The organism is Mediterraneibacter butyricigenes (assembly GCF_003574295.1).
GTDB classification, from domain to species: domain Bacteria; phylum Bacillota; class Clostridia; order Lachnospirales; family Lachnospiraceae; genus Mediterraneibacter_A; species Mediterraneibacter_A butyricigenes.
The window spans coordinates 1-57,671 of sequence record NZ_BHGK01000004.1; the positions used below are offsets into that span (position 1 = coordinate 1).

Sequence of the window (57,671 nt, forward strand, 5' to 3'; positions counted from 1 at the left end):
ATGATCGGGTTCATGCTGACGATAGTCGGGATCTCTCCAGCTTCTTTGTCAGAAGGCATACGAACTTCATCATGATCATCGGTCCGATTGCAACACATACATCATAATGTTTTCCTTCATTCTGTACCAGATCTTCGATTACTGCGGTAACCATACCGGAACGTCCGTAAGATCCGTCATCCGTTGTAACATACAGATTTCCTGCAACTGCTTCCATCTCTTTTTCAAGGATCAGCATATCTTTTGTCTTGGAACCAACGATAACGTCTGCATTGATTCCATGTGCATGCAGCCATTTTACCTGCGGATAAACCGGAGCTGCTCCGACTCCACCTGCGACAAACAGCATCTTCTTATTCTTCAGTTCTTCCAGGTCTTCGTGGATAAATTCAGAAGCACATCCCAGCGGTCCTACGAAATCGCGGAAGCTGTCTCCCTCTTTTAAGTTTGCCATCTTTGTGGTAGATGCTCCGACTTCCTGGAATACGATTGTAATCGTTCCTGCCTCACGATCATAATCACATATTGTTAAAGGAATACGCTCACCTTTGTCGTCCATTTTAACAATCACAAACTGTCCCGGCTGACAGTGACTTGCAACACGTGGTGCATGTACATCCATCAGAAAGATTTTTTCGGCCAGTTTTTCTGCTTTTAATATCTTATACATGATTCTCCTCCTTGTAAAAATGCTCATGGAATATAATACGCTATTTTCTGCTGCCATATTGCAAGAAAAAACCGCAGTCCAACAGGGCAAAAATAACATTTTTCCCTGTTGAAACAACGGTTTTTTTGTTAATAATTTATGTATCTTTTGGATTGATTATGAAATAACTATCAATCAGGAAGCAACTTAAAAGTCAACTTCTGTTCCGTAATAGATGCAGGTGAACAGTTTTTCCATTGTTGCCGGATCAATTGCACGCGGGTTGGATCCTGTACATGCATCGCCAACAGCCAGTTCAGAAATCTTAGCAATCTTCTCTTTGAACTCGTCTTCAATGATACCAAATTCTTTCAGAGTCTTCGGAATGGAAAGTTTTACATTGAAGTCATCAATCTTCTCACAGAGGCTGTTAATTAATGCCTGTTCTGAAGTTCCCGGAAGCCCTACTCTTCTTGCAATCTCTGCATAACGTTTTGCAGCGATCGGATCTTTTGCGTTATATTTGATAACGTATGGCAGATACATTGCATTGGCACAACCATGTGTAATATGTCCTGTGGAGAATGCAGCACCAGTCTTGTGCGCCATAGAATGTACGATTCCAAGTAACGCATTGGAGAATGCCATTCCTGCCAAGCACTGTGCATCGTGCATCTTAGCTCTTGCGTCCATATTTCCATTATAAGAAGCCGGCAGATAATCGAATACCATCTCGATTGCCTGGATAGCCAGCGGATCTGTATAAGCACAATTCAGGGTAGAAACATAAGCTTCAATTGCATGTGTCAGAGCATCCATACCTGTGTATGCAACCTGTTTTGCCGGAAGTCCTGCTACCAGATCCGGATCAACGATTGCAACATCCGGTGTAATGTTAAAGTCTGCCAGCGGATATTTTACACCTGTGCTGTAATCTGTGATAACAGAGAATGCTGTAACTTCTGTCGCTGTTCCTGATGTAGATGGAATTGCAGCAAATTTTGCTTTCTGACGCAGTTCCGGGAAACTGAACGGAGTGATCAGATCCTGGAAAGTCACTTCCGGATATTCATAAAATGCCCACATTGCTTTTGCTGCATCGATCGGAGATCCTCCTCCCATGGCAACGATCCAGTCCGGTCCAAATGCACGCATTGCTTCGGCACCCTTCATAACAGTTTCTACGGAAGGATCCGGTTCAACACCTTCGAACAGTTCTACTTCCATACCTGCCTCTTTCAGATAACCAACAGCCTTATCAAGAAATCCCTGGCGTTTCATAGAGCCTCCGCCTACAACCAACATCGCTTTAGATCCTTTTAAATTTTTTAATTCCTCTAAAGCTCCTTTTCCGTGATAAATGTCTCTTGGTAATGTAAATCTTCCCATAATATAGATCTCCTTTCTCATTACATCTTGCTACTGTGTTAATTATATCACAATGTGGAGGAAAATGCACGGAACTTCTAAATCTTTATACAAAATTCACAATGTATTCATATTTAAATGACTATCAATCCCGGGGTATAAGACAAAGCAGAGTTATAGGACAAAATGTGTTGGAGCCATTATCCTCCCGCGAAAGGTTGCAGCGGGAACCGCTTACGTTTACCTTCGCCCCATAGAAATATCTTTCGAGCGGTGCTTGCACACGCTCTCAGAAAGTACTGGGGCTTCGGATGTTCCCTTATGCATTCCTTTCGCGAAAGGGAAAAAAGTTTCAAACCCAGGCACAGACTTTGGCTCGTTACTTCGCGTAAAAAAAGAGAAGGATACATCTTTCCATAAAAAATGCATCCTTCCCTGTTTTTCAAGCTTTATATTCCATTATTCTTCTTCGTCTCCACCCAGATCCAACTCATAGCTTCGTGTGGTAATCTGGGACATCTTACCCTGTCCATTGATCAAAACAACCTGAAGGACGGTTTTCCCTTCCGGCATATCAAATGGTTCTAAATAAGTATTCGATGACTCACTTGGTGTTGTACCGTCCGTTGTATAATAGGCGGTATAACCGTCCGGAACCTGAATGGTAATCTTCATTGCCTGTTCATACTGTCCGGTAGACGGTGTGACTGCCGGTGCGTCTGCAACCGGAATATCAATATTATAAGTCTTTGTCACAGTCAGGCTTGGAATTCCCTTCTTATTAACCGAAATTGCCTTGACCGTATTCTCTCCCTCGTTCAGAAGAATCGGTTCTGTATATTTGGTGCTGGAGGTCGAAGGCTGACTGCCATCCGTTGTATAATAAATCTGATCTTCCTCTGAAGATAAGGACACCTGCTGTACCTCATCAAAAGACCCTTCCTCCAGACTGAACTCCGGGACTTCAATGATATACTCAGACAACGCTTTCTTCACACTGGAAGAGCTTTCATCCAGAAGATCAGGTATCTTTGCTGCCTGATCGGTATCCAGATAAAACTTCACCGTTGCTTCGTACAGATCTGCATTGGAATTCTGATCTTTCAGAACATTCAGGAAAACAGCTTCCGCAGCATCCAGTTCATCCTGCGCTTTGTATACATTTGCCAGACCAGTATATGCCTCCGGACGTTTTTTATTTTTATGGATCGCCTGCGTAAATTTGTTTTCGGCTTCGGTATAATTTCCGGCATTTAATGCCTTTTCTCCGCTTTTCACTACTCCTACATAGGAATTCTTATAAAAAACAAATGCCGCAATCACAAACAGGACTAACAGACAGGCGAAAATAATCCGTCTTTTTTTCTTTTTCTGTTTCATCGCTTTTTTTCTGGCAATCTGCTGTCTTCTCTTTTCTTCCGCCAGTTCCCGCTCACGGTCTCTTTCCCGTTCTCTGCGCATATTCCCTGTAACAGCTCTTCTCCGGCCGGTGTTCTCAGAGCGATTATTGATATCATTTGTCCGCATCGGTCTGGTATAACTGTCAATGGATCCTTTTACTTCTTTCGTCAGTACATCATCCAACGGATTATAATCCGGAACGATCTGTACTTCGCAGCCACATTCGCTGCAATATAACTCCCCATCTGGAATGTACGCACCGCAACGTGTACATTTCATAAATGTTCCCTCCTATTAACGTACTGCATCCATACAATTATTCATCAACATTGCAATTGTCATCGGTCCTACTCCTCCCGGAACCGGTGTGATGGCAGATGCTTTCGGTTCTACCTCTTTAAAATTCACATCTCCGCAAAGTTTGTTCTCTTCGTTTCTGTGCATTCCCACATCGATTACGACAGCTCCCTCTTTGACGTAATCTGCTGTGATGAATTCACGTTTTCCGATCGCTACGATCAGAATATCCGCCTTTGATGTAATCTCTTTCAGATTCTGTGTGTGAGAATGTGTCACGGTAACGGTTGCATTTTCCCGCAACATCAGACATGCCATCGGTTTTCCGACAATATTGCTGCGTCCCACAACCACGCAGTTTTTCCCTTCGATTGAAATTCCGGAACGCTTTAAAAGCTGAATAATTCCTGCCGGTGTACAGGATACAAACCCCTTATCTCCGATCCAAAGATTCCCCACACTGACCGGATGGAAACCATCCACGTCCTTTTTCGGACTGATTGTCTGGATCACCACATCTTCATCGATGTGTTTCGGCAGAGGAAGTTGCACTAAGATTCCATTTACACTATCGTCCTGATTCAATGACTCAACCAGATTCAGTAATTCCTGCTGGGAAATATCTTCTTCCAGTTCAAACGCTTTTGATTCGATTCCCACATAAGCGCAGGCTTTCTTTTTATTGTTGACATAAACCGTAGATGCCGGATCATGTCCTACCTGAATCACGGCAAGGCAGGGAACGATTCCCTGCTCTTTTAACTGTGCCGCTTCTTCTTTTAATTCATCTTTAATTTGCTTGGAAATAAGCTTTCCATCGATTAACCGTGCCATTTCTCTTCTCCTTAAAACAATCCGGTGATTTTTCCGTCATCTGTCACATCAATCTGATAAGCAGCCGGTGATTTCGGTAAACCAGGCATGGTAAGTACGGCTCCTGTCAATGCTACGACGAAACCAGCTCCTGCGCTGACATAGACCTCACGGATATGAATGTCAAAATCTTTCGGACGACCGAGAAGTTTGGCATCATCCGACAGAGAATACTGATTCTTTGCCATGCAAACCGGGAAGGAACCAAATCCCATCTCCTCAATCTTTGCAAGCTGTTTCTTTGCAGTATTTTCGAAGATAACCCCTCTCGCTCCATAGATTTCTTTTGCTATTGTTTCAATCTTTTCTGCAAGCGGAAGTTCATCTGCATATAATGGGTGGAATTTGCTTTCTTTGGTTTCCAGTGTTTTCACAACCTTCTCAGCCAGTTCAACTCCACCTTTTCCACCTTTTTTCCATACTTCCGCAAGGGCAAATTCACAGTCTCTTTCCTCACAGAATTCTTTGACAAATGCAACCTCTTCCGGAGTATCTGTAATAAAGGAATTCAGAGTCACAATCACCGGAACATCAAATTTCTGAATATTCTCAATGTGTTTCTCAAGATTTACAATTCCTTTTTTCAATGCATCCAGATTTGATTTACTCAACTGATCCTTTGCAACCCCTCCATTATACTTCAATGCGCGGATTGTTGCAACTAAAACTACTGCATCTGGGGCAAGACCAGCTACACGGCATTTGATATCCATAAATTTCTCTGCACCCAGATCTGCACCAAAACCTGCTTCCGTGATTGCGATATCACCTAATTTTAATGCAGTCTTTGTGGCACGGACACTGTTACATCCATGCGCGATATTTGCAAACGGGCCGCCATGCACGAGAGCCGGTGTATGCTCCAGAGTCTGTACAAGATTTGGTTTGATCGCATCTTTTAACAGTGCGGCCATAGCACCTGTAGCTTTGATATCTTTTGCGGTTACCGGATTGCCATCATAATCATAGGCAACGATAATCCGATCCAGACGCCTTTTCAGATCTGCCAGATCATCTGCAAGACAAAGGATGGCCATGATCTCAGATGCTACCGTGATTACAAAATGATCTTCCCGAACTGTTCCGTCTGATTTCTTACCTAATCCAACGACCACATTTCGAAGTACACGGTCATTCATGTCCACACAGCGTTTCCAGACAACCTGTCTTGGATCGATCCGCTTTTCGTTGCCCTGCTGAATATGGTTGTCCAACAAAGCTGCCAGAAGGTTATTGGCTGATGTAATCGCATGAAAATCTCCTGTAAAATGGAGATTCAGATCTTCCATCGGCACAACCTGAGAATATCCGCCTCCGGCTGCTCCGCCTTTTACTCCAAAACATGGGCCGAGAGATGGCTCACGAAGTGCGATAACCGCTTTCTTACCGATATGTGCCATTGCCTGTCCAAGTCCGACTGTGATCGTAGTTTTTCCCTCTCCGCCTGCGGTCGGATTGATGGCAGTTACCAAGACAAGTTTTCCGTCCGGGCGATCTTTCACTTTGTTCCAGAGTTCGTCGGAAATCTTTGCCTTATTGTTTCCATAATAAATCAGATCGGACTCCTCAATTCCAATTCTTGCCGCCACATCACGGATATGTTCTACTTTTGCTTCCTGTGCGATTTCGATGTCTGATTTCATTTCTTTGCTCATCTTGTGTTCCTCCCTGTTGATTTGCTGTGTATTCTTTGCAACTGCTTTACGATTCGCCCTCTCCCGCCAGATAAGTTTCGAATTCTTCCATAGTCATCAGAATCTTTCTGGGCTTGGTTCCTTCTTCGCCGCCAACGACTCCCGCTTCACAAAGCTGGTCCATAATTCGTGCAGCTCTGTTGAAACCGATTTTAAACATTCGCTGTAACATTCCGATGGATGCTTTTTCTTTTTCAATGATAAATTTACCGGCATCTACGAAATAAGCATCACGCTCTTCTTTTGATGAATCCTCTCCCGGCATGGAAACCTCAGTTCCCGCATTGGCATTGACGTGTTCTTCAATCTCTTCGCTATAAGACGCTTTTCCATTATGATCAATCAAATAATCTACGACTTTCTGCACTTCCTGATCCGATACAAAGGACCCCTGTACACGAACCGGTTTCGGGTATCCTGCCGGATAGAACAGCATGTCTCCTTTTCCAAGTAGTTTTTCCGCACCATTCATATCGATAATGGTTCTGGAATCCACTCCCGATGTGGTGGAAAATGCAATTCTAGATGGCATATTGGCCTTGATCAGACCGGTAATAACATTAACAGAAGGTCTCTGCGTTGCAAGGATCAGATGAATCCCTGCGGCACGCGCCAACTGTGCGAGACGGCAGATTGCACTCTCCACTTCTCCCGGTGCTACCATCATCAAATCCGCCAACTCGTCCACGATCACTACAAGTTGGAACATCTTCTTGGGCAGGTTTTCTTCCGTTCCCGCTTTCTCCAGTTCGTCAAGCTTTGCATTGAACCCTTTCATATCACGAACATTAAATTCCGCAAAGAGCTGATATCGATTCATCATCTCCGCAACTGCCCAGTTCAGCGCTCCGGACGCTTTCTTCGGATCTGTCACAACAGGGATCAAAAGATGAGGAATTCCATTATAAACGCTCAGTTCTACGACTTTCGGATCAATCATGATCATCTTTACTTCGTCCGGAGAAGCCTTATATAAAATACTCATGATCAAAGTATTGATGCACACTGATTTACCGGATCCAGTTGCACCGGCCACCAGCACATGCGGCATCTTGGCAATATCCGACACGATCGTCTTACCGGAAATATCTTTTCCGACTGCGAAGGACATCTTGGAAGTACTCTTCTGAAACTCTTCGCTTTCCAGCAGATCCCGGAGCATAACCGGACTCGTTTCTTTGTTCGGAACCTCAATTCCCACCGCTGCTTTTCCGGGAATCGGTGCCTCGATTCGAAGATCTGCCACAGCAAGATTCAATTTGATATCGTCTGCCAAGCCCACGATCTTGCTGACCTTCACTCCCTGCTCCGGCTGAATCTCATATCGCGTAACGGAAGGTCCACAGCTTGCGTTGGTAACATGCACCTTTACTCCGAAATTCTGCAGGGTCTGCTCCAGTTTGAGGGCTGTTGCTCTCAAATGGGCATCCGAATCTCCCTTATGTCCGCTTCCTTTTTTCAATAATGAGAGCGGCGGCTGTCTATACTGTTCGATCGCAGCTTCGGAAGAAAGTTCTGTCTCTTTCCGTTCTTCTTCCACCGAAGAAATCTGTTTGGAAAGTTCTTCCGGGTCGGTTTTCTTTTTTCTTGGCGTTGATTTCTTTGGTTTTTCTTCCGGTACAGAATCCATTTCCTGAACAGATTCTGCAACCATTCCGGAATCTTCCGGAAGATCCGCGAAAAGCTCACTCTCCTCTGGACGATTGATGACAAAATCATCTGCCTGCATCGTCTGATCATCTGATGCATTTTCCGCTGCTTCTTCCGCATACAATTCTTTGACATTCGGAGATTTTCCGACTAAAGTGGTTGCAAAAGATACGCCGGAAACTTTCTGATCCTTTCGGCTCTTTTTCTCTTTTGCATCCGATTTTGCTTTCGTTGCTTTGGCTTTCCCAGTTTCTTTCTGAAGCTCCTGTTTTCTGATCTGGGCGGTTTCTCTTCGTTTTCTTGCAGATTCTCCTGCTTTCGCACCGCCCTTTTTCAACACCTTGAACAAAGAACGTTCCGTAATCAGAATCATACTGATCAATAACAGCACGATTACTAACACATACGTACCTGCCACACCGAAAAGCGGACAGAGAATATGTACAAAGAGTCCGCCTACCAGACCGCCTGCGTTTCGGTGCGCGCTGGCAGATTTGTAGCAATCTCCAAGAGTAGACGAAACAGAATAGGAATTGGTGATCAGTTCCAGGAATGTACAGAGCATACAGATAAACAGAACCGCTGCTGCAAATTTCAGATAAGCATGTCCATTTCCCCTGTTCGAAATCAGAAACCAGATTCCACAGAATAACAGAATCGGCATAATATAAGCCAGAAATCCGAAAATCCCAAAGAGAACGGATGAGACTGCTCCTCCTACAATCCCGCCGATCCCGAAATTACTTAAAATCAATAATACACAAACAGCAAGCGAAATCAGAATGACGATTTCGCTGTAAAGTCCCTCCTGTGCCTGGGTGGACGCTGTTGTTTTTTTCTTTTTTGCGCTTGATGTCTTTTTACTTTTTGTTGTCTTTGCAGCCATCTAAGTTCCTCCCCTTCTTAACCGACAGCTACGGCATAGTATCTTAAGTATATCATTTTCCATTTTTTCTGTCTATCATTTCATGCAACTTGTTCATGGCGTCGCTGATCCCGCCTACCGAATCAATCATCCCCTCTTTCACCGCATCTTCTCCTTCCAGCATGGTTCCCACATCCTTCACAAGCTGAGAACTGTTCAGCATCAGTTCTTCCAGCCGTTTCTGGGAAATGTTGGAATGTCTGGAGATAAAGCCGGTGATCCGATCCTGAGTCTTCTCCATATTCCGGTAACTCTGAATGGTTCCGATAAACATTCCATTCGAGCGCACCGGATGTACGATCATAGTCCCGGTCGGCACGATATAGGAATAATCTGCCGCAACAGCCATTGGGCCTCCGATGGAATGACTGCCTCCCAGAACCAGAGAGACGGTCGGTTTGCTGAGCGAAGCGATCATCTCCGCAATGGCCAGCCCTGCCTCTACATCCCCTCCCATTGTATTCAACAGAATCAGTACTCCGTCTACCTCATCGTCATCCTCTGCCTGTGCAAGTCTGGGCAGTAAATGCTCGTACTTTGTTGCTTTGGTATTGGATGCCGCAGATTCATGTCCTTCGATTTCACCGATGATCGTGAGTAACTGGATATTGTGTTTCCTCTGATTCTGATTCAGCTTTGTGTCCCCTAATTCTCCCATTTCACCGGTTCCTTTTTTGGATTCATCCATGTAACAATTCTCCTCTCGTTTATCCGTTCTTATTTCACGGATCATTATACTCTTCGTTATATATCCGAGCCGTATATTTACAATATTAGTATAGGGAGAAAAGTTTTTTCTATTCTAAAACTTCTAACCTATCAACCGATTTTCTATTCCATACTGAAAGTAGATCTGATCTAAAAACAAAATGTACTGCAAGGAATATCTGCGTCTATCCGTCAAAAGGCAGCATACGACAAAAAAGCTGCCATACATAGTATCATTCCCCGATACCCTTGTATCACAGCTTTTTGTTTTCTCAAAGTTAAATCGTATATAAAACTTCTATTCGGCAAATTCGTCTGATCATTGCGGATATTTTATACTGCCTGCAATGCCTGCTCCAGATCTGCGATAATATCGTCAGCATTTTCAATCCCAACACTGAAACGGATCAGATCTGGCTGAACCCCTGCCTCTAATAATTCCTGCTCGTTCATCTGACGATGTGTATGGCTTGCAGGATGAAGGACACAGCTTCTTGCATCCGCTACATGTGTCACGATCGCAATCATCTTTAATGCATCCATCATCTTTACCGCCGCATCCCTTCCGCCTTTCAGTCCGAACGTGATCACTCCGCAAGTTCCGTTTGGCATATATTTCTTTGCCAGATTGTACTGTGGAGCTCCCGGAAGTGACGGGCAGTTGACCCATGCCACTTTCTCATGGTTCTGCAGGTAGGTAGCTGCCTTGATCGCATTTTCACAATGCCGTGCCATACGAAGATGGAGTGTCTCCAACCCAAGATTCAAAAGAAATGCATTCTGCGGAGACTGTATCGATCCAAGATCACGCATCAACTGTGAAGTTGCTTTTGTGATATAAGCGGCCTTCCCGAATTTCTGGGTGTAGATAATTCCATGATAGGTTTCATCCGGTGTCGTCAGACCCGGGAATTTATCTGCATGTGCTTCCCAGTCAAAGTTCCCACTGTCTACGATTGCTCCGCCAACACAGGCAGCATGTCCGTCCATGTATTTTGTTGTGGAATGCGTTACAATATCTACACCCCATTCAAACGGCCGACAATTGATCGGGGTTGCAAAGGTATTATCCACGATAAACGGAACGCCATGTGTGTGAGCTGCTTTAGCAAACTTTTCAAAATCAAGAATCGTCAGTGCCGGATTTGCAATAGTCTCACCGAATACCGCTTTTGTATTGTATTTAAACGCTGCATCCAGTTCTTCCGGTGTACATTCCGGATCTACAAACGTTGCTTCTACGCCCATCTTACGGATGGTATGCGCATACAGATTATAGGTTCCGCCATATAAAGCAGATGCACAGACAATGTGGTCTCCTGCTTCTACAATATTCATGATTGCATAGAAATTGGCAGCCTGTCCCGAAGAAGTCAGCATCGCGGCTGCTCCACCCTCCAGATCGCAGATCTTTGCTGCGACTGCATCGTTGGTTGGGTTCTGTAATCTGGTATAGAAATATCCGGCTTCTTCCAGATCAAACAGGCGTCCCATCTGATCGCTGCTGTTGTACTTAAAAGTCGTACTCTGGTAAATCGGCAGGATTCTGGGTTCCCCATTCCCCGGAGTATATCCTGACTGAATACATTTTGTTTCAATTTTGTAATCGCTCATATCAACAAACCTCTCATTCTGTATTTTTTACTGATATAAATACTTTTTCTCTAAAGTTCGTACCATCTTTGTATACAGTTCTTCACAGGAGTCCGGCTCTTTTGCCTCGATCAGTCTGATACAGGGCTGCAGATACTCTTCCCAGATCTGTTCATAGATCTCATCAGCACGATCTGTCTGTGAAATATGTTTTACGATCGTCGGTGCGATATTGTAATACTCTTTTACGATTTGTTCTCTTTCCGGTGTTTCCAGCATATACGTATCCCGATAATGACGCAACAACGTCAGTTCATAACAGTCATCCGGTTTGTTCTGACTCTGGCAGACTGCCGTTGTCACATAACAGAATCCGGTTTTAAATCCGCCCTGAATATCAGATACGCTGGGACAGCCGATAGTCGTTGAGGTAAAGGTTTCGTTCCATTTCTCTGTGATCTGCTGTGCAAATTCATCTGCATAAGGACTTTTGATCGCGCGGATCAACGGAAGGAAATAAGAAACCAGCGCCATATTATTGTTCAGAACCTGAATTTCCCGTTTTCGCCTGGATTCGAACTGATCCACATCCGCTTTTGCATCCGCAATCAATGCATCCTGCAGATTCGAAAGACATGCATCGTTCTGATCCATAAGCAACCGGATCTCCTCCAGTAATTCTTTATAATCTTCCTGCAGTTTGTCGATATCAGACAGATAGGTCTTTTTCCGAAACTGTTTGGAATATTCTTTCGTCACATGGTAAAGCTCAATGAATCTTTTCTCCAAGATCTCATTCTCCTTTGTATGGAATCTTATTCATTCCAGTTATAGTATACATCCTGTACGTCATCATCTTCATCCAGAAGATCCAGAGTTTTCTGAATGTTGCGGATGTCTTCTTCATCCGTCAGATCCACCCATGTCTGAGGAATCATGGTCACTTCTGCGCTGATCATCGGGATTCCTTCTTCTTCCAGTTTCAAACGAACCTCACTGAAATCCTCCGGTGCGGTAATGATCTCGTAGCTTTCTTCCTCTTCTGCAAAATCTTCTGCACCTGCATCCAAAGCAGCCATCATCAGGTCGTCAGAATCCATCTCACATTCTTCTTTATCTACGATAATCTGTCCTTTTTCATCAAACATAAAGGACACACATCCCGGAGTTCCTACATTTCCGTTTCCTTTTGTAAATGCATTACGGACATTGGATGCGGTACGGTTCTTATTGTCTGTCAGTGTCTTTACGATGATTGCAGTTCCGTTCGGTCCATATCCTTCATATGTAATGTGCTCATAGTTATCTGCCGCACCTTCACCTGCAGCTTTTTTGATGTTTCGCTCGATAGTATCGTTCGGCATGTTATTGGACTTTGCCTTTGCAATCACATCACGAAGACGGCTGTTGTTGTTCGGATCCGGTCCGCCACCTTCTTTTACTGCAACGGCAAGCTCACGTCCAATCTTTGTAAAAATCTTGCCCTTTGCAGCATCATTTTTTTCCTTTTTATGCTTAATATTTGCAAATTTAGAATGTCCTGACATCTTTTATCTCTCCTTTTTTCGTTTCATCAAGAATATACACTCGTCCTATTCTACCACTCTTAAAGCCACATTTCAATCATTACCCTTCTGTCTTATGTAGAAATCTCCAGACTGATTTTCAAGGCCTCTTCAATTTTCTTCATAAAAGAATAATCCACATGACAGACATATTCCCGAAGTCTTTGTTTGTCGATGGTTCGGATCTGTTCCAGAAGGATCACCGAATTCTTTACAATATGATATTCTTTTGCGCTGATCTCTATATGCGTCGGCAGCTTGGATTTATTCATTTTGGATGTGATTGCCGCACAGATCACGGTCGGACTGTGTCGGTTTCCCACATCATTCTGAATGATCAGTACCGGTCGGATTCCTCCCTGTTCGGAACCGATCACCGGACTTAAATCCGCATAAAATATATCTCCCCGTCTGATTTGCATAAACTTCCTCCAGTTTCATTTGATGTTTCATCTGATACCAGAGTATTCCCTTATTTTTTCAGGTGTATGCAAAAACAGCCAGATCCCGGGCAGGGCAATCAGCAGGTAATACTCTCTGCCACGTAGATCCTCGGGATTCGTTTTCCGAGACAACAGATAAATTCATATGGAAAACGTCCGCTTAATTCGCTTAAATCTTCTACCCGGATTTCTTCTTCCCCGTCTGTTCCCACTAAAACAACCAGATCTCCGAATTTTGCATCCGGGATCTCCGTCACATCTACCATAAACTGATCCATACAGATTCGTCCAAGAATCGGTGCTTTCCTTCCATGAATGAGTACATAACCCTTGTTGGATAATCCACGGGGATATCCATCTCCATAACCAACCGGTATCGTTGCCACCCGCATCTCCTTTTCTGAAACAAAGGTTCCTCCGTAACTGATGGATGTCCCGGCAGGAATTGTCTTAACAAATGCAATATGGCTCAGTAATTTCATAGCCGGTTTTAAATCTACATGCTCTGTGCCCACCTCATCTGAAGGATAAAGTCCATAGAGGGAGATTCCTGCACGCACCATATCATGACTGTACTCCGGATAATCAATCAGCCCGGCGCTGTTGTCACAGTGACAAAGCGGGAAGCGCACTCCTTTTTCTGCCAGTTTGTCGATCATCCACTGGAATTTTTCATGCTGCTGATCCGTATAATCCCGCGGTGTTTCATCGGCCTTTGCAAAATGTGTGAAAATCCCTTCCAGTTCCAGATTCGGAAGCTTTGCAATCCGACAGATTGTATCAACACTGTCTTCATCTATCGGAAAACCAAGTCTTCCCATTCCGGTATCCAGTTTGATATGGATATATGCCGTTTTATGATTTTCCTGCGCAAGCCTGGAAATCGCCTCCGCCTGCTCCTCCATATAGACATTGACACGGATCTCATGATCCAGCATCATATCATATCCGTCTTCAAAGATACAGCCAAGAACCAGTGCCGGTTTACGGATCCCGTTCTTGGCAAGCTCCAGCGCCTCATCCAGTGTGGCGACTGCGTATCCCCAGACATAATTCAGCTTTTCCAGTACACCGGCCACCTCTACTGCACCGTGACCATATCCATCCGTTTTGATGACTCCGATCATTTTTGTATCAGAAGGAATATTCTGATGCATCTGTTCCATATTATATGCAATATGATCCAGATTAATTTCCGCATAAACCCTTTCGTGAAGTTTCATGCTGTTAGACCTCCTTTTGGTTTCAAGTTCTTTCTTTATTTTCAACGTCTTTTATTGCCAGCGTTCACAATATTCTATCTCATGGATCAGGTCTCTGGCAAGTACTCCGTAAGATCCTTTTTCTTTTTTTGCCTGATCTCCTGCCATTCCATGTAAAAACACGCCGGTAATCGCCGCATCATACGCAGATATTCTCTGTGCCAGAAGACCTGTAATGACACCGGTTAATACATCCCCGGATCCGCCTTTTGCCATCGCCTGATTTCCGGTTGTGTTCAGATAAGGATGCTCGTCCTGTTTCATTACCAGTGTCCGTGCATCTTTTAGCACACAGGTTACCGAATATTCTTCCACGAATTTCTTCAGGATTTCAAAGCGTCCTGTCTGAATCTCAGCAACAGGTTTTCCGCCAAGAAGCCTGCTCATTTCTTTCATATGAGGCGTAAGAACCGTCGCTTGCTTTCGTGTCTTCAGTAACTCCAGTCGATTCTGTTCTGCCAGAAGATTCAGTCCGTCCGCATCGATGACACAGGGAACCTCTGCCTGTGTCAGCACGGTTTCCAGAATCTCTGCCGCTTTCTTTCCTTTTGAAAGTCCCGGTCCGATTCCGATCACATCTGCCCATTCTGTCACGGACGATACAGACTCTTTTTCATAGGTAGTTATAATTGCTTCCGGTAACAGTTGCTGCAAGACCTGACGGTTGCTCTCCGGTGTATAGATCTTAACCAGACCTGCTCCGATTCCGTAAGCTGCCGCCGCACTGAAAAATGCAGCCCCGGACATTCCCTCGCTTCCGGCAATCAAAAGGACTTTTCCGTAAGTTCCTTTGTGTGAATTCATGAGGCGTCTGGGCAGAACGGATTTCAGATCTTTTCTGTCACAGGTTCTCACCACTTCTTTTTGTTTTGTGAAATAAGTTTCATCGATCCCAATCGGAACCGCAAATACCTCTCCGGCATATTCTTTTCCGGGAAACAGAACAGTTCCCAGTTTTTCACACTGCATGGAAACTGTATAATCTGCACGAAATCCAATCCCCAGAATCTGTCCGTTCTCCGCCGAAACACCGGATGGAATGTCCATTGCCAGCTTGATACCTTTCAACTGATTCATGGTTTCCAGGATCGTAGCGTAACGTCCGGAAATTTCTCTGGAAAGTCCGACTCCAAAAATAGCATCCACCACCAGCGTATAGTCTTTCTCCGGGATTTCAGAAAAGATCTCGCCACCCAGTGTCTTAAAAATCTCCATCTGCGTGGTGCACTCTTCACTTCTGGAAGCTTCCTTCCCCACAAAAGTCACGGTCGGATGGACTCCCTTTTCCAGAAAAAGTCTGGCCAATGCAAATCCGTCTCCTCCATTATTACCGGATCCGCATACAATCAGAACATTCCCTGTATCTATCTGTCTTGCTGCTATAACATGGAGACACTGCAATGCAGCCCGTTCCATCAGAACCAGAGAAGGAATCCCGATTCCGTCTATGGTATGACGATCTGCTTCTCCCATCTTTTTTCCTGTCGGAAGATAACGCATAATTAGCCCTCCTTTATCCATTCCGGAAAAAAGGGTGATACAGAAAGCCTTACGCCCCTGCAACACCCTTCATTTCATGTTCCATCATTTCGTCAGTTCTTTTCATGTTCTCCGTTGTAACGGCTGATATTATAAGACAATTTCATCAGACTCTCCGACAGATGAACATTTTCAACAATGACATCCTCCGGGAGATTCAGATCAATGTGTGCAAAATTCCAGATCGCACGCACACCGTTGTTCACCAGTGTGTTGGCAACTTCCAGTGCTTTCGTCTTCGGAATTGTAAGCACAGCAATTTCAATCTGATTTTTCTTCAGGAAATCTTCCAGTTCGTCCATCAGACGAACCTGAACACCTCGGATTGCCACACCCTGAAGTCTCGGGTTCACATCAAACAATCCTTTCAGGATAAATCCTCTGTCTCCGAAAGCTGCATAATTAGCCAGCGCCTGTCCCAGATTACCAGTTCCGATAATAATCATATTATGAATCTGATCCAGTCCGAGGATCTTACCGATCTCATTGTAAAGATATTTTACATTATATCCGTAACCCTGCTGACCGAAACCACCAAAATTATTCAAATCCTGACGGATCTGAGATGCAGTTACTTTCATTCTTTTACTGAGCTCATTTGATGAAATGCGCTCCACTCCGTCAGCCATCAGTTCACCAAGATATCTGTGATACCTCGGAAGTCTGCCGATGACTGCCTGGGAAATCTCTCTCTCTTCCACTTTTATCACCTCTAACCAATATGTATTTATTATATAGAAAGCATCTTTTAAAGTCAAACATCTTTTCGAGCAATTCTTGTATTTTCCCGAATTTCCGTTATAATGAGATAGAATCATATGATGATATTTCTGCATCATCAGCTATGTTTAAGAAAAAGAATGGAGAAAATACATGATACTGGCATGTCAGAATATAAAAAAATCTTTTGGGGAAGACGTGATCGTTTCTTCCGGATCATTTCATATAGAAGACAGAGAGAAAGCCGCACTGGTCGGACCAAACGGCGCCGGCAAATCCACGATTCTTAAGATGATCGTCGGGGAACTCCCTTCCGACGGCGGAGATATCCTGCTTGCAAAGGGAAAGACTCTTGGATACCTGGCCCAACATCAGGAAATGAATACCGGAGCCACCATCTACGAAGAGGTTCGTTCTGCAAAAGAACCGATCTTCGCAATGGAGCGAAAGATCCGCCAACTCGAAACCGATATGAAACACCTGACTGGCGAAGAACTTTCCGGTACTCTGGAACAGTACAACCGACTGGTGTCTCAGTTTGAACTTGAAAATGGATACGCCTGTGAAAGTGAGATCATCGGGGTTTTAAAAGGTCTCGGCTTTGAAGAATCCGAATTTGGCAAACATGTCAACACCCTGTCCGGCGGTCAGAAAACCCGCGTATCTCTCGGAAAACTTCTGCTCACAAAACCAGATATTATTCTGTTGGATGAGCCTACTAACCACCTGGATTTAAATTCTATCGCATGGCTGGAGACTTATCTGTTAAATTATCCCGGAGCCGTTCTGATCGTCTCCCACGACCGTTTTTTCCTGAACCGGATCGTAACCAAGGTCATCGATCTGGATTACGGAGAGCTTCGGATGTATATGGGAAATTATAAAGCTTATTCCGAAAAAAAACAGCAGATCCGGGATGCAAAAATAAAAGAATATCTGAACCAGCAACAGATCATCAAACACCAGGAACAGGTCATTGAGAAATTAAAATCTTTCAACCGCGAGAAATCCATCAAGCGTGCGGAAAGCCGTGAAAAAATGCTGGAAAAGATGGAGCGGATTGAAAAACCACTGGAAGATTCCGATGGCATGCATTTTTCACTGGAGCCCTCCGTTGTCAGCGGAAATGATGTGCTGAAAGTCGAACATTTAAGCAAACGATTTGACGATCAGGTACTTTTTACCGATGTATCCTTTGAAATTTCCCGCGGAGAACATGTGGCCGTCATCGGCGACAACGGAACCGGAAAAACCACGCTTTTAAAAATTATCAATCAGGTGACCGATGCAAACGAAGGCAGTTTTGTTCTGGGTTCCAACGTGGACATTGGTTATTATGATCAGGAGCACCATGTTCTTCATCCGGACAAAACGATTTTTGAAGAAATCTCCGATGATTATCCGAATCTGAACAATACTAAGATCCGCAATACACTGGCAGCATTTCAGTTTACAGGAGATGACGTCTATAAACTGATCCGTGAATTAAGCGGTGGCGAACGTGGTCGGGTTTCTCTTGCAAAATTAATGCTTTCCAAATCCAATTTCCTGATTCTGGATGAGCCTACCAACCATTTGGATATCCAGTCCAAGGAAATTCTGGAAGAAGCCCTGAATCAATATACCGGAACGGTTCTGTATGTATCACATGACCGTTATTTCATCAATCAGACTGCCCATCGAATCCTGGAGCTGACCAATCAGACCTTTGTAAATTACATTGGAAATTATGATTACTATCTGGAGAAAAAAGAGACGATGACCGCAAATCTTCTCTCTTCTTCCGCAGGATCCGGTGCTGTTTCAAAAGAAACAACTGTTTCCGAAAAAGAAGATTCTGCTTCAAAATTGTCCTGGCAGGAACAGAAAGAGCAACAGGCGTTAGAGCGCAAGCGGAAAAATCAGTTAGAAAAGACGGAAGCCCGCATCAGCGAACTGGAAACACGGGATCAGGAGATCGACGAGAGCATGCTTCTCGAAGAAGTATACAGCAATTCCGTAAAATGCCAGGAACTCTCGAAAGAAAAAGCTGCGATTGCTGAAGAACTGGAAGAACTGTATCTCCAGTGGGAAGAATTGGCGGAGTAAATTGTGGGTTATCCGATAAAATGTGTTGATGAAAACCATTATTCTCCCGCAAAAGGATTGCACCCTTTTGCGAAAGTTAAAGTTGTATTCCTATAACTCACATATGGATTCATATCGAAAAAAGATTGCATAAGGGAACATCCGCAGTCCCGGAACTTCCTGAGAGCAAGCAGCAGCACCGCTCGAAGGTTAGTTCTGCTGGACGAGGACTAGTGCGAACGGTTCCCGTTGCAACTTTTTTCGATATTATTTATATTTGGAGCCTGTAATTGTTTTCCTGTATTCAATACGGATTTTGTTCTTGCTCTGCTATTTACAATCTGGAAGCGATTGCCTTGATAAATTCTTTGCTGTTTAATACAGTCGGATTCTCAATGGTGGTAATCAATGCCAGGTCTTTTGTCATCTCTCCGGCTTCAATGGTATCCAGAGTTGCCTTTTCCAGCTTGTCTGCAAATGCCATCAGTTCCTGATTTCCATCCATTTCTCCACGTTTTCTGAGTGCACCGGTCCATGCAAAGATGGTTGCAACAGAGTTGGTGGATGTTTCTTCCCCTTTCAGATGTTTATAATAATGTCTCTGAACGGTTCCATGTGCAGCTTCGTACTCATAATATCCTTCCGGAGATACCAGTACGGAAGTCATCATTGCAAGAGATCCAAACGCAGAAGAAATCATATCACTCATTACATCTCCGTCATAGTTCTTGCATGCCCAGATAAATCCACCTTCGGATTTCATAACACGGGCAACTGCATCGTCAATCAGAGTATAGAAATATTCAATGCCTGCAGCTTCGAATTTTCCCTTGTATTCTGCGTCGTAAATCTCCTGGAAAATGTCTTTAAAGGTGTGGTCATACTTCTTGGAGATCGTATCCTTGGTAGAGAACCAGAGATCCTGTTTGGTATCCAATGCATAGTTGAAGCAGCTTCTTGCAAAGCTTTCGATGGACTTGTTCACATTGTGAAGTCCCTGTACAATTCCAGGTCCGTCAAATTCATGTACCACTTCTTTTGTCTGAGTTCCGTTTTCTGCTGTGTAGACCAGTTCTACCTTACCTGCACCCGGAATCTTCATCTCCACACCCTTATACACATCTCCATAGGCATGTCTTGCGATTGCGATCGGTGCTTTCCAGGATTTTACATTCGGTTCGATTCCCTTTACAACGATTGGTGCCCTGAATACGGTTCCATCCAGAATCGCACGGATCGTACCGTTCGGGCTCTTCCACATTTCTTTCAGATCATACTCCTTCATTCTGGCAGCATTCGGTGTGATCGTTGCACATTTTACTGCAACTTTATATTTCTTGGTCGCATTTGCTGAATCGATAGTCACCTGGTCATTGGTTTCATTTCTATGTTCCAGGCCCAGATCATAATATTCGGTCTTCAGATCGATAAATGGCTCCAGCAAATCTTTTTTGATCATTGCCCAGAGAATTCTTGTCATCTCGTCCCCATCCATCTCTACGATCGGTGTTGTCATCTTAATCTTGTCCATGTTTCATCCTCCTGAAATTGTATTCTGTATTGGTATACTTCGTTGTCAAACTGTTGTACTCTAGGGTTCCATTTTCAAATTCTGCATCACGTGAAGAATATGTTCATTTGCAAGCTGTTCCGCCAGATCTGCATCCTTGTCCTTGATTGCGCGAAGGATCAGCTTGTGTTCGCGGATCGATTTTCTTGCTCTCTCCTCCGATACCACCGATTTCTTTCTGGCATTCTGCACATATTTATGAAAATCCATCATGGTATGACTTAAGATTTTACTGTTGGATGCCTCATACATGACCGCATGAAACTGTCCGTCCAGATTTGTAACCTGCTGTGCATTCACCGTATTTTCCGGCTTGGTATGAAATTCCGACAGTAAAATAATCTCTTCCAGTTTGCTGATCTGTTCCGGTGTAATATATTTCGTGGCCCATCTGGCGCATAATCCCTCCAGATACGACCTCATACAATAAATGTCGTGAACATCTTTCGGTGTGATTCCACTGACATAGGCTCCTTTATTCGGAATAATGGTCACCAGCCCTTCCAGTTCCAACTGTCTTAAGGCCTCCCTGACCGGAGTTCTGCTGACTCCCAGTTCTTTTCCGATCGTAATTTCTCTTAATTCATCGTGTTCCGCATATTTCCCGGCAATGATATCTTCCCGGATTTTCTGGAACACTCTGGCACTTAAGGAATAATCCTGCATTTCCGCCATTCCTGTACGTCCTTTCATTTAGAAATCAATCTTCATAGTTTCGCTGATTTCATTAATTTTATCTACAAGTTCGTGATCTGTCAATACAGTGACTCTTCCTTCATCATATTGAACATCTACCCATTTCTTCAGTTCCACAACCAGCGGAGATTCTTTCGTAACCTGTGCATCGCCTTTCAGCTTGTAATAAGTATTGATCCAATGAGCAATTCCCGCAATACCTGAAGTGTTGGATACCGATACGAGCGGTGGTCTGTCCAGGAATTTTGCAGTATCAAACACATTGTAGATCTCCTCATTCTTCAGAAGACCATCTGCATGGATTCCTGCACGGGTTACATTAAAGTTCTTTCCTACAAACGGCGTTGCCGGCGGAATATGATATCCCAGTTCTTTCTCATAATATTCTGCCAGTTCTGTGATCACTCTGGTATCCATGCCATCCAGAGTTCCGCGAAGCTGTGCGTATTCAAATACCATAGCCTCAAGCGGGGTATTTCCGGTTCTCTCTCCGATACCAAACATAGAACAGTTGACTCCGCAGGCACCGTAAAGCCAGGATGTTGTAGAATTGTTGACTGCCTTATAAAAATCATTGTGTCCATGGAACTCGATCAGCTCACTCGGCACTCCCGCATGAACCATCAAACCATAGATAATACCAGGAATGGACCTCGGGATCACAGCTCCCGGATAATTCACTCCGTAGCCCATGGTATCACAGACACGAATCTTGATCGGAATCTGATATTCGTTCATCAGTTTCATCAGCTCTACGCAGAACGGAATTACAAATCCGTAAATATCCGAACGTGTGATATCTTCCAGGTGGCATCTCGGACGGATTCCTGTTTCCAGACATTCTCTGACAATCGACAGGTAATGTTTCATGGCCTCACTACGTTTCATCTTCAATTTATAGAAAATGTGATAATCGGAACAGCTTACCAGAATACCGGTTTCTTTTAATCCGATTTCTTTTACAAGTTCGAAATCCTTTTTATTGGCACGGATCCAGCTTGTGACTTCCGGGAATTCATATCCTTTCTCCAGACATTTATAAACTGCATCTCTGTCTTTCTTGCTGTACAGGAAGAATTCCGACTGACGAATCTTTCCTTTCGGGCCTCCCAGTCTGTGCAGGTAGTCATAAATTGTCACGATCTGTTCCGATGTATAAGGAGCACGGGACTGCTGTCCGTCCCGGAACGTGGTATCTGTGATCCAGATTTCATCCGGCATATGATGCGGCACGATTCGATCATTAAATGCGATCTTTGGAATTTCGTCATAATGAAACAGATTTCGGAACACATTTGGTGTATCCACATCTACCAGCGGATACATGTGCTCTTCCAGTTCCAGAAGATTTGTATGATGATTCAGATAAACTTTACGATTTTCCATGATTCCAACTCCTTTTAATACTCTTTCAAACTCAAAATCTTGTATAATTGTATACAATTATACAAGATCTGTCAATCCTTTTTTTAAAAAATGGCCACGCAAAAGAGTTTCACACTCTTCTGCATGACCATTCTTCCTGAAATAAGGTGTTCACTGAACCTTTTTGTCGTATACTTTGCAATTAAAGCACACGTTTTTTTTCATATTTTACCCGAGTATTTAAATAATGGATCAGATCACTGCATCTGGTCTCCAGATCTTTCCCCGTCTCCGGGTAATCCAGGCTTACTGCCGCGGATGTCAGAAATTTATCTGTCACTTCTCCACGGTGAGCCGTCAGAAATTCTGCCTGTTTCTTCGGATCTTCCAGATCCAGAAAGCGCAGGATCAGAGAAAGTTCTTCTTCCATATTCTACCTCCATCCCTGAAAGCTACCTGACGCACCTCAGATCATCCTTTCAGAGGCAATACGGACATTTATCCGTACATTATCCTTATATATTTCCATTCATTTTTCAAAAATACAGCCAAACTCACTTAGACGTGGCGGGATTCATCACGGTTGATCAGTTTCGGACGGAAATGATTGTCCTCCAACACTTTCAGAATCTCATTCTTATGTTCTGTTCCGAAAGCTTCCATCGTGATACGCAGTTCAACTGCTGCACTTCTGTTTGTCGTTACAAACTGGTTGTGTTCTAGCTCAATGATATTGCCCTTCACTTCCGCGATCACATCCGCTACTCTCGCCAGTTCTCCCGGTTTGTCAGGCAACAGCACAGAAACCGAGAAGATACGATCTCTCTGCATCAGTCCCATCTGTACAATAGAGGACATGGTAATGACATCCATGTTTCCGCCACTTAAGACGCTGACAACTTTCTTTCCTTTGCAATCCAGATGTTTCAGCGCAGCTACGGATAATAATCCGGAGTTTTCTACTACCATCTTATGATTCTCTACCATATCCAGGAAAGCTCCGATCAGTTCCGTATCGTCGATCAGAATGATCTGGTCCACATTTTCCTGTACATAAGGCAGATTCTGATATCCTACCGCCTTCACAGCCGTACCGTCTGCAATCGTGTTTGCGCTGTCGAGCTGAACCACTTCCCCCTTTTCCAGTGCTGCTGTCATACTGGCTGCACCGGCAGGCTCTACACCGATTACCTTGATCTTCGGATTCAGCATTTTTGCCAGGGTAGAAATACCGGTAATCAGTCCGCCACCTCCGATCGGAGCCAGAATGTAATCTACCGTCGGAAGTTCCTGCACGATCTCCATCGCAATGGTTCCTTGGCCGGTTGCCACATCCAGATCATCAAAAGGATGTACAAAAGTATATTCCTTCTCTTCTGCCAGTTTATATGCATACTCACAGGCATCGTCATAGACATCTCCGTAAAGGATGACTTCTGCGCCATATCCTTTCGTGCGGTTCACCTTGATCAGAGGAGTTGTAGTCGGCATTACGATGGTTGCATGACAGCCATAGGCTTTTGCCGCATAGGCAACTCCCTGAGCATGATTCCCGGCAGATGCGGTAATCAGTCCCTTTGCCCGGGCTTCTTCTGACATGGTACTGATCTTATAATAAGCACCACGCAGTTTGTATGCACCTGTAAACTGCATATTTTCCGGTTTCAGATATACTTTTGCGCCAGTCTGGTTGCTGAAATAATCACTGTAAATCAATTTGGTAGGATTGATCACTTTTTTTACAATTTCACTGGCCTCTTCAAATTTCTCTAATGTCAACATCTCTTTCTCGTCCTTCTTTTACGCTCTCATACATTTATGTTTTCTCATTTCATTCTTTCATCCGGAATCTGTCAACGAATATATTTCATTCAGCTTACCTTCCAGATCTCCGCCGAAATAGCCGGGAGAATCTTCTGCCATTCACAATATCAATTTTAATCCGCATCAGAATCTTTATAAAACAGTGCATTTACAAACTCATCAGCGTCAAATTTCTGCAGATCGTCGATAGTCTCTCCGACTCCGATATATTTTACCGGAAGTCCTAATTCTGACTGAATCGCAACGGCAATTCCGCCTTTCGCAGATCCATCCATTTTGGTCAGGATCACACCGGTAATGTCTGCCACTTCATTAAACTCTTTCGCCTGAGCAAGTGCATTCTGTCCGGTGGTAGCATCCAGCACAACCAACGTCTCTCTGTACGCTTCCGGATATTCCCGGTCAATGATCCGATTCATCTTCTTCAATTCTTCCATCAGGTTCTTCTTATTATGAAGTCTTCCCGCTGTATCGCAAAGCAATACATCTGCATGTCTGGCTTTTGCAGCTGCAACCGCATCATAAATCACGGCTGCCGGGTCAGACCCCTCCTGACCGCCGATCATCTCTGCCTGAGCGCGGTTCGCCCATTCTTTCAACTGTTCACCGGCTGCCGCACGGAAAGTATCTGCCGCCGCAAGAATCACTTTTTTATCCTGGGCTCTTAATTTTCCTGCCAGCTTACCGATCGTTGTCGTCTTTCCTACACCATTGACGCCGATTACAAATACAACCGAGGTCTTCTCTTCAAATTCATAGGCATTCTCCGAAACACCCATCTGCTCTTTGATGCTCTCAATCAACAGTTCCCGACAATCTGTCGGCTCTTTAATGTGTTGCTCTTTCACTTTTTCTCTCAACTGATCCAGAATTTCCATGGTCGTGCGAACACCGATATCCCCCATAATCAATGTTTCTTCCAGCTCATCATAAAAATCATCGTTGATCTGAGAAAATCCACTGAAAATACTGTCCATTCCGGATACGATATGATCCCGGGTCTTGGTAAGCCCTGAGACCAGGCGTTGAAAAAATCCCTGATTCTCTGACATAACTCTTCCTCCTCATTTTCTGTTACTTTCCTTCGTTTCGTACCTCTTCCTGTGTCTCCAGTTCCCCCTCTAACAGATCTACGGAAACCAGAGTAGAGACTCCTTTCTCCTGCATAGTAATTCCATACAGACGATCTGCTGCATTCATCGTACCTCGTCTGTGGGTAATGACGATAAACTGTGTATTCTTTGTCAGTTTGTGCAGATACTGCGCAAAACGGGTTACGTTGGAATCGTCCAGTGCCGCCTCGATCTCATCCAGAAGACAGAACGGCGATGGCTTCAGATTCTGGATTGCAAACAGCAGAGAAATTGCAGTAAGTGCTTTTTCTCCACCGGATAACTGCATCATGTTCTGCAATTTCTTGCCCGGTGGCTGAGCGATGATACGCACGCCTGCCTCCAGAATATCTGCATCCTCCATCAGTTCCAACGTTCCTTTTCCTCCGCCAAACAACTGACGGAATACATGATCAAATTCTTTTGAGATCCGCGCAAACTGTTCCATGAACTGTTTGCGCATGGCCTCATCTAATTCTTCAATGATCTTCACCAGACTTTCCTCCGCCTCGATCAGATCATCATGCTGCTCTTTCAGGAATTCGTATCGCTCCGACACCGATTTGTATTCTTCAATGGCATTGACATTGACATTTCCGAGTGCACGGATTTCCTGCTTCAGACTCTGGATCTGCTTCTTCATAAAGCTTAAATCCGTCAGAGTCTCATCCCTCACTGAAAGGGCATAATTATAAGTGATCTCATATTCTTCCCACATATAATTAATCTGCTTTTCGGATGCCTCTTCATAGCCTTCTTTCCTGCTGGTAAGACGGAAAACTTCCTTATCCAGATCCGCAATTCTCTGCGAAAGCTCCTCTCTCTGGGAAAGAAAACGTTTATGTTTCAGGGTCAGTTCTTCCCTTCGTTTTGTCTGATCCTCAATCTCCTGTTCAATCTCTTCAAACAGCTCTGCGGAATCATTGATGGTTCTGCGGATATCCTCGATCTCCGCCTCTTTCTGTCGAATTTCTTCACTCGCTCCGCTCTGATTCTGGTCCAGTTCTTCTAACTCTTTCTGAAATTTCAGTGATTCCTGATCCAGACGCTCTATATTTTCCATAATGAACTGGCTTTGCTGCTCGATCGATGCATGAGCCAAATGGACAGCCTCAGAAGCTTTCTGCTTTTCCTGTTCCTGTGCTCTGGATTCCTCCAGTTCCTTCTGAGCCTCCTCAATTCTGTGATTTAACTCTGCTTCCATACGGTTTGAGGTTTCCAGTTCCAGATGAATGGACGTTTTATTTTCCTCCACACCCAGAAGTTTTTCATCCAATTTGGCAAGCTGCAGTTCGTTTTGCTCCACAGAACGCTGTATTTCCCGGATTCTTCGTTCGATCTGTTCACTGTTCATTCTTGCAGTATTTTGCACCACATAATCTTTCTGAAGAATCTGCTGTAATTCGTCATTTTTTGCATAACATCCGGCTCTTAATGCTTTCAGTTCTTCCACCTGAGCACTCAGGTCTTCCATCGCCAACTTTAATGTACCGGTCTTTTTTTCCAGTTCTTCCACTTCCCGGCGTCTGCTCAGAAGATTGCTGGAATTTTTAAAAGCTCCACCGGTCATGGATCCACCCGGATTGATCAGATCCCCTTCCAGCGTAACAATTCTGAGAGACTGTCGGTACTTTCTGGCAATCCTGGTTCCATGATCAATATGATCCACCACAAGCGTTCTTCCAAGAAGGCTGGACGCAATCTCCTGAAATCGGGGATCTGTTTTCGCCAGACGATCTGCCGTTCCGATCACGCCCTCTTCCTTCAATGCTTCCGGCTTCGGAAACCCACCATAATTCTTTACCGTTGTCAGCGGTAAAAAGGTCGCACGCCCGAACTTATTCTGTTTCAGATAAGAGATCATTTTCTTTGCGGTGTCTTCTGTATCTGTCACGATATTTTGGATACTTCCGCCAAGTGCTGTCTCCATTGCAAGTTCATATTTTCTGTCTGTCTTAATTATATCTGCGACCACACCCAGAAGTCCCGGAACCCGTTCCTTCTGCGACATCACTCTTCGGATGCTGTTGCCATATCCGTCGTAACGCTCTGTCATATTTTTCAGAGACTCCAGACGGGACGCTTCTCTGTGATATTCTCGCTGACTATTCAGAAACGCATCCTGTTTCTGATCCAGTTCCTTCTGATATCCGGAGATCTTTTTTTCATTTTCCGCAACGATTTCCTGCTGAGCTGTAATTTTTTCTGTAATTTCTTTCAGATTCTCTGCAAACGATTCCCGTCGTGAAGCCTGAGATTCCATTTCTTCTTTCGCCGCTTTGATCTGTTCTCTGATCTGCGTCTGTTGCAGTTCAAACTGTTCCCTGGTGCTGTCAAAATACTGGATCTTCGCACTGGTCGATGCACGGTTATTCAGAAGTTCTACCAGGTCATTTTGCGCTGTTTCCAGCACATTTGTAAATTTCAGGATCTCCTGCTGGATCCGAAGCAATTCTTCGTTTGCCTTCTGATCCAGTGCATGTTTCTCCTGAAGTTCCCCCATCAGACGTTCCTGTTCCGTCTCAAAATCTTTTTTCTTTAAAGATCTGGCCGCCAGTTCCGCCTGAATAATGCTGACCCGGTTGCTGTAATGCTCGTCATTGGTTCTCGCCGTATTGATCTGCTCGTTTAAGACATTGATCTGACCTTCCAGCTGCTGTTTTAACAGCGTTGTCTCATTTAACTGACGTTTTGCTTTTTCAATCTCCTGATTGATCTCCTCGATCTCGTCTTCAATGGTCTCATATTCATTCTTCCGCTCTTCGAATTTCTGCCTGGAAGCCGCCATCTCACCGGAAGAAAGTTTGATTTTTTCATCCAGATCCGCTATCTGCTCTTTCAGACGGTCTGTCTCGAGCAAGAACATATTAATATCAAAACGTTTCAGTTCTTCTTTCTTTTTCAGATACTCTCGCGCAACCTGAGACTGTTTCTCCAACGGTCCAACCTGCTTCTCAAGCTCCGATAAAATGTCATTGACGCGAAGAAGATTCTGACGTTCTTCTTCCAGCTTTTTCACGGAAAGGTTCTTACGTCGTTTAAATTTCACAATACCGGCCGCTTCATCAAACAATTCCCGTCGTTCTTCCGGTTTACCGCTCAGGATCCTTTCAATCTGCCCCTGTCCGATAATGGAATATCCTTCTTTTCCGATTCCGGTATCATAAAACAGCTCATTAATGTCTTTCAGACGACATGCAGAACCATTGATCAGATATTCACTTTCTCCGGAACGGTATAATTTACGGGTAACCGTCACTTCCTGATACTCGATCGGAAGGCTGTGATCCGAATTGTCCAGCGTAATTGCAACCGATGCATAACTTAAGGGTTTACGGTTTTCTGTCCCTGAGAAAATAACATCCTGCATAGAACCGCCACGCAACTGTTTGACTCTCTGTTCTCCGAGTACCCAGCGCACCGCATCCGCAACATTACTCTTTCCACTTCCGTTCGGGCCTACAATTCCCGTAATCCCATTGTGAAAATCAAATTTGATCTTATGGGCAAATGACTTAAACCCCTGTACTTCTATACTCTTTAAATACATGTAATTCTATTCTCCATGGTTTGTTTCCCGCAAAGTCAGGATGGTCTGGTAAGCTGCCTGCTGTTCTGCCGCTTTCTTCGTGCGACCGATTCCTTTTCCATAAACTTTCTCCCCAATCTTTACATTGACTTCAAAAGATTTCTTATGGTCAGGACCTTCTTCTTTTACAAGCTGATAGCTTAACTCACCCAGGTCCGATGCCTGCACGATTTCCTGTAAGATAGTCTTGCTATCGTAAAAGAGAATTTTATCTTCCAGATCCTTCAAAATAAACCGATGTATAAACTCTTTTGCACTAGTAAAACCACCGTCCAGATAAATTGCTCCGATCAGAGCTTCCATTGCATCAGAAGTCACAGACTCCCGCTCCCGGCCCCCAGTCGTCTCTTCTCCCTTTCCGAGAAGCAGATAATCCCCCAGATCGATCTCCCTTGCGCAAAATGCAAGGGCTGGTTCACAGACCATACTCGCTCTCATCTTGGTCAGTTTACCTTCCGGCTCTGTGGGATGTTCATGAAAAAGGTACTCGCTAGATACCACTTCAAGTACCGCATCGCCCAGAAACTCCAGCCGTTCGTTGCACTGCCATTTTTCCAACCGTTTTTCATTCGTATAAGAACTGTGCATCAGGGCATTGGTACACAATTCTTTCTGTTTAAATGTATATCCTATCTTTTTTTCTAACTCTGCCTGATTTCTACTCATTCTTCCATCCTATGAAAACGAAAAAGCCCATACGGGCTTTTTCTGATCCTTTTTTAATCTAAAACATTTTTGATCTGGTCAACCGCATCCTGAACTGTCACAATCTTTTCTGCATCATCATTATTGATCTCGATATCAAACTCTTCCTCGATTCCCATAATAATCTGGAAAATATCCAGCGAATCCGCACCAAGATCATCCACAAATTTGGTGTCCGGTGTAATATCTTCCTTTGGTACATTCATAACTTCTGCGATAATGTCCTGCATCTTTTCAAATTCCATAATTAATCCTCTCCTTTATCTTTTCCTGACATTTTGTTCTGTATATCTTTTTATTTCTTTGCAGTCTTGATTTTCTGTTGATTTTAGGTTCTAACCTTTATTTATACAGTAATCTTATACGTCCTTGTTCTCTTCATCCGATGCTCGCTGTTCCTTCAGCCCTTCCTGAATCTTTTCGTTGATCTTCTGCTCGTGGAACTGTACACACTGAAGAATGGAATTCTTCACTTCCTTGGCAGTCGAACTTCCGTGAGTTTTCACAACCAGACCATTCAGCCCCAGAAGCGGTGCACCTCCGTATTCACTGGCATCAAATGTCTTCAGCGTTTCCTTCAGAGCCGGTTTCACAAGGAGTGCTCCGATCTTGCTTCGAAGCGTACTCATCATGCCGCCTTTGATTTTTGAGATCAGGGTCGCCCCCAGACCTTCATACAGCTTTAAGATTACATTTCCCACAAAGGCTTCACAGACGATCACATCCGCTACTCCAGACGGAATATCTCTTGCTTCCACACTTCCGATAAAATCGATATCCTCGCAGGCCTTCAGCATCGGAAACGTCTCTTTTACCAGTGCATTTCCCTTTTCTTCTTCTGCACCAATATTTACGATCCCAACCTTCGGTTTCTTTACGCCGATTACATGTTCCATATAGATAGAACCCATCTTCGCAAACTGAACCAGATGAGAGGGTCTCGCGTCTACATTTGCCCCACAGTCAATCAGCAGAGAGACTCCCTTCGCTGTCGGAATCAACGGTGCCAGCGGAGCACGTTCGATCCCTTTGATCCTTCCTACGATTACCTGGCCGCCGACCAGTACCGCACCGGAACTTCCCGCTGAAACAAAGGCATCTGCTTCGCCTTCTTTCACCAGTTTCATTGCTTTCACGATCGAAGAGTCTTTCTTTCTGCGGATTGCCATAACCGGAGGTTCCGCAGTCTCGATTACTTCCGTTGCATCTACGATCCGGATCTGTTCCTCAGGATAGGTATATTTCGCCAGTTCCTGCTTTATCACTTCTTCTTTGCCGGTCAGGATCACTTCAATCTCTTTGCGTGAATTGACGGCATCAACTGCTCCTTTTACGATCTCTCCGGGTGCGTTGTCTCCACCCATCGCATCAAGAGCAACTCTCGTCATATCTGACATCTTTTATCCTCCTAAATACTGCTGCTATTCATTCTACTAAACATTGCTTTAAAAATCAATAATCGGCATAAAAAAAACAAAAAAGGGATCAAACCAAGCGGTTCAATCCCTGATTCCTCATGCATTTGTCTCAATTAGTCAACGCTGATGATTTCTTTTTTGTTGTAGCTTCCGCAAGCCTTGCATACTCTGTGAGGCATCATAAGCTCTCCACATTTGCTGCATTTTACAAGATTCGGAGCACTCATCTTCCAGTTTGCTCTTCTCTTATCTCTTCTTGCTTTGGAAGATTTATTCTTTGGACAGATAGACATAGGTTACACCTCCTTAAAATTCTTAAACAGATCACGGACAACTGACATTCTTGGATCAAGACTTGTATCTTCACAATCACAAGTACCCTTATTTAGGTTCTGACCACAAACATTACAAATGCCCTTGCAATCTTCACTGCAAAGAACTTTCATCGGCCATCCTATTAATATCTCGTTATAGAGCATTTTGTCCACGTCAAGATAATATCCGTCAATATAATTCGATTCATCGAATCCTTCGTCCAGTTCCGCATCAGATTTTGAGAGATCTACATGCTTGTCCGCATCCAGAACAAGTTCCTGTTCCACATCTTCCAGACACCGATCGCAGGGAATCAGAACACAGATTTTCGATCTCGCCTGAATCTTCAGTTCACGATTCTTAACATGGGAAACATGGATCTCAACCGGATCCTTTCGTATAATCGGATAGGTTCCTGCTCTCATCTGAACCGAATCCATATCCAGCTGTACAGTCTCATTAATCGGTTGATGACGGTCTGATAACACGTCTGATAGGTTCAATAACATTGCTTCACCCCTATTCACACAAAGATTATTATATCATGTAAAAGACATTTGTCAATTAGTTTTTCCATTATTTTTTGCAAGACACTAAAAAAGATTCACCGGACCTTTTTGTCGTATGCATGGCAACTAAAAAAGATTCACCAAAAAATCTCATCCGTGTCTTCCGGATGAGATTTTTGAGCTGTGAATTTTTCAGGATGTTTCTATACCAATGCTACCGTTTCACGTGCAATTGCCAGTTCTTCATTGGTCGGTACTACGTATACATTTACCTTGGAATCCGGTGTGGAAATTCTGACTTCTTCTCCGCGGGTCTTGTTAGCATCCTCATCCAGAGTAATTCCAAGATATTTCAGGTTCTCACATACCAGTTCACGGATTCTGCCGTCATTCTCACCGATACCTGCTGTAAACGCGATATTGTCTACTCCGTTCATGGCTGCGACATAACTTCCTACATATTTAGCCACACGATATGCAAACACTTCCTGTGCAGTTGCTGCCTTTTCATTTCCGCTCTTGGCACCTGCTTCCAGATCACGGAAGTCACTGGAAAGATTTCCGGAAAGTCCATATACTCCGGACTTCTTATTTAATACATTTAATACACCGGCAATATCCAGTCCCTCTTTGTTTGCGATAAATTCTACGATCGCCGGATCCAGGTCTCCGGAACGGGTTCCCATAACCAGACCCTCCAGTGGTGTAAATCCCATGGATGTATCTACGGATTTTCCGTTTTCTACAGCACAGATACTTGATCCGTTACCAAGGTGGCATACGATGGTCTTCGTCTGATCATATGGTTTTCCAACGATCTCTGCCATACGTTTGGATACAAAGCTATGACTGGTTCCGTGGAATCCGTAACGTCTGATCTTATATTTTTCATAATAGTCATATGGAAGTCCATACATATAGGCTTTCTTCGGCATCGTCTGGTGGAATGCGGTATCAAATACTGCAACCATCGGTGTACCAGGCATCAGCTCTTTGCAGGCATTGATTCCGATAATATTTGCCGGATTATGAAGCGGTGCAAGCTCGTTACATGCTTCGATCTCACTCAATACTTCCTCTGTAATTACAACAGAAGAAGCAAATTTCTCTCCACCATGTACGACACGGTGTCCGACTGCTCCGATCTCTGCCAGATTCTTTACCACACCTGTTGTCTCATCTGTCAGTGCGTCAATTACATAAGAAATTGCCTCTTTATGTGTCGGCATTGCTTTGTCCTCTTTGACCTTCTCTCCGCCCTGCGGCTGATAGGTCAGGCTTCCGTCGATTCCGATTCTTTCGCAAAGTCCCTTTGCCAGAACCTGCTTAGATTCTGAATTGATTAACTGGAATTTCAAAGATGAACTTCCACAATTGATGACTAAGATATTCATTGTTTTCTCTTCCTCCTCTTACTTCACCGATTGAAACGCTCTCTGTCACGTTTCATATGTCTTTCGTGCACAATTATACCGCAATGAATCATGGCTAACAAGATGTTTTATGTGTATTTTTACGTGCAATCCGTATTTTTCCGACTTTTTTTGCAATTTTTGTTGTATAATATATACAAGTAGTTTTTTTAACAAATCTGTTATTTATTTCACATTGTATAATCTAATTGTTTTACGAAAGAGAGGTTCTTATGAAAGTTGTCGGATTAATTGCAGAATATAACCCATTTCACAACGGTCATGCCTACCACATCCAAAAAGCAAAAGAACTGACCGGAGCAGATTCCGTCATCGTCTTGATGAGTGGAGATTTTGTGCAGAGAGGAGCTCCTGCCGTGATGTCCAAATATCTCCGAACCCAAATGGCACTACAGGCAGGCGCCAGCGCCGTATTCGAACTTCCGGTCTGCTATGCCACCGGAAGTGCCGAACTTTTTGCCTATGGTGCTGTCTCTCTTTTGGATCGTCTCGGAGTCGTTGACAGCCTGTGTTTCGGCAGCGAATGTGACAATCTGTCCGAACTGGATAAAATTGCTTCTGTTCTGGTCTCTGAACCGGAAGCCTATAGCTGCGTACTGAAACGTGAGTTAAAGAAGGGTGCCTCTTATCCATCTGCCCGCCAGAAAGCACTTCAATCCTATTTTCAGACAGAAGACTGTGCTTTTCTGTTGGAGCAGCCAAACAATATCCTTGGAATCGAATATCTGAAAGCGCTGAAAAAGCTTCATTCAAAGATCCGTCCTTACACGATTCGCAGGGTAGAATCTGATTATCACGAGACGGAACTGCAGGAACATTACAGTTCTGCTTCTTCTCTTCGCCATTTTCTCACCCGTTCCGAGCAGTTTCCTGAGGATTTAGAACGACAGGTTCCCTCTTCTGTTCTGCCGCTTTATCGGGAGACTTTTCGACGGGAATATCCCGTCACACCGAATGCGCTCTCTTCCATTACGCAATATATGCTTTTAAAAACACCGGTAAAAAAGCTGTGCCGTTATATGGATATGAGTGAAGATCTTGCCCGCAGGATCAAAAATCAGTTTCATCATTATACTGATTACCAACAATTCTGTGAACTGCTAAAAACAAAGGAACTGACCTATACCCGGATTTCCCGTGCTCTGCTTCATACCGTCCTCGGAATCAAGCAGAAACGAACCGATGCATTCTTAAACGATCAGGTTCATTATTACGCTCATTTGCTGGGATTTCGCAAAGACCAGAAACAGATCCTTAGTGTCATCAAAAAAGAAAGTGATCTTCTACTCTTTACCAGAACTGCCGATGAGAAGAAACTGTCAAAAGCCGGAAAAGCCATGCGCAGACAGGATGTGTTTGCTTCCAATTTATATCAGACCCTGATATCCGGACAGTATCACACTCCTTTTGAAAATGATCTGAAAAAATCTGTGCTGAAGATCTGAGACACAAAAGAAGAGATTGATTATCCTCTCGCAAAAGGTTGCAACGGGAACCGCTTGCGCTTGCCTTCGCCTCATAGAGATACCCTTCGAGCGGCGCTAACGCTTGCTCTCAGAAAGTACTGGGGCTTCGGATGTTCCCTTATGCATTCCTTTTGCGAAATGGAGATAACTCGGAAATATTAGGTAGATGGTAAATAATCGAAGTCTTTGTGAGCTTTTAAAGGATTCGCTACTCCTGAAAATAGACGGCAGAAAATAAAGGAGCTGCGTATGAAACGGTAAAGAAAAAAACGAAAGAAGCATGAATTCCCACAAAAAATATGAGCAATTCCATGCTTCTTTTATTTTGCTTTAAATGTAATTCCGGATTTTTTACGCCTCCACCACTTTGGTACAGGTCACTGCCAGAGACCCCGGTCCGATGTGACAGGATACGCTCAGGGATAACGGATTCATAACAATTTCGTATCCCGGAAAGGCCCCCTGCACTTCCTCTTTCCATTTCTGTACTTCCTCTTCATCTCTGCTGGTATAAGCGATTCCGAGTACCATTTTTTTGCCGGCAAAACGAGTCTCAAGATCATTTTTAATCGCTTTGAGCATCGTCCTTTTTGCTGCTTTTACTCCCCGCACCTTCGCAAAGGAATCTAGCTTTTCTCCCTGGAGTTGTAATACAGGCTTCAGATTCAACATGGAGCCAAGCGCTGCCGCTGCCGGAGTGATGCGCCCACCTTTTTTCAGGTATTTCAGGGTATCCACCATAATATAGATACTAGCTTCCAGTTTTTCCTCTTCCAGGATCTGTTTAATCTCTTCTGCCGATTTTCCCGCTTTTACAAGAGCCATCGCATCGTAAACGGACTGTTCCTGGGTCACGGAAATCCTCTGATTATCAACCACGTGAACTTTTCCATCGTAATCGTCTGCCAGTGTCATTGCTGTCTGGCAGGAGCCACTCAAACCGCTGGACATCGGAATATGAACGATCTCATCATACTCTTTTAAAATGTTTTCCCAAAAATCCATCAGATCTCCCGGAGATGGCTGAGATGTGGAAATATCCGCATCTTCCTGTAACTTTTTATAAAAATCTTCCTGAGTCAGGGAGATATCCTCAAAATATAGCTCTCCATCAATATAAAATGGCATCGGAAGAACGAAAATCCCTAATTCTTTTCCCCGTTCCTGTGTAATACCACTGTTACTGTCTGTAACAATTGCAATTTTATTCATCTAAGTATCCTTTCTAGTTCTTAAAGCTGTGAATCGGTGCCGGAATCCTTCCCTGACGATTTACAAATGCCTCACAACCAAATTCATTCACCGGCATGATCGGTGCATATCCAAGCAGTCCACCAAATTCTGCCACTTCTCCCACATCTTTTCCGATTACAGGGATTACGCGGACCGCAGTTGTTTTCTGATTCACCATTCCGATCGCCATCTCATCTGCAATGATTCCGGAAATCGTGCTGGCACTTGTTTTTCCCGGAATTGCGATCATGTCCAGTCCAACTGAACATACACAGGTCATTGCCTCTAATTTTTCCAGGCACAGAGATCCCGCATTCACCGCATCAATCATTCCCTGATCTTCACTGACCGGAATAAACGCGCCGCTTAAGCCACCTACATAAGAAGAGGCCATGACTCCACCTTTTTTCACCTGATCATTCAAAAGAGCAAGCGCTGCCGTCGTTCCAGGTGCTCCCACTCTTTCCAGTCCGATTTCTTCCAGGATCTCTGCCACACTGTCTCCAATTGCCGGTGTCGGTGCCAGAGAAAGATCAATGATTCCAAATGGGATTCCAAGTCTTTTGGAAGCTTCTCCTGCTACAAGCTGTCCCACACGGGTCACCTTGAACGCCGTCTTCTTAATGGTCTCACAGAGTTCTTCAAATCCTTTTCCACGAACTTTTTCCAGAGCCTTCTTTACCACGCCCGGACCGCTGACGCCCACGTTGATTACCGCGTCTGCCTCTGTCACTCCGAGAAATGCTCCTGCCATAAACGGATTGTCGTCCGGTGCGTTGCAGAAAATCACAAGCTTGGAACATCCGCAACTGTCGTTTTCTTTGGTTGCCTCAGCCGTCTTCACTACGATCTCACCGCAAAGTCTGACTGCATCCATATTGATTCCGCATTTGGTAGAACCCACGTTTACCGAGCTGCAGACTCTTTCTGTTGCTGCCAGTGCCTGTGGAATCGAACGGATCAGAAGTTCATCTCCGGTTGTCATTCCTTTGCTTACCAGCGCGGAATATCCTCCGATAAAGTTGACTCCTACTTCTTTTGCTGCCTTATCCAGTGTCTTTGCGATTGTCACATAATCTTCCGGTGTCTTACATGCAGCAGAACCGATCAGGGCGATCGGTGTAATGGAGATTCGTTTATTCACGATCGGAATTCCGAATTCCTGTTCGATATCCTGTCCGGTTTTTACCAGATTTTCTGCGGTTTTCGTAATCTTATCATAAATGTTCTGATTGAGTGTCTCAAGATCTGCATCGATGCAGTCCAGAAGACTGATTCCCAGTGTGATGGTTCGAACATCCAGGTTCTCTTCCTCAATCATTTTATTCGTTTCCGAAACTTCATACATATTAATCATGGCGCTTCATCCCCGTCTTTCTTAAAGTCTGTGCATTTTTTCAAAAATTTCTTCTCTCTGGCAGTGGATGTCAAGTCCCATCTCTTTTCCCAGTTCTTCCATTTCTTCACTGACCTGACCGAAATTCTTTGTCATCTTTGATACATCCACGATCATCATCATGTTGAAGAAATCCTGTACGATCGTCTGGTTAATATCCAGAATATTAATCTGATTCTCCGCAAGATATGTACAAACCTTTGCAATGATACCTACCTGATCTTTCCCCAATACTGTTACTACACATTTTCTCATTTCGTATGCCGCCTTTCTTATACTTCAAGAATTTCCGATATGCTGTCTCTCTTTGCAACAAGCATATCCAAATCTTCCCCTTTGTACGGATTTTCTCCAAGGGTTACTTCCAGTTTAACGGTTTCGTATGCCAGTCTGGCATAATTATTTTCTTTACTGAGATGACCCAGAACGATATGTTTCAGGCCATCATGTAGTATATCACAGAGAAGCTGTCCTGACAATTCATTGGACAAATGTCCCTTATCTCCCATCACTCGCTGTTTCAGATAATAGGGATAACTCCCCACTTCCAGCATATGGATATCGTGGTTGGCCTCCAGCAGGACCGCATCCAGATTTTTTAAATGCTCCACAGTATATGGAGTATACATTCCGAGATCCGTTGCTACCGCCACTGCCTTGTCCTCGCTTTCCATACGATAAGCCGAAGGCTCATTTGCGTCATGGGAAATTGCAAACGGTTCAATCTGAATGTCTCCGATTGTAAATCTCTCATCCACCTGAATCTCATTGTAAAGCCCTTCGGGCATCTTCCCGAGACCACTGTAACTTTTGATTCCCTCAATGGTTCCCTTGGTCGCGTAGATCGGAATTTCATACTTCCTGCTGAACACTCCCAGCCCCTGAATGTGATCCGAATGTTCATGAGTCACCAGAATCCCGTTTAATTCTTCTCCCTTGATCTCCAGTCCCTTTAATCCTTCTTCAATCCTTTTCTTGCTGATCCCTGTATCTATAAGCAAATGGGTGTGATCTGTTCCCGTATAAATACAATTTCCGCTGCTTCCACTCGCTATGCTGCATAATCTCATGCCAGTAATTCTCCTATCTGACGTCTGGTTTCTTCAAAATCTCCGTCATTTTCCACCACTGCATCACATTTCGCATAAAACTCCGATTCCGGAAGCTGTGAGGCAATGATCTCTGAAATCTTCCGGTCATCATAACCTCTGGATTCTTTCAGTCTCTGACGTCGAACGTCTTCACTCGTATGAATATACCATATCTCGTCACAAATTGCACGATAATCATTTTCAAGAAGAAGGGCTGCTTCTATAATAAAATAAGCTGTATGCTCTTCTTTCTGACGTTCAATCTCTGACAGCAGATATTCCCGGACCGCCGGGTGTACCATCTGATTCAGCCGCAGAAGTTTTTCTTCTTCTTTAAATACGATCCCCGCAAGTTTCGGTCGGTCAATTTCCCCATCCAATGCGAGAATCTCCTTTCCGAAATATCTTACCATTTCCCGATAACAGGTCTGTCCTTTTTTCTGCAGTTCTTTTGCGATCTCATCCGCCTGATAGACTTTTGCCCCAAATTCCTGTTCCAGACATTCCAGTACCTTGCTCTTCCCGGAACCTACGCCGCCTGTAATTCCTATGATTTTCATGATCTTATCTCTTTTCTGTTTCTTTTATCCATTTCTTCTGTTTTTGTGTTTCTTCTATAAATTAATCTCTTTTATTTTCCGCATCTACTTTGCCTCAAACCAGTTTTTCCCGTCATGTACATCGATCACCATCGGCACCAGCAGATCAACAGCATGCTCCATCTTATCCGTCAGGATTTCTTTCACCTGATCTGCTTCCTCTTCTTTTGCCTCGATCAACAACTCATCGTGTACCTGAAGAATCAACCTGGATTTCAGGTTTCTTTTTCTCAGTTCTTCCGCCACATCGATCATAGCAATCTTCATGATATCTGCTGCCGTCCCCTGAATCGGTGCATTCATCGCCACCCGTTCTCCGAAGGAACGCTGCATAAAGTTGCTGGAGGAAAGTTCCGGTACCGGACGTCTCCTGTGGAACAACGTCGTCACATATCCTTTTTCTTTTGCCTGACTTACCGTCTCATCCAGAAACCGTTTGATCCCTGGATAGGATTCAAAGTAATTCTGAATGTACTGTTCCGCCTCTTTTCTTGTGATACTGAGATCCTGACTCAGACCAAAAGAACTGATTCCATATACAATTCCGAAATTCACCGCTTTTGCATTGCGGCGCTGCAGATCCGTCACATCATCAAACGGCACATGAAAGACCTGAGATGCAGTGATCCGGTGGATATCCTTTGCCTCTTTATATGCTTCAATCAGCGCAGGATCTTTGGAACAATGAGCCAGAACTCTCAGTTCAATCTGAGAATAATCCGCATCCACAAACACGTAGCCCTCTTCCGGAATAAACACTTTTCGGATCATGCGTCCAAGTTCCATCCTCACCGGAATGTTCTGAAGATTCGGATCGGAACTGCTGATTCTGCCGGTTGCTGTCACGGTCTGATGAAATTTGCCGTGGATCCGTCCGTCTGACTGTATAAAATTGGCCAATCCATCAGCATAGGTGGATTTCAGCTTTGCTACCTGCCGATATTCCAGAATCTTTGACACGATTGGATAATCCGGAGCCAGTTTCTCCAGAACTCCTGCTGCCGTGGAATATCCGGTTTTGGTTTTCTTTTTATTCGGAAGTTCCATCTTTTCGAACAAAATGACACCCAACTGCTTCGGAGAATTGATATTGAATACCTCTCCTGCCATTTCATAGATGGATTCTTCCAGTTCATTTTCTTTTTCTCCCAGCATCTGCCCATAGGCATGTAATTCATCCGATGCGATCTTTACGCCGTTTTTCTCCATTTCATACAACGTAAATACCAGTGGCATCTCTATCTTCTCAAACAGATCTTCCATCTGTTCTTCTTTTAATTTCTCACGCAATACTCCGACGGATTCTCTTGCGATATACGCCTCATAAAAGGCCGCTCTTTCCTGATCCATTCCCTCGTCCAACAACAGATCCAGATATTCTCTTGCCACATCTTTTTCATCATAATCACTTTTCAGCGGATTCAGAAGATAGGCTGCAATCTTATTATCAAAACATGTTTCCCTGTCCAGGATTTCCAGAACCGACAGTGCCTCTTTTAATTCAAACATGGCAAAGGTTTTCACCTGACCAGAAAGCCACCCGATCTTCTTCAGGATTTCTGTCATCGGCAATTCCGGAGAAGCCCCGAACAGATACACCTTCTCCTGTATCGCCACAGCTGCTTTCCCGTAACCGGTAGGATCGGCAAACAACGGAAGGATCCCTTCCTCATCCCTGGACAGACACACTCCAACGATCTCTTCTTTTGCCGCTTTTTCAAAAAGCGTTTCAATCTCTGAAGCTGTCTCAAGTTTGCAGAAAAGTCCCTCAATGTCTTTCTTCTCTGTTGTCACCTGAAACCGGGATAACAGATTCTTAAACTGGAGCCTCTGACATAATTCATACGCCTCTTTTGTATAAGGATCTTCATAAAGAGCGTCTTCTAGCTCAAAGGAAATCTGCGCATCCTTTTCGATCGTTGCCAACACCTTGCTTAGTTTCGCCTGCTCCCAGAATTCTTTCAGATTCTTACCGGCTCTCGGAGGTTTCAGTTCTTCCACATGTTCATAAGCAGTTTCGATGTTCTGATACTGTTGGATGATTTTGGTGGCAGTCTTCACTCCCACACCCGGAACTCCCGGAATATTATCTGCCGTGTCTCCCATCAGCGCTTTTACATCAATGAACTCTGTCGGTGTGACCCCATAGTGTTCCTTTACATCTTCTGCATAATAATCTTCCACTTCCGTCTTCCCCTGTTTCGTCTTCGGAATCCGGATCTTGACATGTTCCGTGGCGAGCTGCAATGTATCCCGATCTCCGGAAATCAGAGAGACTTCCAGTCCCATCGCCTCACACCGGCAGGACAGTGTTCCGAGAAGATCATCCGCCTCCAACCCCGCACACTCTATAGTCGCGATGCGCATGGCCTTTAGCATCTCCTTCAACATCGGCACCTGCTGCCGCAGTTCTTCTGCCATTGGCTTTCTGGTTCCCTTATACTCTGCATAAAGCTTATGTCTGAAAGTAGGGGCATGGACATCGAAAGTTACCACCAGATACTTCGGCGTTTCCTCCTCCAGGATCTTAAACATAATGTTCAGAAAACCATAAACAGCGTTCGTATGGAGTCCTTCTGAATTGGTCAGATCCGGCACTCCATAGAACGCTCTGTTTAAAATACTGTGTCCATCTATCAAAACAATTTTATCAGCCATAATTTCCTCCAGTATATCCTCATATTCACTATTCTTGAGTATACACTAATTCGCCCCGGTTTAAAAGGCTTGTTTTGGAAACTGCTCCTTTGCACAGACTGATTTTTCTTCTGTTTTCAGACTGTTTCTCAGTCTGCCTTCTGTACGGCTTCTTTCATGGATCTGACATAGTCATACAGATCCGGTGCTGCCTGATCTTTCTTTGCCGCAATGATCTTCACGATCGCACTTCCCACGATGGCACCGTCAGATGCTTTTGCCATTTCTTCTGCCTGAGCAGGAGTACTGATTCCAAATCCCACCGCTGCCGGCACGTCGCTGACCTGACGGATTGCTTCCACGATTCCCGGAATATCGGTGGTGATCTCACTTCTCACTCCGGTTACACCCATGGAAGATACGATGTAAATAAATCCTTTTGCCTCCGAAGCGATCATCTGGATCCTCTGTTTCGAAGTCGGAGCGATCATGGAAATGATATCCACCCCATACTGATCCGCCACATCCGTCACCTCATGTTTCTCTTCATAAGGCAGATCCGGAATGATCAGTCCGTCTACCTGATACTCTTTGCATTTTTTAAAAAATGCTTCATATCCATAATGAAAGACCGGATTCAGATAGGTCAGAAAGACCAGCGGAATCTGAGAAGTTTTCCGTACTTCTTTTACGATCTCAAAAATCTTATCCGTAGTGGTTCCCGCCTTAAGTGCCCGGATATTTGCATCCTGAATCACCACGCCTTCCGCCGTAGGATCTGAAAAAGGAATTCCGATCTCAATCAGATCCGCTCCGGCTTTCTCCATCGTCAGAATATATTCCACCGTTTTTTCCGGTGCCGGATCTCCCCCTGTCAAAAATGCGATAAATGCTTTTCCATCTTTAAATGCGTTTGCGATTTTACTCATAAATTTCTACCCCCCTGTATCTTGCGATCGCTGCCACGTCTTTGTCTCCACGTCCTGAAAGGCATACGATAATGCTGTCATCTTTTGACATAGATCCTGCGATTTTCTTTACCTGTGCCACAGCATGCGCGCTCTCGATCGCACAGATGATGCCTTCTGTCTTTGCCAGATATTCAAATGCATCCACTGCTTCATCATCCGTGATCGGTACATACTGTGCCCGTCCGGAATCTCTCAGATAAGCGTGTTCCGGTCCGATTCCCGGATAATCCAGTCCGGCAGAAATTGAATAAACCGGAGCGATCTGTCCATATTCATCCTGACAGAAATAAGACTTCATTCCATGGAAGATTCCAAGGGGTCCTTTCGCCATGGTAGCTGCGTGCTTATCTGTATCGATTCCCTTTCCTGCCGCTTCACACCCGATCAAAACCACATCCTTGTCTTCTATAAAATTATAAAACATTCCCATTGCATTACTTCCGCCGCCTACACAGGCCAGAACTGCCTTGGGAAGTTTTCCCTCAATCTTTAAAATCTGTTCTCTCGCTTCTTTACTGATCACACTCTGAAAATCACGCACGATCATCGGGAACGGGTGCGGACCCATAACAGATCCCAGTACATAATGGGTATCTGATACACGGTTTGTCCACTCTCTCATTGTCTCATTTACCGCATCTTTCAACGTCTGGGTTCCACTGGTCACCGCATGAACCTTTGCCCCGAGAAGCTCCATTCTGTATACATTCAGCGCCTGTCTGTCCGTATCTTCTTTTCCCATGAAGATCTCACATTCCATTCCAAGCAACGCAGCGGCCGTTGCCGTTGCCACTCCGTGTTGTCCTGCTCCCGTTTCCGCAATTACACGGGTCTTTCCCATACGTTTTGCAAGAAGTACCTGTCCCAGTACGTTATTGATCTTGTGGGAACCGGTATGATTCAGGTCTTCCCGTTTCAGATAGATCTTTGCTCCGCCCAGGTCTTTTGTCATTTTCTCTGCATAATACAAAAGAGAGGGTCTGCCTGCGTATTCATTTAACAACGTCTGAAGCTCTGCCTGAAATTCAGGATCCTTCTTATAAAATTCATAAGCTTCTTCCAGACGGATCAGTTCATTCATTAATGTCTCTGAAATATACTGTCCGCCGAAGTCGCCGTAGCGTCCTTTTGTGTTCTCCTTCATTTTCTTATCCTCCTGATTAATTCTTCTATCTTTTTCTCATCTTTCTTCCCGTTGGTCTCAAGCCCGCTACTCAAATCAATTCCATAAGGCCGGACATTCTCTGCCGCACCCCGTGCGTTTTCCGGAGTCAGACCGCCCGCCAGAAAGAAAGGTTTTTCAAAGCCTTTGATTTTCCTGTGGTCGAACAGTTCTCCCGTTCCGCCTTTTCCGCTGTCTAAGAGCAGATAATCTGCCCCGGAATGATTGAATCGGAACGGATCTTTCTCTTCCGTCATAGAAACCGCCCGGATGATCGGAAGATGTGTTTTCTCTTTCAGAATTTCTATGGTTTCTTCCGACTCCTGTCCGTGAAGCTGGATCAGGTCCAGGATCTTCGAAGCTTCTGTCATCTCCCTCAGATCTGCATTCACAAAAACTCCGACTTTTTTAATCTCCGGCGAAAGCTGCTCTGCCAGTTCTCTCGCTCTTTCAAATGAAATATAACGTTTACTTTTCGGAAAGAACATAAATCCTATATAATCCGGCTTCCACCGATTCACACAGGCTATTTCCCGTTCCTCAGTCAGTCCGCAGATCTTAATCTTGCAATCCATTTTTCTGTCCCTTCAATCAATCTCTTTCAATTTATCCAGCATTTTCTTTTTATCCGGGCTGCGCATCAGTGTTTCTCCGATCAGTACGCCATTGGTATGATTCTCCTGTAAGGCCCGGATGTCTTCCGCTGTTTTGATTCCACTCTCCGATACATACAGAACATCCTGCGGAACCATTTTTCTAAGCCGGATACTGTTCTTAATGTCCACCTGAAATGTCTTCAGATCCCGGTTATTGACACCGATCACTCTGGCGCCTGTCGAGAGTGCCATTCGGATTTCTTCTTCCGTATGGGCCTCCACCAGTGCAGAAAGTCCCAGTTCCCAGGCCAGATCCTGATAGGCTTTCAACTGTTCTTGTTCCAGAATGGAACAGATCAGCAGAACGGCAGATGCCCCCAGTATCTTCGCCTCATAGATCATATACTCATCCACCGTAAAATCTTTTCGAAGCACCGGAATTTTCACTTCTTTGGTGATTTCCTGAATAAATACATTTTCTCCCTGAAAATAAAAGGGTTCTGTCAGAACGGAAAGTGCATCGGCTCCTGCCGCTTCATACTCCTTTGCAATCTGAAGATAGGGAAACTCTTCTGCGATCACTCCTTTTGAAGGCGAAGCCTTCTTTACCTCACAGATAAAAGAGACTCCTGACTTTTCCAATGCCTGTTCGAACGGAAATCCTGTCTCCGATCTCAATGCTTCCGCCTGTTTTCTCACTGCTTCCAACGGCAGCTTCTTTTTCTGTTCCGCAATCCGTATTCTGGTTTTTCCGGCAATCTCATCTAAAATTGTCATCACATTTCCTCCGCTGTTTTATCTATCTGCTTCAGGCATTTATACTTCATTGGAGCGGCGGATAAAGTCTTCTAATTTTTCATAAGCTTTTTTACTGTCGATCAGTTCTTTGGCGAGTTCAACTCCTTCTTTCAGGGTTTCTGCCTTTTTCGCTACATACAGGCCTGCCCCCGCATTTAAGAGCACAGCGTTACGTTTTGCCCCCTGTTCACTGCCATCCAGAATCTGTCTTGTAATCTTCGCGTTTTCCTTCGGAGTACCGCCTTCCAGATCCGCCTTTGTACAACGCTCGAATCCAAAATCCTCCGGGCAGATCTCATAGGAAGAAAACTGACCATCTCTGACTTCGCATACACTGGTCGGTGCACCCATAGAAATTTCATCCAGTCCATCCTGACCATAAACCACCATGGCATTTTTTACACCCAGATTTGCCAGAACTCTCGCAAGCGGCTCCACCAGTGCTTCCTCATAAACACCCATAACCTGCATATTTGCACCTGCCGGATTTGCCAGAGGTCCAAGGATATTAAAAATCGTCCGGATCCCCAGTTCTTTTCGAACCGGTGCTACATAACGCATTGCCACATGGTAGTTCTGTGCAAATAAGAAGCAGATTCCGATTTCCTTTAAAAGTGCCGCGCTCTTTTCCGGAGATACCGTAATATTCACACCCAGAGCTTCCAGCACATCTGCCGCACCTGATTTGCTGGATGCAGCACGGTTTCCGTGTTTTGCAACCGGAACACCACCTGCAGCGATTACAAGAGAGGATGTCGTAGAAATGTTAAAAGAGTTCGCTCCGTCTCCACCAGTTCCTACGATTTCCAGCACATCCATATCGTGCAGCAGTTTCACACAATGTTTTCTCATACCTGCCGCTGATCCTGTGATTTCATCAATGGTTTCCCCTTTCATACTCAGTGCGGTCAGATAAGAACTCATCTGGACTCCGGTTGCCTCTCCGCCCATGATCTCATTCATAACCTGCTCTGTTTCTTCAAATGTAAGATTTTCTTTTTTTGCCAACTTCATAATTGCTTCTTTGATCATTTCATTTCCGCCTTTCTGATTCTATTACTTTACTTTATTTCTCTATCTGCCTAAAAAAATTCTCCAGCATCTTTTTTCCTTCCGGTGTCAGAATGGATTCCGGATGGAACTGTAAGCCATAGACCGGATTCGTTCTGTGTTCCACCGCCATAATCTCCCCATCTACTGTCCTGGCTGTCACTTTCAGTTCTTCCGGCAATGTTTCTTCTTTCGCCGCGAGCGAATGATAGCGTCCGATCTGAATCGGCTGGTCAATTCCCTGAAACAGTTTATTATCTTCCTCCACCACAAGCTCGGAAGTTTTTCCGTGCATAAGTTTTTTTGCATAAGTGATCTCACCGCCATATGCTGCACAAATGGACTGATGTCCCAGACACACACCCAGAATCGGAATTTCTGCACCCAGTTCCTTCACCACCGGAATACAGATCCCCGCATCTTCCGGCCTTCCCGGTCCCGGTGACAACACGATCGCATCCGGCTTTAACTTGCGGATCTCCTCGATTGTTTTCTCATCATTTCTGATTACCTTCAGATCCGGTCTGATCTCTCCGATCACTTGATACAGGTTGTAGGAAAAGCTGTCGTAATTATCAATCAGTAAAATCATAATGCTTCCCCCTTTCCTGAAATCTGCAAAGCATCTGTCACTGCTTTTGCCTTGTTGATGCATTCCTGGAATTCATTTTCCGGAATACTGTCTGCCACAATACCTGCACCGGAGCAGACAAATACTTTTCCGTTCTTCGCGTATGCCATCCGAATGGCGATACAGGTGTCCAGATTACCGGTGAAATCCAGATATCCGATGGCCCCACCATAGATTCCACGTTTCAGATCCTCTAACTCATTGATGATCTGACATGCCTTGATCTTCGGTGCTCCTGATAAAGTTCCTGCCGGCAGGATCGCATCCACGGTATCTACCGCATCCTTCCCTTCCCGAATTTTCCCGTGTACCGTAGATCCGATATGCATCACATGGGAAAATTTCTGAATTTCCATATATTTTTCCACTTCGACGGTTCCGATCTCACTGATCTTTCCGATATCATTTCTTCCAAGATCTACCAGCATATTGTGTTCTGCCAGTTCCTTTTCATCCTTCAGAAGTTCTTCCTCCAGTTTCTGATCCTCTTCTTCTGTCGCACCTCTTTTTCTGGTTCCGGCCAGAGGAAATGTATATAGAGTTCCGTTTTCCAGTTTTGCCAGTGTTTCCGGTGACGCCCCGGCAATCTCAATATCATCACTGGAAAAATAAAACATATAAGGGGAAGGATTTGTCGTCCGAAGCACCCGATAGGTATTTAAAATACTTCCTTCCATCTCCGCTTCCATCCGATTCGCCAGAACCACCTGGAAAATGTCTCCTTCATAGATCCGTTCTTTCGCCGTTTCCACCATCCGGCAATATTCTTCCCGGGAGAAATGTGGCGTAAACCCGCTCTTCAGTTTTAAAGGAACAATCTCTGCTTTTTTCCCATTCTGGATCAGGGTTCTCATTTTCTCCAGTTCTGCCACGGAATCCTGATAAGACTTCTCCAGATCCCCCTGAAGTTTTATATTGTGGATCAGAATGATTTTCTGTCGAAAATGATCAATGGCAATAACTTTATCAAACAACATCAGGTCCATATCCTGAAAATGATTTTCGTCTTTTGCATCTAATCGAAGGACCGGTTCCGCATATTTAATATAGTCATACGAAAAATATCCCACTAATCCTCCGGTAAAACTAGGAAATTCATCTAAGTTCGGACTTTTATAATCCTTCATGATTTTTTTCAGTACTTCTCCCGGATGCGCCGTCTCAAAACATTCTTCTCTATCTGCATCTTTTATTTTCATCTGATGATTACGACAGGTAATTTCCATCGTCGGATCAAATCCTAGGAAGCTATATCTTCCCCATCTTTTAGAATCCTCTACACTTTCTAACATGTAACAGTGATTGCTGACTGCTTTCAGGATCAACAGCAGTTCAATCGGTGTATACAGATCCGAATAAACTTCCGTACAGACCGGTACAATCCTGTATTCCGGATTCTCTGCAAATTTACATACCGTTTCATAGGTTGGATAATACTTCATCATTCTCTCCTTTCCCTGATGTGTTCTTCCATCTATGCTTCTCCCAAATAATTCTCAGCGAAGAGTTTTCATTATATGGCACATAGTGCCATATAATGAAAAAAGTCCCTGACATTATCCAAAGATAATGTCAAGGACGGATTGATCAAACAATTCGCGGTGCCACCTTGATTCGTAAACGGTAAACAGTTCACGCACTTTGCAAGATACTAACATATCTCCGGCAACTTACGTATGCCCTCACGTCGTGCTATACTCGGAAGTCTCTCTAATCAGAACTTCCTTTCCCTCACGCCCTCGGCGGTCCATTTAATAAACTGCGTTTTATCCGGTTCTCAGCCTCCCGGACTCTCTGTGAATGCACATTTATTATTATCTCCGCTTCATCGGTTTAGTCTGATAAATTATTTGTTTATTATTATAGTCAGCAGTCCCGGAACTGTCAACCCTAAAATTTTAATCCATTTTCAACTCCTGCCATTCCTTTTCACGGAATCCCACATACACCTTATCTTCCGTAATCATTAATGGTCTTTTCACAAGCATACCGTCTGTCGCCAGCAAATCATACTGTTCATCCTCGCTCATCGTATCCAGCTTGTCTTTCAACTCCATCTGCCGGTAAATCATCCCACTGGTATTAAAGAACCGTTTTAACGGAAGTCCGCTCTTTTCATGCCATGCTTTCAGTTCTTCTGCATTGGGATTGTTTTCTTTGATGTCTCTGAGTTCAAAGGAAACTCCCTGATCTTTTAACCATTTCTCTGCTTTTTTACATGTGGAACATTTTGGATAACATACAAATAACATCTTCCTCGTCTCCTTATCATATAGTCATAAAACATTTTGTTGCATCATCCGTACTTTTCCGGATAATAAAACTCGTATAAAACGCTACCTGGCATCTCTCGGAATTAAAATTATATGTAATTGCCTGGATCATACATAATCTTAACGCTTCATATACCGTATAACAAGAAAAGTCCGAGAACCATAAATTCTCAGACTTTCTTTTCAAACTGCGGATGGTGGGACTTGAACCCACACGAGGTCACCCCCGCAAGATTTTGAGTCTTGTGCGTCTGCCATTCCGCCACATCCGCTCAGCAGTTTCGGTAAATACCGAACATTGATATTATACCCAATCCCTTCTATTCTGTCAAGATAATTTTATGACAGTATAGGCAACCTTTTAAAATAAAAAAGAGGACGCATATCGTTTCGTATACATCCTCCTGGATATGGGGCATATATTATTTCAGATTAGTATCTGGAAATATCAGAATAAAGCATTTTTAATCTGTCGTTATACCAGTTTGCAAAACGGGTACTCCATGTAAGGGTTTTCTCACTCTTCTCATATTTTTCCATAAAACGTACAACGTCGCGTCCTCTGAACATATCTGCTGTTGCTACTCTGCTACTCATAACAATCTCTCCTTTTTCTTCAAAACTCTCTTATAATTTTCTCTTTTTTTTTACGTGGCTTATTATAGACTTGAATTCTTATTATTTCCAATATATAATAATATATATATTTATATCTTTTTAGTTATATATGATTTTGAAAGGAGGATTTATGGAACTTTCATGGTTAAAACAATTCCAAACCGCCGCTACTTTGAATCACATTACAAGAGCCGCGGAACAACTGTATATTTCGCAGCCCGCCTTAAGTAAAACCATTCATCTGCTGGAGGAAGAATTCAAAGTACCGCTCTTTGACCGTTCCGGAAAGCGGGTTCAACTCAACGAAAATGGAAAGATCCTGCTGAAGTATACCAATCGGATCTTTCAGGATCTGGAAAATGCACATATGGAAATTGATAAATTAAATCAACAGGAGAAAAATACGATCGTTCTTTCTACCCTGGCAGCCTCTTATCTGCTTCCTGATATTTTGATAAAATTTCGCGAGAAGTATCCTGATATCATCTTTTCCCTGCGTCAGTCTACTTCCGCCGCAAAGGAATCAGACTATGACCTCCAGATTTTTTCATCCGGAGAATTTTTATATGATTCCAATATCAAATGTATCTTAAAAGAAGAAATTCTTCTTGCAATCCCGAAGGACCATCCGCTGGCATCCCGGGGGCAGATTTCTCTGTTTGAACTGGAGGATACTCCATTTATCGGTCTGCAAAAGGGACTGGGGCTCTCCACCATCATCGACCACTACTGCAATGCTGTTGGATTTTCTCCGAATTTTGTAATGGAAACAGATAATCCGTCTACCCTGCGTAAATTTATCCATCTTGGATTCGGCGTGGCGTTTCTTCCATCTGTCACCTGGAACCTGCAAACCGACGATATCCGTCAGATTAAGATTTCTGACTTTGCTTCTTATCGTTATCTGTTTTTAAAATGGAAAAAGGACAGCCACTTAAGTAAGGCCAGCGAACAATTCCGCGACTTTATGATCGATTACTTTAAAAAATATCAGAGAGGCCACTCTTAACTATCAAAGAAACCACTCTTTAACGAAAAAGGCTGCCGTTTCATAGGGATTCAACATCCATTTATGAAACGGCAGTCTTAATTTTTTTCCAATAATTCAGGCAAACATCCTGAATCTGTCATTCAAATGTTTACTCCGGAAGCAATGCGTTTTCTACTGCTTCATAATCATCATCCGGCACATAGTAAACTCCGTCATCATCCGGTACTACATGGATCGTTACCGTAACCGGATCTCCGTATTCCATATTGGAAAGCTTCGGAGAGATAATATCGTACATTGCCTGATATACCATCTCATTGATTTCTTCGTCAGACGGAACTTCTGTCATATTGGCTGCAATCTCTTCCAGCTTTGCGTTCAATTCATCATCCAGTCCTTCAAAAATCAGGAACGGCTTTACGGTTACATCTACAGTAAATCCATCTTCTCCGTCTTCTTTTGCATTGTCCAGAGTATAATCTGCATTCTTATACAGATCAATAAACATCTGTCTGTATTTATCCTGCAGTTCCTGGGATACGCCGGAGTTCTCGATATCACTTGCTTCCATGGTCAGGTCGATACCGTTGTCATACATCTCCTGTGCTTCTTCTTTCGTACTGTCTGTCTGTGACAGATACTCATCGAATTCACCCTTGTAACTTGCATCCAGACAAGCCTGCGCGTAAGACTTCGCATCGTCAGCCGTCATCTTGGAACCGCAGCCACCAAGTAATGTTGCGAAAGCAAGTGTAAGAGCAAGAATTCCCGCAATTTTTTTCTTCATTTGTTTTCCTCCCTCATGGTTTTCTTATAGAATTACTACTTGTATTATCTCATAATTCTGTCTAAAAAGAAACCTTATTTCAACAATTTCTTTCCGATTTCAAAGCAGTCAAAAGTCGCGAAATAGTCATTTGGTGTCTCAGCACGGCGAATCAGTTGTGTACTTCCGTCCTCTTTCAGAAGTACCTCTGCGGAACGAAGTTTTCCGTTGTAGTTATATCCCATGGAAAATCCATGCGCACCGGCATCATGGATCACCAGCAGATCCCCGATGTCGATCTTCGGAAGCATACGGTCAATGGCAAACTTATCGTTATTTTCGCACAGAGATCCGGTAATGTCGTATTTATGATCACATGGCTGGTCTTCTTTTCCCATCACCGTAATGTGATGATAGGCTCCATAGATTGCAGGACGCATCAGATTTGCTGCGCAGGCATCTACACCGATATATTCTTTATGAGTATGTTTTTCATGAATAGCACGAGTTACCAGAAGTCCGTATGGACCAAGCATATATCTTCCCAGCTCTGTATAGATTGCCACATCTCCCATTCCGGCTGGAACCAGAACTTCTTCATAAACCTTACGAACACCTTCTCCGATTGCGAAAATATCATTTGGCTCTTGATCCGGTGTATACGGAATTCCGATTCCTCCGGACAGATTGATAAATTTGATATGCGCTCCGGTCTCTTCTTTTAATTTTACAGCTTCCTCAAAGAGTACCTTTGCCAGCATCGGATAATAATCATTGGTTACGGTATTACTTGCAAGGAATGCATGGATTCCGAATTCTTTTGCTCCTTTTGCTTTCAGTGTCTTAAAGGCTTCTGTCATCTGCTCAGTGGTCATTCCGTACTTTGCATCTCCCGGATTGTCCATAATGTCATTACTGATCTTAAACAGTCCACCCGGATTGTAACGGCAGCTGATGGTCTCCGGAATATGACCGATCGCACGTTCCAGGAACTCAATATGGGTAATATCATCCAGGTTGATGATCGCACCTAATTTGTCTGCGAGTACAAAATCTTCTGCCGGTGTATCGTTGGAAGAGAACATAATATCTCCTGCCTCAGCTCCCACTGCGTCAGAAAGCATAAGCTCTGTATAAGAGGAACAGTCATATCCGCATCCGTATTCTCTTAAAATTTGGATCAGAAACGGATTTGGAGTTGCCTTTACCGCAAAATACTCTTTATATCCCGGATTCCAGGAAAAGGCTTCTTTTAAGGCCTTCACATTTTTGCGAATTCCCTTTTCATCATACAGATGGAACGGAGTCGGATATTTCTTTACAATTTCATCAAGTTGTTCTTTTGTTACAAATGGTACTTTTTTCATGCTGCGTATGTTCTCCTTCCTTGATCCCTTCGGCTTAATCTACCGTCGCGATCCTCATCATGTTGCTTACCCCTCCACGAGGTGATTCAATATTAAGTGACGGCAATCCGGCAGTCAGGACTACAATGTCCCCGGATTCTACCATCTGTTTTGCCTGTGCCAGTTCAATGGCACCGCTGCAAATTGCTTCTGTACTGGATACTTCAAATGATTTCATCGGAATCACACCCCAGTAAATTGACATTCTGCGGTAGGTTCTCTCATTTGGCGTAACTCCAAGGATCTTCTGCTGTGGCTTTAGATTAGATACCACGCGTGCGGTTGCTCCGGATACCGTTGGTGTAATAATACATTTTGCATTCAGATTCGCTGCCGCCAATACGGAGGAATAGCCGATTGCACCGGAAATTCCTGCTCTCAGATGATCCCCTGATTTCTGCAGGATCAGTTCATAATCCAGATGCTGTTCTGTTGTCTCTACGATATGAGCCATCATCTGGAGAGCTTCCACCGGATATTTACCCTGAGCCGTTTCTCCAGAAAGCATCACTGCATCCGTTCCATCGTAAACCGCATTTGCCACATCCGTAACCTCTGCTCTGGTCGGACGCGGGTTGCGGATCATAGAATCCAACATTTGCGTCGCTGTAATGACTGTTTTGAAATTATCTTTACATTTTTGGATCATAACTTTCTGGAGATATGGAACCTCTTCTGCCAGGATTTCTACTCCCAAATCACCTCTGGCTACCATAATTCCGTCTGCGGCCCGGATAATTTCATCCAGATTCTGGATTCCTTCCCGGTTTTCAATTTTAGCAATGATCGGAATATACGGAGCATCCAACGATTTTAAAAATGCACGGATCTCCAGAATACATTCTGCATTTCTTACAAAAGATGCCGCGATAAAATCAATGTCCTGCTCCACTCCAAAACGGATATCTGCTTTATCTTTCTCTGTGATGGCAGGAAGACGGATCGGTACATTCGGTACATTAATTCCCTTTCGTTCTCCCAGTTCTCCACCGTTTACCACAGAACAGACAATCTCTGTCTCATTTGTTTTTTCTACTTTCAGTTCAATCAATCCGTCATCGATCAGGATCACGGAACCTTCCTTTACATCTTGCGGAAGGCCATTATAGGTAATGGACACTTTTTCTGCGTCTCCAATGATTTCTTCTGTGGTCAGTGTAAATTCCTGTCCCTCAGTCAGAACAACCTTTTTATGGTCTTTTAAGATACCGGTACGGATCTCAGGTCCCTTGGTGTCTAAGAGGATTGCAATTGGTTTCTTTGCCTCTTCCCGAAGCTCTTTCAACAGATCCATCCGGCCTTTCTGCTCCTCATGACTGCCGTGAGAAAAATTAAATCTCGCCACATTCATTCCATTTTCTATCAGCGCTTTCATAATATTTCTGTCATTTGTATTGGGTCCCATCGTACAGATGATTTTCGTTTTTTTCATATTGAGTAACTCCCTTCCTTATTTAATATGGACATGTGTAAACAGATGATCCTGACAATACTCATAATTCCCATTACATTTGGAACAATACCGAAATTCTAAAGAAGGATCATCCAATTCTGTTCTGGAGCAGACTGCACATTTGTGCTTCGCTCCGTTTGCATAATGATTGGTCGGTCGCATTTTCTGTTTATATTTCGCCTTACGAACCCGCTCTTTCGGAGAATAAGGCTTCAGATTTTTGGTTGAGAAATAAAACAGTACAAAGTTTAAGAGAGATGCAATGATCACAACTCTTGTGGCAAATCCACCCCGTATCATATCATACGCCAGATAAGCAACATCCAGCCATGCAAGCCATTTGACCTTCAGAGGGATCACGAAATACAGAAGCACCTCCATATCCGGATAGCTGGCCGCAAATGCCAGAAAAATAGACAGGCAAAGATAATAGCTGCTGAAATACCAGCCATAGCCGTAACCGCCTCCAAAGATAAAATACAGGATAAAAGCTCCGATCACCGTGAAAAGGATTCCCGAAAACAGGTAAAGATTATACCGAAAAGTTCCCCAGGTCCGTTCCATAGAAGTTCCGATAGAATAATAAAAGAACAGCATAATAATCACTGCCAGGACATTTCCTCCGGAAGGAATCACAATCCAGGTAATCAGTCTCCAAACCTGTCCTCTTAAGATCAGCCCCGGTTCCAAGGTCAGATAAGCCAAAAGCGCCGGAGCCGTATACATCAGCAGATACCCCAGTGCGTTGCTGCCTATAAACAATAAAGTGAGGTTCGTAATAGCATACCTTCCAAATTTGCGTTCTAATTTTGATATCCAGTCCACGTAAACGTCTCCTTTTATTCTTCTGAAAAAATTATATCCTTTATTTTATCCTCCCCTTTCCCTTTTGTCAACAAACACCATTTTCTCATCCGTTTTTTTACGCGCAACCTTTATTCTTCCTGTTTTTGAATGTTCTCTGATTTTTTAGCAAAATCCAAACTACGGTTTCACACTTTTTCGTTGTCTTTTTCGAATCTTTGTCGTATAATGTAGTCTGTTCATTTTGAACACATACATAATAATAAGAAATAACAGATACAGATTTTATGAAGAAATGATTAAAACGAGGTAAACAAATGAGTAGAAACGATACATACACACTTGGAATCGACATCGGTTCCACCACTGTAAAAATCGCAGTTCTTGATTCTGACAAAGAAGTCCTGTTTTCAGATTATGAGCGGCATTTTGCAAATATCCAGGAAACGCTCTCGGATCTGCTCGGACGTGCTGTATACAAACTCGGCCCGATCCACGCTTCCCCCGTCATTACCGGAAGCGGCGGTCTGACACTTGCCAAACATCTTGGAGTACCTTTTGTCCAGGAAGTGATCGCAGTTTCTACCGCATTACAGGATTATGCTCCCCAGACTGATGTTGCCATCGAATTAGGCGGAGAAGATGCAAAGATCATCTATTTTGAGGGCGGAAACATTGAACAGCGTATGAATGGTGTCTGCGCCGGAGGAACCGGATCTTTTATTGATCAGATGGCTTCTCTTTTACAGACAGACGCGTCAGGATTAAATGAATATGCCAAAAATTATAAGGCGCTGTACTCTATTGCAGCTCGCTGCGGAGTTTTTGCCAAATCCGATATCCAGCCACTGATCAATGAAGGTGCCACCAAAGAAGACTTGGCGGCCTCCATTTTTCAGGCAGTTGTCAACCAGACAATCAGTGGACTTGCCTGCGGAAAACCGATCCGCGGCCATGTTGCTTTCTTAGGTGGACCACTCCACTTTTTATCTGAATTGAAACAGGCTTTTATCCGCACTTTAAAGCTGGATGAAGAACATACCATCGCTCCGAATCATTCCCATCTGTTTGCAGCCATCGGTTCTGCCTTGAATTCTGAAGGGAACCTGGATATTTCTCTTCAGGAAATGCAGCAACGGCTTGCAGGAAAGATCAAGATGGAATTTGAAGTAGACCGTATGGAACCTTTATTTGCTACAGAAGAAGAATTCCAGGAGTTTAAGACCCGACATGATGCACATCAGGTACCGGTCAAAGATCTTGCTACATATAAAGGAAAAGCCTTCCTTGGAATTGATGCCGGATCCACTACCACAAAGGCCGCTCTGGTCGGTGAAGACGGAACTCTGCTTTATTCTTTCTACCATGGAAATGACGGAGATCCGCTCGGTACAACCATCTCCGCGATCAAAGATATTTACAGCAAATTACCGGAAGGTGTAGAGATCGTCCACTCCTGTTCCACCGGTTACGGTGAGGCTCTGATCAAGGCTGCTCTACTTCTGGATGAAGGGGAAGTGGAAACCGTATCTCATTATTACGCGGCATCCTTCTTTGAACCGGATGTAGACTGTATCCTGGATATTGGCGGTCAGGATATGAAATGTATTAAGATCAAGAATCAAACCGTTGACAGTGTACAGCTCAATGAGGCCTGTTCTTCCGGTTGTGGTTCGTTCATCGAAACCTTCGCGAAATCACTGAACTATACGGTAGAAGATTTTGCTCATGAGGCTTTATATGCAAAGAACCCGATTGACCTCGGAACCAGGTGCACCGTATTTATGAACTCCAAAGTAAAACAGGCCCAGAAAGAAGGAGCTTCTGTTGCAGATATCTCTGCTGGACTGGCCTATTCTGTCATTAAGAACGCCCTGTTTAAAGTAATTAAGGTTTCTGACGCTTCTGAACTCGGAAAACATATTGTTGTTCAGGGTGGAACTTTCTACAACAATGCTGTTTTACGCAGTTTTGAAAAGATTGCAAACTGTCAGGCTATCAGACCGGATATTGCCGGAATCATGGGAGCCTTCGGTGCAGCCCTGATTGCCAGAGAGCGTTATCAGGACTGTGAAGGAACAACCATGCTTCCGATCGACCAGATCGAAGCTTTAGAATATTCAACGACCATGACCAAATGTCAGGGTTGCACCAACAACTGTCGTCTGACGATCAACCATTTCAGCGGTGGTCGCAGATTTATCACCGGAAACCGCTGCGAAAGAGGTCTTGGCAAAGCAAAATCAAAGAATCAGATGCCGAATCTGTTTGACTATAAACTGCATCGGTATTTTGATTATAAACCATTGTCAAAAGAAGAGGCTGCCCGCGGAGAGATCGGCATTCCGCGTGTCCTGAATATGTATGAGAATTATCCGTTCTGGTACACCTTCTTTACGAAGCTGGGATTCTCAGTGGTACTCTCTCCTTCTTCTACCAG

At 44.0% G+C, this 57,671-nt stretch carries 49 protein-coding genes, 1 tRNA gene and 1 pseudogene (1 of these 51 running past the window's edge); 4 read left to right on the forward strand and 47 right to left on the reverse strand.

The annotated features are described in order from the left end of the window. From KGMB01110_RS14355 to KGMB01110_RS14420, 14 genes and pseudogenes are all read right to left on the reverse strand, one after another. A pseudogene (locus KGMB01110_RS14355) lies at nucleotides 1–670 on the reverse strand (sulfide/dihydroorotate dehydrogenase-like FAD/NAD-binding protein); the annotation flags it as partial. 186 nt (nucleotides 671–856) lie between these two features. Further along, the gene (locus tag KGMB01110_RS14360) at nucleotides 857–2,038 is read right to left on the reverse strand and encodes an iron-containing alcohol dehydrogenase (protein WP_119299276.1); all 1,182 of its coding nucleotides are present in this window, start codon (nucleotides 2,036–2,038) and stop codon (nucleotides 857–859) included. Nucleotides 2,039–2,476: 438 nt separating this feature from the next. After that, on the reverse strand, nucleotides 2,477–3,697 hold the full coding sequence (locus KGMB01110_RS14365) for a chitobiase/beta-hexosaminidase C-terminal domain-containing protein (protein WP_117602267.1): 1,221 nt from the start codon (nucleotides 3,695–3,697) through the stop codon (nucleotides 2,477–2,479). Nucleotides 3,698–3,712: 15 nt separating this feature from the next. Beyond that, complete coding sequence (gene folD / locus KGMB01110_RS14370) at nucleotides 3,713–4,549, reverse strand: bifunctional methylenetetrahydrofolate dehydrogenase/methenyltetrahydrofolate cyclohydrolase FolD (RefSeq protein ID WP_117602268.1); 837 nt, start codon at nucleotides 4,547–4,549, stop codon at nucleotides 3,713–3,715. An 11-nt stretch (nucleotides 4,550–4,560) separates the two neighbouring features. Continuing rightward, the gene (locus KGMB01110_RS14375) at nucleotides 4,561–6,231 is read right to left on the reverse strand and encodes a formate--tetrahydrofolate ligase (RefSeq protein WP_117602587.1); all 1,671 of its coding nucleotides are present in this window, start codon (nucleotides 6,229–6,231) and stop codon (nucleotides 4,561–4,563) included. Between the two features lie 58 nt (nucleotides 6,232–6,289). Then, the gene (locus KGMB01110_RS14380) at nucleotides 6,290–8,818 is read right to left on the reverse strand and encodes an FtsK/SpoIIIE family DNA translocase (RefSeq protein ID WP_119299278.1); all 2,529 of its coding nucleotides are present in this window, start codon (nucleotides 8,816–8,818) and stop codon (nucleotides 6,290–6,292) included. A 52-nt stretch (nucleotides 8,819–8,870) separates the two neighbouring features. Continuing rightward, entirely contained in the window at nucleotides 8,871–9,515 is a 645-nt protein-coding gene (locus KGMB01110_RS14385) for a ClpP family protease (protein ID WP_243112878.1), read from the reverse strand. Between the two features lie 383 nt (nucleotides 9,516–9,898). Beyond that, entirely contained in the window at nucleotides 9,899–11,179 is a 1,281-nt protein-coding gene (locus tag KGMB01110_RS14390) for an O-acetylhomoserine aminocarboxypropyltransferase/cysteine synthase family protein (protein ID WP_119299280.1), read from the reverse strand. A gap of 27 nt (nucleotides 11,180–11,206) precedes the next feature. Then, nucleotides 11,207–11,947: a CFI-box-CTERM domain-containing protein gene (locus KGMB01110_RS14395; protein ID WP_243112876.1), complete on the reverse strand. Its 741-nt coding sequence runs from the start codon at nucleotides 11,945–11,947 to the stop codon at nucleotides 11,207–11,209. Between the two features lie 26 nt (nucleotides 11,948–11,973). Continuing rightward, nucleotides 11,974–12,705: a YebC/PmpR family DNA-binding transcriptional regulator gene (locus tag KGMB01110_RS14400; protein ID WP_117602272.1), complete on the reverse strand. Its 732-nt coding sequence runs from the start codon at nucleotides 12,703–12,705 to the stop codon at nucleotides 11,974–11,976. A 92-nt stretch (nucleotides 12,706–12,797) separates the two neighbouring features. After that, the gene (locus KGMB01110_RS14405) at nucleotides 12,798–13,145 is read right to left on the reverse strand and encodes a type II toxin-antitoxin system PemK/MazF family toxin (RefSeq protein WP_117602273.1); all 348 of its coding nucleotides are present in this window, start codon (nucleotides 13,143–13,145) and stop codon (nucleotides 12,798–12,800) included. Between the two features lie 98 nt (nucleotides 13,146–13,243). After that, nucleotides 13,244–14,389 (reverse strand): alanine racemase, encoded by a 1,146-nt coding sequence (gene alr / locus KGMB01110_RS14410; RefSeq protein ID WP_119299282.1) that lies wholly within the window; start codon nucleotides 14,387–14,389, stop codon nucleotides 13,244–13,246. Between the two features lie 51 nt (nucleotides 14,390–14,440). Next, a complete protein-coding gene (locus KGMB01110_RS14415; RefSeq protein ID WP_119299283.1) occupies nucleotides 14,441–15,928 on the reverse strand; it encodes an NAD(P)H-hydrate dehydratase in 1,488 nt (495 codons plus the stop codon). A gap of 92 nt (nucleotides 15,929–16,020) precedes the next feature. Beyond that, complete coding sequence (locus KGMB01110_RS14420; protein WP_117602276.1) at nucleotides 16,021–16,668, reverse strand: redox-sensing transcriptional repressor Rex; 648 nt, start codon at nucleotides 16,666–16,668, stop codon at nucleotides 16,021–16,023. A gap of 172 nt (nucleotides 16,669–16,840) precedes the next feature. On the opposite strand from KGMB01110_RS14420, the gene KGMB01110_RS14425 reads away from it, so the two are divergent. Beyond that, a complete protein-coding gene (locus KGMB01110_RS14425; RefSeq protein ID WP_117888336.1) occupies nucleotides 16,841–18,775 on the forward strand; it encodes an ABC-F family ATP-binding cassette domain-containing protein in 1,935 nt (644 codons plus the stop codon). A 313-nt stretch (nucleotides 18,776–19,088) separates the two neighbouring features. Here the strand turns inward: KGMB01110_RS14425 and KGMB01110_RS14430 are convergent, their stop codons facing one another. The 13 genes from KGMB01110_RS14430 to KGMB01110_RS14490 form a co-directional block, all read right to left on the reverse strand. Further along, a complete protein-coding gene (locus tag KGMB01110_RS14430; RefSeq protein WP_119299285.1) occupies nucleotides 19,089–20,285 on the reverse strand; it encodes an NADP-dependent isocitrate dehydrogenase in 1,197 nt (398 codons plus the stop codon). A gap of 60 nt (nucleotides 20,286–20,345) precedes the next feature. Further along, nucleotides 20,346–20,999, reverse strand: a complete 654-nt coding sequence (locus KGMB01110_RS14435; RefSeq protein ID WP_119299321.1) for a GntR family transcriptional regulator — start codon at nucleotides 20,997–20,999, stop codon at nucleotides 20,346–20,348. Nucleotides 21,000–21,017: 18 nt separating this feature from the next. Next, nucleotides 21,018–22,406, reverse strand: a complete 1,389-nt coding sequence (locus tag KGMB01110_RS14440; RefSeq protein ID WP_117602279.1) for a beta/alpha barrel domain-containing protein — start codon at nucleotides 22,404–22,406, stop codon at nucleotides 21,018–21,020. A gap of 181 nt (nucleotides 22,407–22,587) precedes the next feature. Continuing rightward, nucleotides 22,588–22,815 carry a hypothetical protein gene (locus KGMB01110_RS14445; RefSeq protein ID WP_117602280.1) on the reverse strand — a complete coding sequence of 76 codons (228 nt, stop codon included), beginning with the start codon at nucleotides 22,813–22,815 and terminating at the stop codon, nucleotides 22,588–22,590. Between the two features lie 128 nt (nucleotides 22,816–22,943). Further along, nucleotides 22,944–24,167 carry a threonine ammonia-lyase gene (gene ilvA, locus KGMB01110_RS14450; protein ID WP_119299287.1) on the reverse strand — a complete coding sequence of 408 codons (1,224 nt, stop codon included), beginning with the start codon at nucleotides 24,165–24,167 and terminating at the stop codon, nucleotides 22,944–22,946. 155 nt (nucleotides 24,168–24,322) lie between these two features. Beyond that, nucleotides 24,323–25,261, reverse strand: coding sequence for a signal recognition particle-docking protein FtsY (gene ftsY, locus KGMB01110_RS14455; protein WP_117602282.1), 939 nt, complete (start codon nucleotides 25,259–25,261; stop codon nucleotides 24,323–24,325). Between the two features lie 22 nt (nucleotides 25,262–25,283). Continuing rightward, nucleotides 25,284–28,871, reverse strand: a complete 3,588-nt coding sequence (gene smc, locus KGMB01110_RS14460; protein ID WP_119299289.1) for a chromosome segregation protein SMC — start codon at nucleotides 28,869–28,871, stop codon at nucleotides 25,284–25,286. 6 nt (nucleotides 28,872–28,877) lie between these two features. Beyond that, nucleotides 28,878–29,576, reverse strand: a complete 699-nt coding sequence (gene rnc, locus KGMB01110_RS14465) for a ribonuclease III (protein WP_117888339.1) — start codon at nucleotides 29,574–29,576, stop codon at nucleotides 28,878–28,880. Between the two features lie 53 nt (nucleotides 29,577–29,629). Next, entirely contained in the window at nucleotides 29,630–29,860 is a 231-nt protein-coding gene (gene acpP, locus KGMB01110_RS14470; protein WP_117602285.1) for an acyl carrier protein, read from the reverse strand. Between the two features lie 114 nt (nucleotides 29,861–29,974). Then, nucleotides 29,975–31,012, reverse strand: coding sequence for a phosphate acyltransferase PlsX (plsX, locus tag KGMB01110_RS14475; protein ID WP_119299291.1), 1,038 nt, complete (start codon nucleotides 31,010–31,012; stop codon nucleotides 29,975–29,977). Nucleotides 31,013–31,146: 134 nt separating this feature from the next. Beyond that, nucleotides 31,147–31,326 carry a 50S ribosomal protein L32 gene (gene rpmF / locus KGMB01110_RS14480; protein ID WP_004068723.1) on the reverse strand — a complete coding sequence of 60 codons (180 nt, stop codon included), beginning with the start codon at nucleotides 31,324–31,326 and terminating at the stop codon, nucleotides 31,147–31,149. Between the two features lie 3 nt (nucleotides 31,327–31,329). Beyond that, nucleotides 31,330–31,857 (reverse strand): YceD family protein, encoded by a 528-nt coding sequence (locus tag KGMB01110_RS14485; RefSeq protein WP_117602287.1) that lies wholly within the window; start codon nucleotides 31,855–31,857, stop codon nucleotides 31,330–31,332. A 203-nt stretch (nucleotides 31,858–32,060) separates the two neighbouring features. Continuing rightward, nucleotides 32,061–33,251, reverse strand: a complete 1,191-nt coding sequence (locus KGMB01110_RS14490; protein WP_119299293.1) for an acetate/propionate family kinase — start codon at nucleotides 33,249–33,251, stop codon at nucleotides 32,061–32,063. 251 nt (nucleotides 33,252–33,502) lie between these two features. Between KGMB01110_RS14490 and KGMB01110_RS14495 the strand changes: the two genes are divergently transcribed. Beyond that, nucleotides 33,503–34,735: a nucleotidyltransferase gene (locus tag KGMB01110_RS14495; protein WP_119299295.1), complete on the forward strand. Its 1,233-nt coding sequence runs from the start codon at nucleotides 33,503–33,505 to the stop codon at nucleotides 34,733–34,735. 372 nt (nucleotides 34,736–35,107) lie between these two features. Here KGMB01110_RS14495 and KGMB01110_RS14500 read toward each other — a convergent pair whose 3' ends face one another. The 16 genes from KGMB01110_RS14500 to KGMB01110_RS14990 all read right to left on the reverse strand — a co-directional run bounded on the left by KGMB01110_RS14500 (nucleotide 35,108) and on the right by KGMB01110_RS14990 (nucleotide 49,790). Next, the gene (locus KGMB01110_RS14500; RefSeq protein ID WP_119299297.1) at nucleotides 35,108–35,968 is read right to left on the reverse strand and encodes a DegV family protein; all 861 of its coding nucleotides are present in this window, start codon (nucleotides 35,966–35,968) and stop codon (nucleotides 35,108–35,110) included. 13 nt (nucleotides 35,969–35,981) lie between these two features. Further along, nucleotides 35,982–37,346 (reverse strand): PFL family protein, encoded by a 1,365-nt coding sequence (locus tag KGMB01110_RS14505; protein WP_119299298.1) that lies wholly within the window; start codon nucleotides 37,344–37,346, stop codon nucleotides 35,982–35,984. Nucleotides 37,347–37,367: 21 nt separating this feature from the next. Next, nucleotides 37,368–37,640, reverse strand: coding sequence for an ACT domain-containing protein (locus KGMB01110_RS14510; protein ID WP_117602292.1), 273 nt, complete (start codon nucleotides 37,638–37,640; stop codon nucleotides 37,368–37,370). A gap of 17 nt (nucleotides 37,641–37,657) precedes the next feature. Continuing rightward, nucleotides 37,658–38,455: an MBL fold metallo-hydrolase gene (locus tag KGMB01110_RS14515; protein ID WP_119299301.1), complete on the reverse strand. Its 798-nt coding sequence runs from the start codon at nucleotides 38,453–38,455 to the stop codon at nucleotides 37,658–37,660. Continuing rightward, a complete protein-coding gene (coaE, locus tag KGMB01110_RS14520) occupies nucleotides 38,452–39,036 on the reverse strand; it encodes a dephospho-CoA kinase (protein WP_117602294.1) in 585 nt (194 codons plus the stop codon). Before coaE ends, KGMB01110_RS14515 begins: the two co-directional genes overlap by 4 nt. 84 nt (nucleotides 39,037–39,120) lie before the next feature. After that, complete coding sequence (polA, locus tag KGMB01110_RS14525) at nucleotides 39,121–41,733, reverse strand: DNA polymerase I (protein WP_119299303.1); 2,613 nt, start codon at nucleotides 41,731–41,733, stop codon at nucleotides 39,121–39,123. Nucleotides 41,734–41,861: 128 nt separating this feature from the next. After that, complete coding sequence (gene trpA, locus KGMB01110_RS14530) at nucleotides 41,862–42,641, reverse strand: tryptophan synthase subunit alpha (RefSeq protein WP_117602296.1); 780 nt, start codon at nucleotides 42,639–42,641, stop codon at nucleotides 41,862–41,864. Continuing rightward, complete coding sequence (trpB, locus tag KGMB01110_RS14535) at nucleotides 42,634–43,827, reverse strand: tryptophan synthase subunit beta (protein ID WP_119299305.1); 1,194 nt, start codon at nucleotides 43,825–43,827, stop codon at nucleotides 42,634–42,636. Before trpB ends, trpA begins: the two co-directional genes overlap by 8 nt. Then, entirely contained in the window at nucleotides 43,824–44,420 is a 597-nt protein-coding gene (locus tag KGMB01110_RS14540) for a phosphoribosylanthranilate isomerase (RefSeq protein ID WP_117602298.1), read from the reverse strand. The genes trpB and KGMB01110_RS14540 overlap by 4 nt, the downstream gene beginning before the upstream one ends. Nucleotides 44,421–44,432: 12 nt before the next feature. Beyond that, the gene (trpC, locus tag KGMB01110_RS14545; protein WP_119299307.1) at nucleotides 44,433–45,218 is read right to left on the reverse strand and encodes an indole-3-glycerol phosphate synthase TrpC; all 786 of its coding nucleotides are present in this window, start codon (nucleotides 45,216–45,218) and stop codon (nucleotides 44,433–44,435) included. A gap of 39 nt (nucleotides 45,219–45,257) precedes the next feature. Beyond that, complete coding sequence (gene trpD, locus KGMB01110_RS14550) at nucleotides 45,258–46,271, reverse strand: anthranilate phosphoribosyltransferase (protein WP_119299309.1); 1,014 nt, start codon at nucleotides 46,269–46,271, stop codon at nucleotides 45,258–45,260. Between the two features lie 34 nt (nucleotides 46,272–46,305). Then, a complete protein-coding gene (locus KGMB01110_RS14555) occupies nucleotides 46,306–46,881 on the reverse strand; it encodes an anthranilate synthase component II (RefSeq protein WP_119299311.1) in 576 nt (191 codons plus the stop codon). Beyond that, the gene (trpE, locus tag KGMB01110_RS14560) at nucleotides 46,878–48,362 is read right to left on the reverse strand and encodes an anthranilate synthase component I (protein ID WP_117888348.1); all 1,485 of its coding nucleotides are present in this window, start codon (nucleotides 48,360–48,362) and stop codon (nucleotides 46,878–46,880) included. The genes KGMB01110_RS14555 and trpE overlap by 4 nt, the downstream gene beginning before the upstream one ends. Before the next feature lie 456 nt (nucleotides 48,363–48,818). After that, nucleotides 48,819–49,172, reverse strand: a complete 354-nt coding sequence (locus tag KGMB01110_RS14565; protein WP_117602303.1) for an arsenate reductase family protein — start codon at nucleotides 49,170–49,172, stop codon at nucleotides 48,819–48,821. 210 nt (nucleotides 49,173–49,382) lie between these two features. Then, a tRNA-Leu gene (locus KGMB01110_RS14570) sits at nucleotides 49,383–49,465 on the reverse strand. A 160-nt stretch (nucleotides 49,466–49,625) separates the two neighbouring features. Further along, complete coding sequence (locus KGMB01110_RS14990) at nucleotides 49,626–49,790, reverse strand: hypothetical protein (protein ID WP_156085453.1); 165 nt, start codon at nucleotides 49,788–49,790, stop codon at nucleotides 49,626–49,628. A 151-nt stretch (nucleotides 49,791–49,941) separates the two neighbouring features. Between KGMB01110_RS14990 and KGMB01110_RS14575 the strand changes: the two genes are divergently transcribed. Next, nucleotides 49,942–50,820 carry a LysR family transcriptional regulator gene (locus tag KGMB01110_RS14575; RefSeq protein ID WP_170141751.1) on the forward strand — a complete coding sequence of 293 codons (879 nt, stop codon included), beginning with the start codon at nucleotides 49,942–49,944 and terminating at the stop codon, nucleotides 50,818–50,820. Nucleotides 50,821–50,950: 130 nt separating this feature from the next. On the opposite strand, the gene KGMB01110_RS14580 is transcribed toward KGMB01110_RS14575, so the two are convergent. The 4 genes from KGMB01110_RS14580 to KGMB01110_RS14595 all read right to left on the reverse strand — a co-directional run bounded on the left by KGMB01110_RS14580 (nucleotide 50,951) and on the right by KGMB01110_RS14595 (nucleotide 55,252). Further along, nucleotides 50,951–51,589 carry a hypothetical protein gene (locus tag KGMB01110_RS14580; protein ID WP_117602305.1) on the reverse strand — a complete coding sequence of 213 codons (639 nt, stop codon included), beginning with the start codon at nucleotides 51,587–51,589 and terminating at the stop codon, nucleotides 50,951–50,953. A 74-nt stretch (nucleotides 51,590–51,663) separates the two neighbouring features. Continuing rightward, nucleotides 51,664–52,935, reverse strand: a complete 1,272-nt coding sequence (locus KGMB01110_RS14585; protein ID WP_117602306.1) for a diaminopimelate decarboxylase — start codon at nucleotides 52,933–52,935, stop codon at nucleotides 51,664–51,666. Nucleotides 52,936–52,969: 34 nt separating this feature from the next. Then, nucleotides 52,970–54,406 (reverse strand): pyruvate kinase, encoded by a 1,437-nt coding sequence (gene pyk / locus KGMB01110_RS14590; protein ID WP_119299315.1) that lies wholly within the window; start codon nucleotides 54,404–54,406, stop codon nucleotides 52,970–52,972. A gap of 18 nt (nucleotides 54,407–54,424) precedes the next feature. Beyond that, on the reverse strand, nucleotides 54,425–55,252 hold the full coding sequence (locus KGMB01110_RS14595; RefSeq protein ID WP_117602308.1) for a hypothetical protein: 828 nt from the start codon (nucleotides 55,250–55,252) through the stop codon (nucleotides 54,425–54,427). Between the two features lie 296 nt (nucleotides 55,253–55,548). Between KGMB01110_RS14595 and KGMB01110_RS14600 the strand changes: the two genes are divergently transcribed. Next, nucleotides 55,549–57,671 carry the start of a 2-hydroxyacyl-CoA dehydratase gene (locus KGMB01110_RS14600; protein ID WP_119299317.1) on the forward strand. The gene runs 2,128 nt beyond the window's last position, so only the first 2,123 of its 4,251 coding nucleotides appear in the window; its start codon is at nucleotides 55,549–55,551; its stop codon lies off the right edge, out of view.

Coding starts and splice junctions, on each gene's coding strand:
- alr (WP_119299282.1), bottom strand. CDS start 14,389: ATGAAACTTCACGAAAGGGTTTATGCGGAAATTAATCTGGATCATATT.
- folD (WP_117602268.1), bottom strand. CDS start 4,549: ATGGCACGGTTAATCGATGGAAAGCTTATTTCCAAGCAAATTAAAGAT.
- KGMB01110_RS14505 (WP_119299298.1), bottom strand. CDS start 37,346: ATGATTAATATGTATGAAGTTTCGGAAACGAATAAAATGATTGAGGAA.
- KGMB01110_RS14580 (WP_117602305.1), bottom strand. CDS start 51,589: ATGAAGAAAAAAATTGCGGGAATTCTTGCTCTTACACTTGCTTTCGCA.
- trpE (WP_117888348.1), bottom strand. CDS start 48,362: ATGAAGTATTATCCAACCTATGAAACGGTATGTAAATTTGCAGAGAAT.
- KGMB01110_RS14555 (WP_119299311.1), bottom strand. CDS start 46,881: ATGATTTTACTGATTGATAATTACGACAGCTTTTCCTACAACCTGTAT.
- KGMB01110_RS14400 (WP_117602272.1), bottom strand. CDS start 12,705: ATGTCAGGACATTCTAAATTTGCAAATATTAAGCATAAAAAGGAAAAA.
- pyk (WP_119299315.1), bottom strand. CDS start 54,406: ATGAAAAAAACGAAAATCATCTGTACGATGGGACCCAATACAAATGAC.
- KGMB01110_RS14405 (WP_117602273.1), bottom strand. CDS start 13,145: ATGCAAATCAGACGGGGAGATATATTTTATGCGGATTTAAGTCCGGTG.
- KGMB01110_RS14360 (WP_119299276.1), bottom strand. CDS start 2,038: ATGGGAAGATTTACATTACCAAGAGACATTTATCACGGAAAAGGAGCT.
- coaE (WP_117602294.1), bottom strand. CDS start 39,036: ATGAAAATCATAGGAATTACAGGCGGCGTAGGTTCCGGGAAGAGCAAG.
- KGMB01110_RS14585 (WP_117602306.1), bottom strand. CDS start 52,935: ATGAAAAAAGTACCATTTGTAACAAAAGAACAACTTGATGAAATTGTA.
- rpmF (WP_004068723.1), bottom strand. CDS start 31,326: ATGTCTATCTGTCCAAAGAATAAATCTTCCAAAGCAAGAAGAGATAAG.
- ftsY (WP_117602282.1), bottom strand. CDS start 25,261: ATGTCAGAGAATCAGGGATTTTTTCAACGCCTGGTCTCAGGGCTTACC.
- trpD (WP_119299309.1), bottom strand. CDS start 46,271: ATGATCAAAGAAGCAATTATGAAGTTGGCAAAAAAAGAAAATCTTACA.
- KGMB01110_RS14425 (WP_117888336.1), top strand. CDS start 16,841: ATGATACTGGCATGTCAGAATATAAAAAAATCTTTTGGGGAAGACGTG.
- rnc (WP_117888339.1), bottom strand. CDS start 29,576: ATGAGTAGAAATCAGGCAGAGTTAGAAAAAAAGATAGGATATACATTT.
- plsX (WP_119299291.1), bottom strand. CDS start 31,012: ATGTCAGATATGACGAGAGTTGCTCTTGATGCGATGGGTGGAGACAAC.
- KGMB01110_RS14575 (WP_170141751.1), top strand. CDS start 49,942: ATGGAACTTTCATGGTTAAAACAATTCCAAACCGCCGCTACTTTGAAT.
- KGMB01110_RS14500 (WP_119299297.1), bottom strand. CDS start 35,968: ATGAATAAAATTGCAATTGTTACAGACAGTAACAGTGGTATTACACAG.
- trpA (WP_117602296.1), bottom strand. CDS start 42,641: ATGAGTAAAATCGCAAACGCATTTAAAGATGGAAAAGCATTTATCGCA.
- KGMB01110_RS14445 (WP_117602280.1), bottom strand. CDS start 22,815: ATGGAAGAAGAACTTTCTCTGATCCTGCGCTTTCTGGATCTGGAAGAT.
- polA (WP_119299303.1), bottom strand. CDS start 41,733: ATGGCTGATAAAATTGTTTTGATAGATGGACACAGTATTTTAAACAGA.
- KGMB01110_RS14485 (WP_117602287.1), bottom strand. CDS start 31,857: ATGTTATTGAACCTATCAGACGTGTTATCAGACCGTCATCAACCGATT.
- KGMB01110_RS14380 (WP_119299278.1), bottom strand. CDS start 8,818: ATGGCTGCAAAGACAACAAAAAGTAAAAAGACATCAAGCGCAAAAAAG.
- KGMB01110_RS14415 (WP_119299283.1), bottom strand. CDS start 15,928: ATGCGTTATCTTCCGACAGGAAAAAAGATGGGAGAAGCAGATCGTCAT.
- KGMB01110_RS14390 (WP_119299280.1), bottom strand. CDS start 11,179: ATGAGCGATTACAAAATTGAAACAAAATGTATTCAGTCAGGATATACT.
- acpP (WP_117602285.1), bottom strand. CDS start 29,860: ATGGAATTTGAAAAGATGCAGGACATTATCGCAGAAGTTATGAATGTA.
- KGMB01110_RS14510 (WP_117602292.1), bottom strand. CDS start 37,640: ATGAGAAAATGTGTAGTAACAGTATTGGGGAAAGATCAGGTAGGTATC.
- KGMB01110_RS14565 (WP_117602303.1), bottom strand. CDS start 49,172: ATGTTATTTGTATGTTATCCAAAATGTTCCACATGTAAAAAAGCAGAG.
- KGMB01110_RS14490 (WP_119299293.1), bottom strand. CDS start 33,251: ATGAATATCTTAGTCATCAATTGTGGAAGTTCATCTTTGAAATTCCAG.
- KGMB01110_RS14385 (WP_243112878.1), bottom strand. CDS start 9,515: ATGGGAGAATTAGGGGACACAAAGCTGAATCAGAATCAGAGGAAACAC.
- trpC (WP_119299307.1), bottom strand. CDS start 45,218: ATGACAATTTTAGATGAGATTGCCGGAAAAACCAGAATACGGATTGCG.
- KGMB01110_RS14430 (WP_119299285.1), bottom strand. CDS start 20,285: ATGGACAAGATTAAGATGACAACACCGATCGTAGAGATGGATGGGGAC.
- trpB (WP_119299305.1), bottom strand. CDS start 43,827: ATGAAGGAGAACACAAAAGGACGCTACGGCGACTTCGGCGGACAGTAT.
- KGMB01110_RS14515 (WP_119299301.1), bottom strand. CDS start 38,455: ATGAGATTATGCAGCATAGCGAGTGGAAGCAGCGGAAATTGTATTTAT.
- KGMB01110_RS14540 (WP_117602298.1), bottom strand. CDS start 44,420: ATGGATTGCAAGATTAAGATCTGCGGACTGACTGAGGAACGGGAAATA.
- KGMB01110_RS14435 (WP_119299321.1), bottom strand. CDS start 20,999: ATGGCGGAAATGCAGGATTATTCCTTAAGTGCCAGAGTGTTCCAGAAA.
- KGMB01110_RS14495 (WP_119299295.1), top strand. CDS start 33,503: ATGAAAGTTGTCGGATTAATTGCAGAATATAACCCATTTCACAACGGT.
- KGMB01110_RS14990 (WP_156085453.1), bottom strand. CDS start 49,790: ATGAGTAGCAGAGTAGCAACAGCAGATATGTTCAGAGGACGCGACGTT.
- KGMB01110_RS14375 (WP_117602587.1), bottom strand. CDS start 6,231: ATGAAATCAGACATCGAAATCGCACAGGAAGCAAAAGTAGAACATATC.
- KGMB01110_RS14440 (WP_117602279.1), bottom strand. CDS start 22,406: ATGGAAAATCGTAAAGTTTATCTGAATCATCATACAAATCTTCTGGAA.
- ilvA (WP_119299287.1), bottom strand. CDS start 24,167: ATGTTGACATTAGAGAAATTTGAAGAGGCCAGTGAAATTGTAAAAAAA.
- smc (WP_119299289.1), bottom strand. CDS start 28,871: ATGTATTTAAAGAGTATAGAAGTACAGGGGTTTAAGTCATTTGCCCAT.
- KGMB01110_RS14365 (WP_117602267.1), bottom strand. CDS start 3,697: ATGAAATGTACACGTTGCGGTGCGTACATTCCAGATGGGGAGTTATAT.